Here is a 56,841-nt window from a genome sequence, read left to right as displayed (position 1 = left end):
GTGCGCCCGAGATCGTCAGGGACCGCGAGGAGATCGCGGTGCTCGGCGCCCTCCCCGACCCCCCGGACGACGTGCCGGAGGCCGAGCGGGCCGCTCTGGTCGAGGGGCTGGCCAGGAGGTTCAGGGAGGAGACGCGCGAGCGGCGGATCGAGATCGCCCGGGAGGCCGAGCGCAAATTCCGGCAGAAGGTGTCCTGGGGTGTGGTCTGCGGCGGCGAGACTGTGATGTTCACCACACTCTCCGTGCCCGTGATGACCCGGCTGCGCCAGACGGAGCGGCAGGTTCTGGACACGCTCGTGGCCGCGGGAGTGGCCAGGAGTCGCAGCGACGCGCTCGCCTGGTGCGTACGTCTGGTCGGCAAGCACACCGACACATGGCTCGCCGACCTGCGGGACGCGCTCCAGCACGTCGACCGCGTTCGCTCCGAGGGACCCGACATCAATTCCTGAGACCACGCAGCGGAAACGGGCGCGGAAATGGACTAAACCACTGGGGAAATTGGTTTAGACCATCGGAATTGGACTGGACCACTGCATGTTAATTCTCTTTTAAATCTGCTCGGGCTGGGTAGGCTCCACCAATCGTCAGGGCCGCTGCCTGCGGCGACGGTCAGGCCAACAGGTCTATGCCAATTGGCTTTCATGCCGCTTCGTCGTTAATGATGACTGGGCCCTGAGACAGTGGAGGAGTCGCAGTCGTGTCCGTTTCCGTGGAAGTGCCCGCACCGACCAGCAATGGCGAATTGGCCGCGTGGGTGAACGAGATCGCCGCCCTGACCCAGCCAGACCGGATCGAGTGGTGCGACGGGTCCGAAGAGGAGTGGACGCGCCTGACCAACCTGCTCGTTGATCAGGGGACGTTCACGCGACTCGCCGCCCGGCCCAACAGCTTCTACGCCAAGTCCGACCCCAGCGACGTGGCCAGGGTCGAGGACCGTACCTTCATCTGCTCCGAGCGCGAGGAGGACGCGGGCCCGACCAACAACTGGATCGCGCCCGACGAGATGCGCCGGACGTTCCGGCAGCTCTTCAAGGGCTGCATGCGCGGCCGCACGATGTACGTCGTGCCGTTCTGCATGGGCCCGCTCGGCGGCGAGATCTCGCAGCTCGGCGTCGAGATCACCGACTCTCCGTACGTCGCCGTCTCCATGCGGATCATGACCAGGATGGGGGACAGGGCGCTCCGCCTGATCGAGCAGAGGGGCGAGTTCGTCAAGGCGGTCCACTCCGTCGGGGCGCCGCTGGAGCACGGTCAGCAGGACGTGCCCTGGCCCTGCAGCTCGACGAAGTACATCAGCCACTTCCCCGAGACCCGCGAGATCTGGTCGTACGGCTCCGGCTACGGCGGCAACGCCCTGCTCGGCAAGAAGTGCTACGCCCTGCGCATCGCCAGCGCCATGGCCCGCGACGAGGGCTGGATGGCCGAGCACATGCTGATCCTCAAGCTCACGCCGCCGTCCGGCGAGACCCGCTACGTCGCGGCCGCCTTCCCGAGCGCCTGCGGCAAGACCAACCTCGCCATGCTCCAGCCCACGATCCCGGGCTGGAAGGTCGAGACGATCGGCGACGACATCGCCTGGATGCGCTTCGGCGACGACGGCCGCCTCTACGCGATCAACCCGGAGGCCGGCTTCTTCGGCGTCGCGCCCGGCACCGGCCAGGTGACCAACGCCAACGCGGTCAAGACGCTCTGGGGCAACAGCATCTTCACCAACGTCGCGCTCACCGACGACGGCGACGTGTGGTGGGAGGGGCTGACCGAGGAGCCTCCGGCGCACCTGACCGACTGGAAGGGCCGTTCCTGGACGCCCGGCGGCGACGAGCCGGCCGCCCACCCGAACGCCCGCTTCACCACTCCCGCCGCCCAGTGTCCGACCATCGCACCCGAATGGCAGGACCCCAAGGGTGTGCCCATCTCAGCGATCTTGTTCGGCGGTCGCCGCGCCACCGCCGTGCCTCTGGTCACAGAGTCGCTGAGCTGGGAGCACGGCGTCTTCCTCGGAGCCAACGTCGCCTCCGAGAAGACCGCCGCGGCCGAGGGCAAGGTCGGCGAGCTGCGCCACGACCCGTTCGCCATGCTGCCGTTCTGCGGCTACAACATGGGCGACTACTTCGACCACTGGCTGGAGATCGGCCGCCGCAAGGGCGCCAAGCTGCCGCGGATCTACTACGTCAACTGGTTCCGCAAGAACGCCGAGGGCAGATTCATCTGGCCGGGCTTCGGCGAGAACAGCCGCGTGCTCAAGTGGATCGTCGACCGGCTCAACGGCGAGGCCAAGGCCGTGCCGACGGCGATCGGCCTGCTGCCGGCCGACCTCGACACCAAGGGCCTGGACCTGACCGAGGAGGACCTGCGCACCCTCCTGTCGGTCGACAAGGAAGTGTGGCGCGAGGAGGCGTCGCTGATCCCGGCCCACTTCGACAAGTTCGGCTCGCATCTGCCGAAGGAACTGTGGGACGAGTACAACGCCCTGCTGGACCGCCTCGGCTGACAGTGCGGTACGGCGGCTCCGTCCCACTCGAGGCGGAGCCGCCGACGAAATTCGAATAATCTAAATGAGCAGAACGAAACCTTTACCTCTGCCTTACGCGTCCTTCCGATAACCAGCCTTATTCGGCTGTACGGAGGGAGGCCTAAATGGACCTGTTCCTGCTGATCCTTTCGGTGGCTCTGGCCGCGACAGCCTTAACCACCGCCTCCGCATTCAAACGCGAGCGCGCCGTCCCGACGACGTCCCGTACTCGCGCCATGGGCCGGAAACTGAGCCACTACGAGATCGCCTATCTGGCGGGCGGCCCGCAGCAGGTGGCCGGCACGGCCATCGCTCTCCTGACCGGCTCGGGAGATCTGCGCGTGGCACGCGGGGGGCACGTGCACAGCGTCCACGCGCGGTCGGTGTCGCGGGACCCCGTCGAGCAGGTGGTGCTGGCCACCGTCGCCGACCGTTCCGGACTCACGGCGTCCGCGCTCAAGACCGAGGTGCGCAGGAGCCTGGCGATGGACGAGCTCAAGCGCCACCTCACGGACGACGGCCTGGTCCTGCCCGGCGACCGCGCCCGGCGGCTCGACCGGCTGGCCGCCGGCCTTCAGGTGGTGTCGGCGCTGGCCTTCGCGGGGGTCGTGGCGGCCGTGGTCACCGTGGTCACCGAGGGCACGAAGCCGCTCCTCGCGTTCTCGCTGATCGCCCTGGCGATCACCGGCACGGGCGCGGCCGCCGCCATCGCCAACCGCCGGAAGTCCCGTCGGCACAAGCTCACCGCCCATGGGGTGGAGCGGCTCGGCAACGCCAGGAAGACGCACCCGCTGGGCTCGGGCGGCGGGCGGGTGCACACCGCGCTGTACGGTCCGGGCGCGCAGGTGAAGGCCGACCTGCGCGCGGCCAGGGCGGCGCGCCGGCCCGGGCGGCGGGCGACGTACGGTGGCGGCTACAGCGGATCCAGTGGATGCAGCAGCAGCGGAGGAAGCTGCGGCAGCTCGTCGAGCTGCGGCGGCGGGAGCGGCTGCGGCGGCGGCGGTTGCGGGGGAGGAGGGAGCTGACATGGCCGAGCCGGGAGCACGGCAGCGTACCGGGGTCGAGCTGGGGGTGGGGATCGGCTGGCGGGCCGAGCTGGACCTGTCCATCGAGCGGATGCCCGGCGTCGACTTCCTCGAGGTCGTCGCCGAGAACGTCAGGCCGGCCGACCTCCCCGAGTCGTTACGCGTGCTGCGCACCAGGGGGCTGCCGGTGGTCCCGCACGGGGTGTCGCTCGGCGTCGGCGGCGCCGAGCCGCCCTCCCCGGCCCGGCTGGCCCACCTGGCCGCCTGCGCGGAGGCGCTGGACGCGCCGCTGGTCAGCGAGCACCTGGCGTTCGTACGGGGCGGCGGCATCGAGGCCGGGCACCTGCTGCCCGTGCCGCGCACCCGCGAATCCCTGCGGGTCATCACCGAGAACGTGCGCAGGGCCCAGGACGCGCTGCCAGTGCCGCTCGCCCTGGAGAACGTCGCCGCCATCTTCGGCTGGCCGGACGACGAGCTGACCGAGGCCCAGTTCCTCGCCGAGCTGGTCGAGCGCACCGGGGTCGGGCTGCTGATCGACGTGGCCAACCTCTACACCAACCAGTTCAACCTGGGGCTGTCGGCCACGGACGCGCTCGACGCGCTGCCGCTGGAGCACCTCGCGTACGTCCACGTGGCCGGCGGGTACGAGCACCACGGCATCTGGCACGACACCCACACCACCTCCGCGCCGGAGCCGGTGCTCGACCTGCTCACGGAGCTGTGCGCCCGCGCCACCCCGCCGGGGGTGCTGCTGGAGTGGGACGACGAGTACCCGAGCGACGCCGCCCTGGGGAACGAGCTGGCCAGGATCCGCGCGGCGATGTCCGCGGCCGGGGAGCCCGGATGACGGACCCGCACCCCTCCCCGGCCCCCGAAGCCCCGGCCGCGGTGACGGCTGACGTCCCCTCGGCGGTGTCGGGCGCCGAGGGGCTGGGGGAGGCGCGGCGGCGGCTGGCCGAGGCGCAGGGGCAGGTCGTGGCGGCGCTCGTCGCCGGCGCGGAGCTGCCCCAGGGGTTCGACCCGGAGCGGATGCGGGTGCAGGCGTCGAGCCTGGTCGCCAAGCGGCGCGGCATCGTGGCCAGGATCCGGCCCGACGCCGCCGCCGCGGCCGGCCCCGACCTGCCCGCGGAGTTCGCCGCCTACGCGCGGTCCCGCAGCGAGCCGCCGCCCAACTACCGCACCGACGCGGACGACTTCGCCGCCTGGCTGCGCGAGCGCGGCCGCATGCCCGATCCGCCGCCCAAACCCCGCTGGTGGTCGCGATTCCTGCCCTGAGCGTGGCCGCAACCGGCCAGGGGTGGATCAGGGATAGCCGGTTTAGCAGGCATTCGTCCGGAAACCGTCAGAGAATGGGGGGATTGCGTTGTGTCGACGGCTCTTATCTGACCGTCACGCCAGTGGCATGCAAGGACAGCATCGGCACGCCGTACGAGGTCACCCTCGAGCTGCGTCGCGACGGCACGCCGTACGGGAGCGTCGGAGAGCGGTGCGGCTGGCTGCTCGCGCGCCTGGCGCGCGGCGTGGACGAGGCCCGGCAGGGACGTGGAGCGGCCAGGCGGTGGACCGACCCCGACGACAGGTTCCCTGACGAGGACCCGGACAGCGAGCTCTTCTCCTTCCGCTACCGCACCAGAGCGGGCCTGGTGGGCGGCGGGGAGCTGCGCTGCCAGCTCAGGACCATCCCCGTGTGGCAGGCCGCCGACGGCGAGTGGCGGCTGACCAGAAGGGCCTACGTGGAGGCGTGGGGCTCGACGGGCGTGGGCATGCGGGCGGTGCTGACGTCGTCGGAGCTGTCGGTGTTCGTCCGGAGCCTTGTGGATGAGGCGGAAGGATGTCTGGAAGGTAGAGATCTGGCGAGGAATCCGCTAGACGGAGCAGGCACGGGCGATTCGCGGTGATAATTGCCTGTTGGGTCATGCGACCGAAGGCAACCGCTGGGGAGGCACTCCGTGGGCCTGCGCGATCTGGTCTACCGGCTGTATGAGCACAGGCTGGAGTCCAAGCTGTCGAAGGACATCATCCCCCGGCACGTCGGGGTGATCATCGACGGCAACCGCCGCTGGGCACGCGCGATGGGCATGCGTGACGTCGCCAGCGGCCACCGCAAGGGCGCGGACAAGATCTCGGAGCTGCTCAACTGGTGCCGTGAGACGGGCGTCGAGGTCGTCACGGTCTGGATGCTGTCCAACGACAACCTCAACCGGCCGAAGGAGGAGCTGGAGCCGCTGCTGCGCATCATCGAGGACGTGACGCAGGAGCTGGTGGACGAGGGCTGGCGGATCAGCCCGGTCGGCGCGCTGGATCTGCTGCCGGACCGCACGGCGAATGTCCTGAAAAACGCAAAGGAAGCATCATCACACCGTCCAGGCCTGATTGTGAACGTTGCAGTTGGGTATGGAGGAAGGCGTGAGATTGCCGATGCGGTGCGCTCACTGCTCCAGGAGCAAGCGAGCAAAGGGGCGAGCATCGAGGACCTCGTCGAGGTGCTCGATGTGGAGCACATCGCGGAGCATCTCTACACTCGCGGCCAACCCGACCCGGACCTTCTCATCCGGACCTCGGGCGAGCAGCGCCTGTCCGGCTTCATGCTCTGGCAGAGCGCTCACTCTGAGTTCTACTTCCACGAGGCCTACTGGCCTGACTTCCGCAGGGTGGATTTCCTGCGGGCGCTGCGCGACTACGCTGCGAGACACCGACGTTACGGTTCATGACGCGACAACGGGGCATTCAGAACGTAACGTAGTAAATGTCCGACCGCAGGCCGGACATTTCGGAGAGGGCCCGCCTTTGCACCAAGATCTGCCGAGGGGGCCGGTACCCGGCGCCGACGGCAGCTCGCGGTCGGGGATGTGGGTCCGGTCCGATTCCCGCCTCGTCTGCAGGGCGCTCGCGCTTATGGGCGCCCGGGGGAGAACGTGTGGCAGTGTCCTCGAGCAACCCTACTCACCTGTCGGCCAAGCGCACGTATGTGCTGGACACGTCGGTCCTCCTGGCCGACCCGGCGGCAATGACACGCTTCGCCGAGCACGACGTGGTTCTTCCGATCGTGGTCATCACCGAGCTGGAGGGGAAGCGCCATCATCCCGAGCTCGGCTACTTCGCCAGGAAGGCCCTGCGCTACCTCGACGACCTGCGCATCCAGTACGGCAGGCTCGATGAGGCGATGCCCACGGGGGACGGCACGATCAGGGTTGAGCTCAATCACAGCGATCCGTCGATTCTGCCCGTCGGGTTCCGCCTGGGCGACAACGACACCCGCATCCTGACCGTGGCCCGCTCGCTGGCCGCCGAGGGCTGCGACGTGGTCCTGGTGTCCAAGGACCTGCCACTGCGGGTCAAGGCGGCCTCGATCGGCCTGGCGGCCGAGGAATACCGCGCCGAGCTCGTACACGAGTCGGGCTGGACGGGAATGGCCGAGGTCCAGGTGACCGCGGAGGACGTCGAGGTGCTCTTCGACCAGGGCAGCGCCGACCTCGAGGAGGCCAGGGACCTGCCGGCGCACACCGGCCTGCGGCTGCTGTCGGCCAAGGGCTCGGCGCTCGGCAGGGTGCAGCCGGACAAGTCGGTGAAGCTCGTACGCGGCGACCGCGAGGTGTTCGGCCTGCACGGCCGCTCCGCCGAGCAGCGCATCGCGCTCGACCTGCTGATGGACCCGGAGATCGGCATCGTCTCGCTGGGCGGCCGGGCCGGCACCGGCAAGTCGGCGCTCGCGCTCTGCGCGGGCCTGGAGGCGGTCCTGGAGCGCCGCCAGCACCGCAAGGTGGTCGTCTTCCGCCCCCTGTACGCCGTGGGCGGCCAGGAGCTCGGCTACCTGCCGGGCACCGAGGGCGAGAAGATGGGCCCGTGGGCGCAGGCGGTCTACGACACGCTCGGCGCGATCACCTCGCCCGAGGTGATCGAGGAGGTGCTCGACAGGGGCATGCTGGAGGTGCTCCCGCTGACGCACATCCGAGGCCGGTCGCTGCACGACGCGTTCGTGATCGTGGACGAGGCCCAGTCGCTGGAGCGCGGGGTGCTGCTGACCGTGCTGAGCCGGATCGGCGCCAACTCGCGGGTCGTGCTCACCCACGACGTGGCCCAGCGCGACAACCTCCGCGTCGGCCGGCACGACGGCGTGGTCGCGGTGGTGGAGAAGCTGAAGGGCCACCCGCTCTTCGCGCACGTCACGCTGACCAGGTCGGAGCGCTCTCCGATCGCGGCGCTGGTGACGGAGATGCTCGAGGACATCACGATGTGATCACTTGAGCTCGCCGCAGGTGTGCTGCCCCTCCGACTTGGAGGGGCGGTTCACGTTCTCCCGGACGATCTTCACCATCTCGTACGCCGCGTCCTGCTGGGCCGTGCAGACGATCTGCGCCATGCCGAGCCTGGTGAGCGTGCCGTCGCCCCTGACGTAGACGGTCAGCGTCGAGGTGCGGGGCAGCTGGACCTCGTCGCGCTGCACGGGGTTCAGCGAGTCCTTGATCCCCAGGTACGTGAACCCGCGCAGCGCGGTGTCCCGGCCGCCGTCCAGAGGTTGCGAGGAGGCCGCGAAGAGCGCGCCGAGCAGGCTGGCGACGGTGTCGTTCTCGACGTCGGCCGCCTCCAGGGCGAGCTTGCCGTTCCTGATCAGGAAGATCGTCTTGGACGGCGGCGGGATCTTGATGGTGGGCGCGTTCCCCCGGTCCTGGACGTCCGTGGGCGAGATGCCGCAGGCCGTCAGGGCGAGCAGGAGAGCGAGGGCGAGAGCGCGGGTCATGAGTGTGGGAGCCAGACCGTGAAGAGCGTGCCGGGATTCTGCAGGCGTACGGAGATCGTGCCGCCGTGGAGGTGGACGTTCGCCCTGGCGATCGCGAGGCCGAGGCCGCTGCCCTGGCTGCGGGCCCGGCCCGCGCCGGCCTTGAAGAAGCGGTCGAAGACGTGCGCCAGCGCCTCGCGCGGGATGCCCTTGCCGTGGTCGCGCACCTTCACCTCCAGGCCGTTCTCCGTGCCTCTGGCGCTCACCATGACGGGTCGCTGCCCGTGCTTGAGCGCGTTGCCGACCAGGTTGGCCACGATGACGTCGAACCTCCTCGGGTCGAGGTTCACCGTCAAGCCCTGGGACGCCTTCACCTCCACCTGATCGGTCCAGCCGCGCACCTCCAGGCAGTCCGCGATGGCGTCGGCCACGTTCACCGGCTCGACGTTGAGCGTGGCCGTGCCCGCGTCGAAGCGGCTGATCTCGATGAGGTGCTCGACCAGCTCGCGCAGGCGCTCGATCTCCCTGAGGACCAGCCGGACGGCCTCGGCCGGCGCGGCCGGCAGCCGGCCCGCCTCCTCGGAGAGCATGTCGGCCACGGCGGTCATGGCGGTCAGAGGCGTGCGCAGCTCGTGCGAGACGTCCGCCACGAACCTGCGTGACATGGCCTCCAGCGAGCGCAGCTCGGACACGCTCAGCTCCAGCGCCGCGGCCGCGTCGTTGAACCTGGAGGTCAGCTCGGCCAGCTCGTCCTGCCCGTGGACGGGCAGGCGCGTGTCCAGCCGGCCCTGGCCGAGCGCCTGCGCGGCCGCGCTCAGCCGCCTGACCGGCAGCAGCACCTGCCTGGCCGACAGCAGCGCCACGACCAGCGCGATCAGCACGATGGCGGCGCCGGCCTGGGCGAGCGTGGCCCTGAGCGTGTTGAGCTGGTTCTCGTCGCCCCGCATCGGGAAGAACGCGAACGCGCGCAGCCCGGTGGCCTGGGGAGCGCCGTCGACGTCGCGGTAGACCTCGGCGCCGACGATCAGCCAGAGCTGGTTGCGGATGACCTTGCGCTGGGTGACCACGCTCTGCTTGGCCCGGCCGTAGAGCTCGTTGGGCACGTCGCTCAGGGTCATGGGCCCCTCGGTGGAGACCAACGTGCCGTACTCGACGATCACGCTGCGGCCCGGCCCGCTCAGCGCGGCGGCGACCCGGTCCAGCTCCTTGATGGTCGGCGCGGCCTCGCCGGGCGCGAGCTTTCCGATGGGGAACGTGATGCTGCCCAGCTCTCTGATCACGAGGTCGAGAGAGGTGTTCTCCTCGCGGGTCACCAGGGCCGTCTTGGCCAGCTCGAAGCCGATGGTGGCGACCAGCAGCGAGGCGGTGACGGCGACGAGCGTGAACGTGATGACGAGTCGGGCGCGCAGTCCCGTGGGCAGGGGGATCACGGAGGGCTGAAGCGGTAGCCGAACCCGCGCACCGTGTGGATGAACACGGGCTCGGCCGGCCTCGGCTCGATCTTGGCCCGGATCCGCTGCACGCAGGCGTCCACCAGCCGCGAGTCGGCGATGTGCGTGTGGTCCCAGACCTCGCGCAGCAGGTAGCGGCGGTTGAGCACCTGGCCCGGGTGCCGTACGAGCTCCAGCAGCAGCCGCAGCTCGGTCGGCGTCAGATGGATCTCCTTGTTGGCCAGCATGACCTTGAGCGCGCCCCGGTCGATCACGAGGTCGCCGAAGGTGATGCGATCGGAGGCGGCGGACTCGGCCCTGCGCAGGATGGCGCGGATGCGCGCGTCCAGGACCCGGGGCTCGACCGGCTTGACCACGTAGTCGTCCGCGCCGGCCTCCAGCCCGACCACCACGTCCAGGTCGTCGCCGCGGGCCGTGAGCAGGATGACGGGGAGCTGGTCGAGCTTGCGTACCCGGCGGCAGACCTCGATCCCGTCGATCCCGGGGAGCATCACGTCGAGGATCGCGATCTCCGGGCGGCGGGCCCTGATGTGGTCGAGTGCCTCCTCACCGGTCGCGTACGAGGTGACCGAATGCCCCTGACGGGTCAGCGCCAGCTCGAGAGCCGTACGCACCGAGGGGTCGTCTTCAACCAGGAGGATGCCTGCCACGCACAAATTATTATTCCATGTCCCGAATGCCCGAACTAAGTCACCAAACTGTGACGTGTCACAGATGGGACACGGAAGTGACCGAGGCAGCCTGGGAGCGGCCCCCTTCGGTTTGCGGGCCTCCGAGGGCGAGCTGTCCTTTGTGTGAGCAATATCACACTATTTCGGAAACGCCACGGTTACCAGCAAGTTAGCCAACGGGGTCCCAAGCGATTCCCGCGTTTCGGTTGCGAACCACCCCCCAGTACAGGGCAAGCTCATGGTTCGTGAGCCCTGGTCCGCAGTTGAGTGAGCGCCCGCCGAAGGAAGACCTTCCCCCGGCGCGCCGGCCCAAGAAGCGCCTGAGCGTGAAAGCGGTGCTGATCACCACCGTCTCGCTGGTGGTCGTGGTCGGTGGTGGCGGTTTCGTCGCCTACCGCGCCATGGAGAACGCCAAGAGGCCGGCCGTCACGCCCTTCACGCCCGAGCAGCTGGGCGCCATCGCGAGCGGCAGCTTCTACGCGCCCGACCCCCAGAACGACGCGCTCAAGAACGCCGCCGAGCAGGCGTACAAGGCGGACAAGCTCAAGGACGGCCGGGCCTCCGCGGGCAAGAACCCCGACATCGACTGGGTGGTGCCGAAGAAGGCGCCGGGCGGTGACGGGTTCCCCTCCATGAACTTCCCGCCGGGCAGCATCCCCTCGCCGGGCAGCAGCAAGGCCACCGCCAAGACCATGCTCGCCTCCATGGGCTGGGGCGACGACCAGTGGGGTTGCCTGGAGCGGCTCTGGCAGAAGGAGAGCGGCTGGAACTCGCGGGCGATGAACCGCTACTCAGGCGCGTACGGCATCCCGCAGTCCCTTCCCGGCAGCAAGATGGCCAGCGCGGGCGCCGACTGGCAGACCAACCCCGCGACCCAGATCAAGTGGGGCCTCGGCTACATCAAGGGCCGCTACGGCACGCCCTGTGGCGCCTGGGGACACTCACAGTCGGTGGGTTGGTATTAGAGGGTCAACTTTCCCTCTCTAATCGGCAAGCCGCCGCGCCCGAACGTGCATGCGGGCCCACTCTGGCCGCATGGGTGTCAAGGTCAGCGTGATCGTCAATGTCCACAACCCGGGGGCCACCGCCGACGCGTGCATCCGCTCCGCCCTGGAGCAGACGATGCCCCCGGACGCGTACGAAGTGATCTTCGTGGACGACGGCTCCACGGACGGGATCGGCGAGCGCCTCGACACCATCGCCACGACCCGTGACAACGTGAGCGTGCTGCACCTGCCGCACACCGGGACGCCCATGCGCGGCCGCAACGTGGGCCTCGCGGCCGCCGCCGGCGACTACGTCTACTTCCTCGACCAGGGCGACCGCCTGGAGAAGGACGCGGTCGCCCGCATGCACGAGCGCGCCGTGGAGACCGACGCCGACGTGCTGGTCGGCCGCCTGATCCGCGACTTCGGGCCGCCGATGGCCGCCTTCGAGCGCGGCACGGCCCGCGCCGACATCCTGCGCGACCGGCTCCTCCAGCTGCTCGTGCCGCAGCAGCTCTACCGCCGCGCCTTCCTGGAGGAGCACGAGCTGGGGTTCACCGTGCCCGGCGGCAGGATGGCCGAGCAGGCGTTCGTGATGCGGGCCTACCTGCACGCCAAGGTCATCGCCGTGCTGGCCGAGCACGTCTGCTGCCACCTCGGCGACCGGCTCGGGGCCGAGGACGAGCCGCGGGCCATGGTCAAGGAGCTGGACGCGCTGCTCACCGACATCGAGACCTGCGTGGGCGAGGGCCGCCAGCGCGACCGCATGCAGGCCCACTGGTTCCGGTACGCCGTCCTGCGCCCGCTGCTGACCGCCAGGTTCGCCGACTCGTCGGTGGACCGGGGCCTGCACTTCCGGGTGGTGCAGGAGCTGGTCGAGGAGCGGTTCCCGGAGCGGCTCGACCGCTATCTGCCCGTCCAGCTGCGCGTGGTGGCCGCGTACGTGCGCATGGGGCGTCTGGACCAGATCGTGCTCCTGTCGAACTCCTCCAAGCGCGCCGGGCTCCGCGCCGACCTGACCGAGATGCGCTGGGACGCCCACGTACTGGTGCTCGCGCTGACCGTGGAGGTCCTGGCGGGCGACGGCACGCCCGACAGGTACCGGGAGGACGGCGAGCGCCTGCACTGGATCCCGCCGCGCTCGCTGGAGACCAAGGCCCTGGACGAGAACGTCACCGACGTCACCGATGCGGTCGAACGGGCCCGCGTCGAGCTGTACGTGCGCCACGCCGAGACGGGAGTGATCCACTTCCTGCCCCTGACCCAGCACGTGGAGCGCATCCAGGACGGCCGCCGCCGGATGCGCGTGCAGATCAGGGGCGAGGCCCAGCTGGACGTGACCGCCGCCGCGGTCGGCGAGCCGCTCAGGCCGGGCCAGTGGGAGGTGCACGTCCGCATGTTCGGCGGCGCCAACCAGGCCAGGAGCCGGGTCGGCAGCTCGGCGGGCCCGCTCAACTGCCTGGGCGTGCTGGCCCAGCGGCCCAGGACGCGCCTGGTGGTGCCGTGCTGGACCGACCACGGCGACCTGGGCCTGGCGGTCGAGCCGCGCTCGTTCTCCGAGTCGATCGCCCTGGTGTCGCGCGGGGCGGAGGTCAAGCGGCTCGACGGGCACGCGTACGTCGTGCTGCCGGTGCCGTACGTGCCGCCGAGCGGGGGACCCCCGCTGGAGCTGGTGCTGCGCAGCACCGGGCGGCGCGGCCGTGAGGTGTGTGCGCCCGCCCTGGTCGAGGCCGGGGTGCCGGGCCGGCTCGCGGGACAGCTCGTGGCCAAGGTGCCGGTCAAGCGGATGATGCCGCCACCCGACCAGCTCGGCCCCGGCGCCTGGCTGACGTCGCTGCGCACGGCGGAGGAGGAGATCGGGCTCAGGTTCGCGCTGGAGGTGCGCGGGGGCAAGATCCTGGTACGGCCCGCCGCCGCGGTCGATCCGGGGCGGCGCTCGCCCATGGGCAGGGACACCGTCCTGCACCGCATCGGCAGGCGGCTGCCCGGCGCGCGTCACATGGTGCGCCTGGCGCGCGCGGGCAGGCATCGCTACCTCAAGGACTGACCCAGCCCTCCAGCTCCTCGAAGGCGCTCCTGAAGACCGGGAGCATGGGCTTCAGCTTGTCGGGATAGACGTCCACCAGGCTGTCCAGGTGGTTGCCACCCTCGACGCGGTAGTAGCGGAACGGCCGGTGCGGGCCGACCATCTTCGCGTAGACGTCGGAGTCGCGGGAGATCGGCAGCAACGTGTCGAGCGTCCCGTGGATCGTGATCAGCGGCTTGGTGATCCGGCCGGTCAGCGCGATCTTCGCCACGGCCGCGTACGGCTTGCGCCGGTCGTAGTCGTAGTCCGCCGCCGCGCCCTGGTAGGACGGGTCCAGCTCCTTCTGGTAGAGCTGCTGGGTGAGCTCCCAGTAGTACTGCCGGTGGAACGGCCACAGGAACTCCGAGCCCGCCGCGAACCCGGCCGCCCGCACCCCGGCCTCGTCCGGGTACGCCTTCAGCGCGGGCGGCAGGAAGTTCAGCAGGTTGTCGCCCTTGACCCGCCAGAGCGTGCCCTCCCAGTCCACGCCGCCGTCGTAGAGCCAGCCGCGGTTCTCCAGCTGCCATCTGACCAGGTAGCCGCCGTTGGAGATGCCCGCCACGAACGTGCGCTGGGCCTTCCTGCCGTACCGCTGCCTGACGACGGCCTTGGCGGCCACCGTGAGCTGGGTGACCCGGTGGTTCCACTCGGCGATGGCGTCGCCGGGATCGCGGCCGTCCTCGTGGAAGTTCACGCCGACGTTGCCCTTGTCGGTGGCGGCGAACGCGTAGCCCTTGGCCAGCACCCAGTCGGAGATCGTGTAGTCGTTGGCGTACTGCTCCCTGTTGCCGGGGGTGCCGCTGACGACCAGGCCGCCGTTCCAGTGCTCGGGGAGCCTGATCACGAACTGGGAGTCGTGGTTCCAGCCGTGGGTGGCGTTGGTGGTGGAGGTGTCGGGGAAGTAGCCGTCGATCTGGATGCCGGGCACGCCCGTCGGGTTGACCGTGGCGGCCGAGTGCAGCCCGGCCCAGTCGGCCGGGTCGGTGTGGCCGGTCTTCGCGGTGCCCGCCGTGGTCAGGTCGTCCAGCGTGGCCACCACGGCCTGCTCCGCGCCCGGCACCGTGAGCTGCGGGGCCGGGGTGAGCAGGCTCGCGACTAAGGTGAGCGCGACGAACATCACGCCTCCCCGAGGTGGGCGGCCAGCAGGCGCCGGAACTCGTCGGGGTGCTCCAGGTGCGGGCTGTGGCCGCAGTCGTCGATGACGGCCTCCCGGTACGGGCCGTAGCGCTCCAGCACGGCCCTGGTCTGGGCCACCATGGGCTGGGCCGGGGTGCCGGGGGAGCCGGGCACGACGCCGAGCGCGCCCAGGTGGGCCAGGTCGAAGAACGACGTGTCGGAGACGATCACGTCGTCGGCGCCCCTGATCCACAGGACGGGCGGCTTGGGGTCGATCTCGTGGAGGTCGTCCAGGCGGAAGTGGGTGGGGGCGATGGCGTTGAGGATGCCGAGCTTGCCGGGGGCCACGCCGGGCCACTGCTCCGAGGCGGCGGCGTCGCCCGGGTAGTTGGCCTCGCCCACGCGGGTGGTGAGCATCGAGCGTACGTAGAAGTCCTCGTCGGCGACCTCGGGGTGCTTGACGTACGAGGAGCGGAAGACGCTGCGCGGCGACGTGGGGGACTCGTCCGACATGTCGCCCGCCTTGAGCCGGGCCACGAAGTCGGGGTTGGCGGCGCCGGCGCCCGCTCCCGTGCCGTCGGGGTGCGTGAGGCGGCCGTCCGGGCCCTCCGTGCCGCCGAAGCCGTACGGGGAGATCGGGTTGACCAGGGTGACGCTCCTGACGACGGCCGGCCGGTCGCGCAGGACCTGCAGCACGATGCCGCCGCCCAGGCTCCAGCCGACCAGGTGCACCCCGTCCAGGCCCAGCGCCTCGACCAGCTCGATCAGGTCGTCGGACCAGTCGCGCAGGCCCCTCGTGGCGTCCACGGGCGCGGGGTCGCTCTCGCCGAACCCGCGCAGGTCGACCGCGAGCGGCCGGTAGCCGCCGGGCAGCGCCGCCATGCTGTCGCGCCAGAAGGCGGCCGAGGAGACGTTCCCGTGCACGAACAGCACCGGCTCGCCGGTGTCCCTGCCCTCGACGGTCAGGACGTTCTGGGTGAGTCTGGGCGTGGTGACCTTCATCGCGCGTGGATCCTTTCGGCCAGGTCGCTGCCCTGGGTCTCGCGGGCGGCGTAGACCGCGCCCAGCGTGAGCAGCGCCGCCAGACCAAGGTAGACCGAGATGGGCAGGCTGCTCGAGTACGTCTTCAGCAGCGCGACCGCGATGATCGGGGCCAGCGCGCCGGCCACGATCGCCGACAGCTGCGCGCCGATGGAGACGCCGGTGTAGCGCATCCTCGTGCCGAAGAGCTCGGAGAAGAAGGCCGCCTGCGGGCCGTACATCATGCCGTGGAAGAGCAGGCCGACGGTGATGGCGAGGGTGATCACCAGGAAGTTGCCGGTGTCCACGAGCGGGAAGAACGCGAAGATCCACACTCCGATGCCGGCGGCGCCCGCCAGGTAGATCGGGCGGCGGCCGATCCGGTCCGACAGCGCGCCCCACATCGGGATCGTGACGAAGTGGATGGCCGAGGCGATCAGCACCGCGCTCAGCACGGTGGAGTTCTCGATCTTGACTGACTTGGCGTACGTGATGACGAAGACGGTGAGCAGGTAGAAGGAGATGTTCTCCGCGAGGCGCGCGCCGATCGCGGTGAGCACGTCCTTCCAGTGGTGCCGCAGCACGCCCACGATGGGCGGCGCCTTCTCCGGCGGCGCCTCCTGGAACACCGGCGACTCGGTGATCGTCAGGCGGATCCAGAGGCCGATCAGCACCAGCACGCCCGACAGCAGGAACGGCACCCGCCAGCCCCACGCCAGGAACGCCTCGTCCGACTGCCAGGCGGCCAGGGCCGCCAGCACGCCGGTGGCCAGCAGGTTGCCGCCGGGGGCGCCGGCCTGCGGCCAGGAGGCCCAGAAGCCGCGGCGGGCCGTGTCGCCGTGCTCGGAGACGATCAGCACCGCGCCGCCCCACTCGCCGCCGAGCGCGAAGCCCTGCACGAGCCGGAGCGAGGTCAGCAGCAGCGCCGCGGACGGGCCCAGGGTCTCGTACGTCGGCAGGCAGCCGATCAGGAACGTGGCCGCGCCCATCGTCAGCAGGCTGACGACCAGCAGCGTCTTGCGGCCGATCCGGTCGCCGAAGTGGCCGAAGACCAGGCCGCCGAGCGGCCGGGCGACGAATCCGACGGCGTAGGTGAGGAACGCCAGCAGCGTGCCGGTGAGCGGGTCGGACTCGGGGAAGAAGAGCTTGTTGAAGACGAGGGCGGCTGCCGAGCCGTACAGGAAGAAGTCGTACCACTCGATGGTGGTGCCGATCAGGCTCGCGGCGACGATCTTCTTGATGGAAGTGGCCATGCCGGTCACGGTAAGGAGTGACCGGCGTCACTCATATGGGGCCGGGGCCCACAGTCTATGGGGTGGATGTGTGGCCGAGCCGGTGCAGGCGGAGCGCGAGCTGGATCTCGAGCGCGCGTTCCGGCTCCAGCCAGCCGTCGCCGAGCAGCTTGCCGATCCGGTCGAGCCGCTGCGTGACGGTGTTGACGTGAATGTGCATGGCCTCGGCCGTACGGGAGGGCGAGCCGCCCGAGCCGAAGTAGGCGGCCAGCGTGTCGGCCAGCGCGGTGCCCCTGCGGGCGTCGTAGTCGATCACGGCGCCGAGCACGCGCCCGACGAAGCCGCGCACGTCGCGGCCGTCGCCCACGAGCAGCCCGACGAACCCCAGCTCGGCCGCGCTCGCGCCGTCGCCCGCCCGTCCGAGCGCGATCAGCGCCTCGGCGCACCTGCGCGCCTCCTGGTACGCCGCGGACACGTCGCCCGCCACGTCACCCGCCCCGGGCTCGCCGCCGCCCGGCGGCCGGACCGGCGCACCGGGGAGGCAGACTTTCGACGCGCCCGCCGTGGCGGGCACCTGCAGCGACGCGCTCAGCTCGGCGGCGACGCGCTGCGCGACGCCGCCCGCGTTGGCCCCCGGCAGCAGCAGCACCACCTCGCCCGCCCGCCCGGCCGCGAGCCCGTGCCGCAGCGTGGCCTGCGACGAGGCCCAGAACGCGGCCCGTTCCCGCTGGCCCTCATGCCGCACCACGACCACGACGTGCGGCGCCGAGAGATCGACGCCCAGCCGCCGGGCCCGGTCGGCCAGGCCGGGGGAGCCGGGCCGGGAGATCAGGTCGTCGAGCAGCTCGCCCCTGACCCGGCCCTCGGCCTCCGCCACGCTCCGGCGGAACAGCAGCAGCAGCGCGCACACCAGCGCCGCCCGCTCCAGGATGCGCCCGTCGGCGTCGTCGCTGCGCAGGATCAGCGTGCACAGCGGCTCCCCGCCGACGTCCACCGACGCGATCAGCAGGTCCCCCCGCCGCACGGTACGCCCCAGCGCCCTGGACGCCTGCGCCGACTCGAACACCCCGGCGTCCAGCTCGCCCACGTCACCCATGAGCGGCCGCCCCAGATCGTCCAGCACGGCCAGCGAGCCGCCGAGCACGTCGGTCACCACGGCCGCCACGTCCTCGATCCCGCCGCCGCGCAGCACCAGCGAGGTCATCCGGTCGTGGGCCAGCGCGGCCCGCTCCACGGCCTCCCCGTGCGCCCTGGCGGTCCTGTGGGCCTGGGAGAGCTCCTCCAGCGCGTTCCTGGTCTCCTGCAGCAGCCTGGCGTTGTCGATCGCGACGGCGGCGTGCGCGGCCAGGCTGGCCAGCAGCGACACCTCCTCCTGGTGGAACGGCCGCGCGCTGCGGTTGGCCGCCATCAGCACGCCGATCACCCGCTGCCCCAGCCGCAGCGGCACGCCCAGGATCGCGACCAGGCCCTCCTCCGTGACGGCCTCGTCGATGTGGTGCTTGTGCCGGAACCTGGCGTCGGCGAAGTAGTCGGCCGTCGAGTACGGGGTGGCCGTCTGCGCGACCAGGCCGCCCAGCCCCGCCCCCATGGCCAGCCGCAACGCCCTGAACTTGGCCGAGATCGACCCGTCGGTGACCCGCATGTACGTGTCGCCCTGCTCGGGGTCGTGCAGCGTCATGTACGCGACGTCGGTGGCCAGCAGCTGCCTGGCCCGGTGCACGATGGCCTCCAGCACGGCGTCGAGGTCGCGCAGCGCGGCCAGGTCGCCGGCCGTGTCGTAGAGGGCCGACAGCTCGGCCTCGCGCCTGGCGCGCCGCTTGAGCAGGTCACGCACCTTGAGCGCCTCGACCTTGGCCTGCTCCAGCTCCTCGATCGTGGCCGGGTCCGCGCCGCGCGCCCTGGCCTCGATGATCGGCCCCTCGAACTCGACCGCCGACGCCTCCCGCGCGAGCAACTCCAGGAACCGCGTGCTCATGGCCTCACTCCGTTCGGCGCCCGGTCGCAGGGATCCGTAGCACTAGTGCGCCGTCCAGCCGCCGTCCATGGGAAGGGAGACGCCGGTGATGAACGACCCGGCGGGGCCGCAGAGGTAGGCGACCAGCTCGGCCACCTCCTCGGGCTCGATCAGCCGCTTGATCGCGGCGGGCTGCAGCATGATGTTCTCGACGACCTCGTCCGGCTCGATGCCGTGCACCTTAGCCTGGTCGGCGATCTGCGCCTCGACCAGCCCCGTCCGTACGTAGGCGGGGCAGACGCAGGTGGAGGTGACCCCGTGCGGGGCCCCTTCGAGCGCGACGACCTTGGAGAAGCCCTCCAGCCCGTGCTTGGCCGTCGTGTACGCCGACTTGAACGGCGAGGCACGCAGCCCGTGCACGGACGAGATGTTCACGAACCGCCCCCATCCCCTGGCGTACATGCCGGGCAGCACCTGCCGCGCGATCAGGAACGGGGCCTCGACCATCACCCGCAGGATCGCCGAGAACACCTCGGGCGGGAAGTCCTCGATCGGCGCGACGTGCTGGAAGCCGGCGTTGTTCACCACGATGTCGATCGGCTCGTCGGGCAGCGCCGCCACGAACCCGGGATCGCTCAGATCGGCCACCACTGCCACGCCGCCGATCTCGGCGGCGACCTTCTCGGCGGGCTCGGCCCGCAGGTCGACGACCAGTACTTTCGCCCCCTCGGCGGCCAGGCGCCGGGCGCAGGCCGCCCCGATGCCGCCCCCCGCCCCCGTCACAAGCGCGGTCCGCCCCGTCAGCTCCTTCGCCATACCCCGAACCCTAGGCGGTGCCCGCGCCCCGACGCATAGGTGCCGGCGACATAGATCGGCGCCGCCCTATGTGGATCACGACGTCTGCTATCTTGAACGCATGACCGCGTATTCGTCCCAGTGGTGGCCCGCCTCCTAGGCGGACCTCCCAGCGCATACGCACCGGCCGCCTCGACGAGGCGGCCGATCGCATGTCGTACGCGCCCCCGTCGAGCACTGACGAAAGGGGCGCTCACCATGACCACCACCTGGCCAGCACTGCTCACCACGCTGCTCGACGGCAGGTCACTCACCTCCCTCCAGGCCAAGTGGGCCATGGAGCAGATCATCGGCGAGACGGCCACGGACGCCCAGATCGCCGCGTTCGCGATCGCGCTCCGGGCCAAGGGCGAGAGCGTGGCCGAGGTGTCCGGGCTGGCCGACGGCATGCTCCTGAAATCGGCCGCGATCAGGGTCTCCGGCGACCCCGTGGACCTGGTCGGCACCGGCGGCGACCGCGCCCACACCGTGAACATCTCCACCATGGCCGCCATCGTCGCCGCCGCCGCGGGCGTCAAGGTCGTCAAGCACGGCGGCCGGGCCGCCTCCTCGCTGGCGGGCGCGGCGGACGTGCTGGAGGAGCTGGGCGTGGTCATCGACCTGCCGCCGGCCGCGGTGGTCAGGGTCGCGGACGAGGTCGGCATCACGTTCTGCTTCGCGCCCGCGTTCAACTCCGGGCTGAGACGCACCGCCGGGCCGCGCCGCGAGCTGGGCGTGCCCACGGTCTTCAACTTCCTGGGCCCGCTCACCAACCCGGCCCTGCCGGCCGCCCAGGCGGTCGGCGTCTTCCACCAGGGGATGGCGCCGGTCATCGCGGGCGTGCTGGCCCAGCGCGGCTGCTCCTCGCTGGTCTTCAGGGGCGACGACGGGCTCGACGAGCTCACCACCACGGGCCCCTCCACGATCTGGGTCGTACGCCGGGGCACGGTCACGCCGACCGCCTTCGACCCGGCCGACCTGTCGATCCCGCGGTCGCGCCAGGACGACCTGCGCGGCGGCGACGCCCGGCACAACGCGGCCGTGGCGCGGGCCGTGCTCGCGGGCGAGCGGGGCCCGGTGCGGGACGTCGTCCTGCTCAACGCGGCCGCCGCCGTGGTGGCCGCCGAGGGCACGCCGCCCGCACCCGACCTCACGCCCGCCCTGGGCATGGCCTACAAGCGGGCCGCGGAGGCGGTCGACTCCGGCGCCGCCCTGTCCCTGCTCACCCTGTGGGCGCACGCCACGCAGGCCCAGGCCTCAGCGGGTCACTGAGGCCGGGTCATCGACAACACATCGAGCGCGGCGTCGAGCTGCTCCTCAGTGAGGGTGCCGTCGGCCACGTGGCCGCGCTCGATGACCACCTCGCGGATGGTCTTGCGCTCGGCCAGGGCCTGCTTGGCGATCTTCGCGGCCTCCTCGTAGCCGACGTACCTGTTCAGCGGGGTGACGATCGACGGCGACGACTCGGCGTACTCGCGCAGGCGCTCGACGTTCGCCGTGATGCCGGCGACGCAGCGGTCGGCGAGCAGCCGCGACACGTTCGCCAGCAGCCTGATCGACTCCAGGATGTTGCGCGCGATGATCGGCAGCTGCACGTTCAGCTCGAAGTTGCCGGACGCGCCGGCGAACGTGATCGCCGTGTCGTTGCCGATGACCTGGGCCGCGACCATGGCCGTGGCCTCGGGGAGCACCGGGTTGACCTTGCCGGGCATGATGGACGAGCCGGGCTGCAGGTCGGGCAGGTTGATCTCGGCCAGCCCGGCGCGCGGGCCCGAGCCCATCCAGCGGAGGTCGTTGGCGATCTTGGTGAGCGAGACGGCCACCACCTTGAGCTGGCCCGACAGCTCGACGATCGAGTCCTGCGCGCCCTGGGCCTCGAAATGGTCACCGGCCTCGACGAACGGGATGCCGGTGGCCTCGGCCAGCTTGGCGATGGTCGCCTGAGCGAAGCCCGGCGGGGTGTTGATGCCGGTGCCCACGGCCGTGCCGCCCAGCGGCAGTTCGAGCACGCGCTCAAGGGCCGTCGCGACCCGCAGGACGCCGTTCTCGATCTGGGTGGCGTACCCGCCGAACTCCTGGCCGAGCCGCACCGGGGTCGCGTCCATCAGATGGGTGCGCCCCGACTTCACCACCCCGTCGAACTCGATCGCCTTCTCCCGCAGCACCGCCGCCAGATGCCTGAGCGAGGGCAGCAGGTGGAAGGTCACCTCCGTCGCCGCCGCCACATGGATCGAGGTGGGGAAGACGTCGTTGGACGACTGGGAGGCGTTCACGTGGTCGTTCGGGTGCACGGGACGGCCGAGGCGCTCCTCGGCCAGCGTCGCGATCACCTCGTTGGCGTTCATGTTGGACGAGGTGCCGGAGCCGGTCTGGAAGACGTCGATCGGGAAGTGGGCGTCGTGCTCGTTCTCGGCGACGTCGGCCGCCGCCTGGGCGACGGCCTCGGCCAGGTCCTTGTCGATCACGCCCAGCTCGCCGTTCACCTCGGCGGCCACCGCCTTGATCAGGCCGAGCGCGGCTATGTGGGACGGCTCGAGAGGGCGTCCGGAAACCGGGAAATTCTCCACTGCCCGCTGGGTCTGCGCGCGCCACCTGGCGCCTGAGGGCACGCGCACCTCGCCCATCGAGTCATGCTCGATTCTGAACTCGCTCATGACTTCCAGTCTGGCCCACGACCGCCCTACGGCCGCGGCGCGGGTCAGCTGGAGAAGAGCGCGACGATGAGTACGGCGATCACCACGGCGGCCGCGGCGGCCACCGCCATGAGCACCAGCATGCCGTTGCGGTTGCCCGAGGGCTGTTCCGGCTGCCCGGCGATGGCGAACAGGTCGGTCCCCAGACCCTTGCCCTGCTGCGGGACCTGCTGGCCTCCAGGCGGGGGCGGCTGCTGCTGGGGCCCTGGCTGCCGGGGGGCGGGCTGCCGGCCCGCGGGCGGCGTGGTGGGCGGATAGACCTGCTGGCCGGGCGCGGGCGGGAGCTGGATGCGCGTGGTGACGACCGCGCCCTCGTCGCCGGGCCCCTGCGGCGGCCTGCTCTGCTCCGGAGCCGGCGGGAACGGGCCCTTGGGGCGCTGGACGCTGACCGTCCGCTCGGGGTCGAAGCCCGCTTCAGGAGAGGCTGCGGCTCCTTGAGGGCCGGATTGCGGCTGGCGCTGAGGCGCGGCGTTGCGCGGGACGGTGGGCGTGCCGGGGCTCGTCATCGGCCCGTGCGGGCCCGACGCCGGCCCTCGGCCCGGACCACCGGGCACCTGGCCGCCTGGCGCGCCGACAGGCCCTCTGGGCGCCTGCGCGCCCGGACCCTGACCTGGACCTGGACCTGGACCCTGACCTGGACCTTGACCTGGACCCTGGCCTCGGCCGGCGGGACCCGGGCCCCAGGGCGGCTGGCCGCCGGGAGCGCCCGCGCCTCCGGGCCCGTACGGCGCAGGGCCGGCCTGGGGGACCGGGGGCTTCTGCACGGGGTTCGTCTGGGCCTGGGCCGGACTCTGCTGGGCGGGATTCTTTTGGGCTGGGTTCTTGCCGGCGAACGGGTCGGGCAAAGCGGCCTCCTGCGCCATGAGAGCCTCAGCCGTGATCGCCGGCATGTCGCTCGTGGGGGTGTCGGCGACCATGCGCAGCAGGGTCTCCGCCTTGGCAGCGTTGAGGCGCTGCCGGTAGTCCTTGTTCAGCAGCCCGTTCAGCACGGGCCGCAGCTGACCAGCCTGGGTGGGCGGGTCGGCGCTCTCGGTGAGCAGCGCCGCCAGCGTCTCCGCGATCGTGGCCCGCTCGTACGCCGGGCGCCCCTCGACGGCGAAGTAGAGCGTCGCCCCGAGCGACCAGATGTCCGACTCGGGGCCGGTGTACTCGCCCCTGGCACGTTCCGGGGCCGTGTAGCCGGGTGAACCGATCACCATGCCCGTTTTCGTCAGCCGCGAGTCGCCCTCGGCCTTGGCGATGCCGAAGTCGGTGAGCACCACGCGCCCGCTCTCCGTGATGAGCACGTTGCCCGGCTTGACGTCGCGGTGGGTGATCCCCTGGGCGTGCGCGGCGCGCAGCGCCCCGAGCAGGTCCACGCCGATCTCCGCCACGAGCCGTGGCGGCAGCGGCCCCTCCTCGTCGATCACCTGCTCCAGCGATCGGGCCTCGATGAGCTCCATGATGATCCACGGGCTGTCGTCCTGGATCAGGACGTCGTGGATGGACGCCACCGAGGGATGGTTGATCCGCGCGGCGATGCGGCCCTCGCGGACCATGCGTTCGCGCAGCTCGGCCCGCTGGTCGTCAGTGAGTCCCGGGTCCTGGCGGATTTCCTTGACCGCCACCTCGCGCCCGAGCGCGCGGTCGCGGGCGCGCCACACGGTGCCCATCGTGCCCCGGCCGAGCGGGGCTATGAGCTCGTAGCGCTCCGCGAGCAGGCGTGTCTGCTGTTCCGGCATGAGAAGAAGATATCGATTCTCGCTTGGGAAGTGCTTTACCCTCGCTTGCGAAGTTCTCTTGGCCAGAACCGCCGAGGAAGGCACAACTTTATCACCGTCGCTTTGAAACGGGCATAAGCGGACGGCGTCGGCCGCGCTTCGACGCGCTTCCTGTGCACGCCCTCACCGGGCTTGCGCTCCTGCCTGGGCACCGGGACAGACAGCGCTGTCGTGGAGACGTCCGCCCTGTGCAGCCCACGATGCGTGGGCCTGCGTGTGAAAGACGGCGGGTTGATGGTCGGCCCGGAACGTACGGGCTTGCGCGGGGCCAGCGGCTCCTCGGCCGAGCCTCCGGCGGCCACCCTGGCCAGCATGAGCGAGGCCCGTACAGAATCGAGCCTGGTCGCGGGGTCGATCCTGAGCAGCGCGTCAAGCACGGGGGCCAGCGGCCCGGCCTTGGTCATCGGGATCGGCTCACCACTGGTCAGCGCCGCGAGCGCGGCGGCGGCCGTACGGCGCCCGTGCAGGCCCCTGCCCTCGACGGCGGTGTAGAGGGTCGCGCCGAGCGACCACAGATCGCCCGCCGGGCTGGCCTTCGAGCCCAGCACCCGCTCTGGAGCGATGTATCCCGCGGACCCCAGGACGATGCCCGCCTGGGTGATGGAAACGTCACCTTCCAGTGCGGCCAGACCGAAGTCGGTGAGCACCGCGCGGTCCTCGGTCACCAGCACGTTGCTCGGCTTGACGTCGCGGTGGAGGATCCCCTTGGCGTGCACGGCGCGCAGCGCCCCGAGAATCTGCCGGCCGATCTCGGCGGCCCTGCGCGGGTGGAGCGGTCCCTGCTCCTGGATGAGCTGCTCCAGGGACTTGGCCCGCAGCAGCTCCATCACGATCCACGGCCGATCGTCCTCGGTGACCACGTCGAAGACGGTGATGACCGAGGGGTGCGCGACCATCGCGGTCGCCCGGCCCTCGCGCTCGGTGCGCGCGCACAGCTCGGCGCGCAGCTCCTCGTCGAGCACGTTGGGCAGGCGCACTTCCTTGACCGCCACGTCGCGGTCGAGCAACTCGTCATGTGCCCGCCAAACGGTGCCCATGCCGCCGCGTCCGACCGGCTCCACAAGCCGGTAGCGCGCGGCGAGTAGGTAACCGGAGGGCGCACGCATGCCTGGCAGCTTACCTATTTGTGTAAACCGACCAGTAGAGGCGCGGCCGATAAATTGTTGCGAACTTAAGTCAACCCGCCTGACTCGTGACGTCAGCAAACCTCCTGGCCAGATCGGCCCAGTTGATGAGGCCCCGCGGATTCTCGGCGCAGTCCGGGCGCACGTTCCGATACAGAGGGTAGCCGGGGAGGCTCCCGGGCCGGCACCGGTGAGGTGTGGCCGCGGGGCCCTGCCGTCTCTTGGCAATGTCGAGGGAGTCAGATTGGTCCCGCCTCGCGGACGGCCTTACCCACGGCCCGCACGGGCCTGCCGTACCGGCTTTCCTGAACGCGTTTGCGCAGCTCGGCGGTGATGTGTGTCGTGCGGCACACTCGCGGGCCCGTTAAATGTGCATGATGCAAGGCAGGGGACTTTCAGGTGTACGGCAGGCTGACGGACAGGAACTGAGGGGCTCCGTCAGCGAGTTGTAAGGGTCCCGTAAGGGGGCGGGGGCATGGTACAGCCATGAGAGAGGGAGTTCTCCCACAGGCCCGCAAAGTGTCGGTGCCCGGCGTCAGAATGAGGGCGAACACCAAGGTCCCACCACTAACGACAGGTCGTTGAAGGACGTGATGAAGATGCGCCAGACCCAGGTTCGCACCCGGCCGAAGAAACCGAGCGGGATCGCTCTGGACCTTCGCACGCCGTCGGGGCGCAAGCTGCCCTTTTGAAAGCCATGAATCAGGAGCGCAATCTGAGAGGTGCGCGATGTGCTGTCACTACCCCGCTTGCCCGAGTGCCGACTCACCCGACCGTGAGGCCTCGCACGTGATCGCGGCCCACCCCGACCAGGGCTGGAGCCTGCTCTGCAACGGCGTCGTGCTGTTCGACGACACCGGTCTGCTGCTGCCCGACGGCACCGTCGTGGCGCCGCACCGGGCCCCGGTGGCCGCCTGAGCCGCGCCTCGCCCGCGCGAGGGGCGTATCCGGCTCACTCGCCGCCACCCTCAGCCCACCGCCTCCGCGGCGACCCGGCCTTCCGGGGTGACACCGCCCCTCGGGGCCGGCGACTCCCGCGCCTGGCTCGCCCGCCCGCCCCCATGCCCCGCCCCACCGGCGGTCGGCCGCGCCGGTGGGTGGAGCCTCAAGGGATCAGGTGGTCAGCGGCGGCCGATCGTCAGCACGGGGCCGGTGCGGTCGGTGAAGAAGTCGTCGCCCTTGTCGTCCACCACGATGAACGCCGGGAAGTCCACGACCTCGATCTTCCACACCGCCTCCATCCCCAGCTCGGGATACTCCAGCACCTCGACCTTCTTGATGCAGTCCTGCGCCAGCCGGGCCGCGGGTCCGCCGATGGAGCCGAGGTAGAACCCGCCGTGCTGCTGGCAGGCCTCCGTGACCTGCTTCGACCGGTTGCCCTTGGCCAGCATGACCATGGAGCCGCCGGCCGCCTGGAAGCGCCCCACGTACGAGTCCATCCGCCCGGCGGTCGTCGGCCCGAACGAGCCCGACGCATACCCCGAAGGGGTCTTGGCCGGCCCGGCGTAGTAGACGGCGTGGTCCTTCAGGTATTGAGGCATCTCGCCGCCGTTGTCGAGCAGCTCGGCGATCTTGGCGTGGGCGATGTCGCGGGCGACCACGAGGGGGCCGGTGAGGGAGAGGCGGGTCTTGACGGGATATTTCGTGAGCTCGGCGAGGATCTCGGGCATGGGGCGGTTGAGGTTGATCTGGACGACGTCGTCCGAGAGGTGCTCGTCCGTCGTCTCCGGAAGGAACCGCGCCGGGTCCGTCTCCAGCTTCTCGAGGAAGACGCCCTCAGGAGTGATCTTGGCCAGCGCCTGGCGGTCGGCCGAGCAGGAGACCGCGATGGCCACCGGGCAGGAGGCCCCGTGCCGGGGCAGGCGGATGACGCGTACGTCGTGGCAGAAGTACTTGCCGCCGAACTGCGCCCCGATCCCCAGCTTCTGCGTCAGCTCGAAGACCTTGGCCTCCATCTCCAAATCGCGGAACCCGTGCCCGGACGCCGACCCCTCCGTGGGGATCGAGTCGAGGTAGCGGGCGCTGGCGTACTTGGCGGTCTTCAGCGCGTACTCGGCGGAGGTGCCGCCCACGACGACGGCCAGGTGGTACGGCGGGCAGGCCGCGGTGCCGAGCGAGCGGATCTTCTCCTCCAGGAAGGCCATCATGCGCTTCTCGTTGAGCACGGCCTTGGTCTCCTGGTACAGGAACGACTTGTTGGCCGAGCCGCCGCCCTTGGCCATGAACAGCAGCTTGTACTCGTCGGGGTGGCCGTGCGGGTCCTCGGCGTACAGCTCGATCTGGGCGGGGAGGTTGTTGCCGGTGTTCTTCTCGTCCCACATGTTCAGGGGCGCCATCTGCGAGTAACGCAGGTTGAGCTTGGTGTACGCGTCGTACACGCCCCGGGAGATGTGCTCGGAGTCGAGCCCGTCGGTCAGCACGTGACGCCCGCGCTTGCCCATGACGATCGCGGTGCCGGTGTCCTGGCACATGGGCAGGACGCCACCGGCGGAGATGGAGGCGTTCTTGAGCAGGTCGAGCGCCACGAAGCGGTCGTTGCCGCTCGACTCGGGGTCGTCGACGATCTTCCGGAGCTGGGCGAGGTGCGAGGCCCGCAGGAAGTGGGAGATGTCGTGGATGGCCGTCTCGGTCAGCAGTCGCAGCGCCTCCGGCTCGACCTCGAGGAACGTACGCCCGGCCGCCTCGACCTTCCGCACCCCCTCCGACGTGATCAGCCGATACTCGGTCTCATCGGCTCCCAGCGGCAGCAGGTCGGTGTAGTCGAACTCGCCCATGTCCATCCTTTCGGTCCCCCAAGAGATTACGCGCCTCCGGGAGATCCCACTTCGCTGACCGCCTGCGACCGTCCGGCGGTCAGGCCGACCAGGATGCCGGCGATCACCAGGCCCGCGCCCAGCAGGTCGTACGCGGTCGGCATCGCCACGCCGAGCACCGCCCCCGTCACGATCGCGCCCACCGGGATGATCCCCGCGAAGAGCCCGGCCCGGCCGGGGCCCAGCTTGGGCAGCGAGCTGTACCAGAGGAAGAACGCCACCACGGTGACCACGGTCGCCAGGTACGCGAACCCGAGCGCCTCCACCCATGTCGGCGGCCGGAACATCCCGGAGCCCTCGTGCGCCAGCCCGATCACGGCCAGCAGCGGTACGGCCAGCGCCGTCGAGTAGGCCGACACCCTGATCGCCCCCAGCCGCGGCAGCAGCGGAATGGCCAGCATGGAGAAGCACACCTCGCCCACGAGTGCCCCCAGCGCCCACAGCAGGCCGGTCAGGTTGCCGCTGCCGAGCCCCGTGGCCAGCGTCGCCCCGGCCACCACCACGCAGGCCCCGGCCAGCAGCCGCGGCGCGGGCCGCCCGCCGGCCAGCGCGAGGGCCAGCGGCACGGTGCCGAGCACGGTCCCGACCAGGGCCGGCCCGGCGGCGCTGGTCGACTCGATCACGCAGACGTTGAAGATGACCAGGCCGAACAGGGTGAGCCCGGCGAGGCAGAGCAGCTCGCGCGGCGTGAGGCGGACGAACCGCAGGCCGAGCGCTCGCGTTATGACAAGCAGGATGACCGACGCCACGAGATACCGAACGGCCTGTCCGCCGTATATGGGATAGCCGTCCACCAGTCCCGACACCCCGGCCAGTGTCCCGACGAGGAACATGGCCGAGGCCGCACCCACGATGCCGTTTCTCATGCGAAGGATGCTAGGGAGACAATGGTTCGCGTAAACAGTCCAATGTCCCGCCAGAAGACAGGACCAATATGGCTGACCTCCATATCCAGATAAATCGCGATAAGGGGGGAATCGCCGGGCAGATCGCCTCCGAGCTGCGCGACTCCATCAGGGGCGGCCGGCTGACGCCGGGCACCCGCCTGCCCGCGACCCGCGACCTCGCCACCGACCTCCAGGTCTCCAGGGGCGTGGTGGTGGAGGCGTACGAGCAGCTCGTCGCCGAGGGCTTCCTGATCTCCCGGGTGGGCGTCGGCACCCAGGTCACCCCCAAGACCGCACCCCGGGCCGCCCCGCGGCAGAAGACGCCTCCCCGGCCCAAGCCGGTGCGCCGCGCGTCGAGCGCCCCCGTGTGCGCGCCGTACTACGGTCATCGCCCCACCTCTCCCGACCTCAGCCACTTCCCCCGCGAGCGCTGGCTCGCCGCCGTCAGGCACGTCCTGACCACCGTACCCTCGGAAGCCTTCGATTACGGGGACCCTGGCGGGGTGCCTGAGCTGCGAGAAGAGCTGGCCGGCTATCTCCGGCGGGTCAGGGCGGCCGACGTGCGCCCCCAGAATCTCGTCATCGTCGGCGGCGTGGCGCAGGGCCTGAGCCTGGTGCTGCACGTGCTGAGCCGGCAGCGGCCGATCCGGCTCGCCGTCGAGGACCCGACGAGCCACCGCCAGGCCCCGCTGCTGCGGCGCGCGGGCGCGCACCTGGTGCCGGTGCCCGTGGACGAGGAGGGCCTGGACGTGCGGAAACTGAGCGGCGACGCCGTCCTGGTCACCCCGGCGCACCAATATCCGACCGGCGTGGTGCTCTCGCCGCCGCGCCGGGCCGCCCTCATGGAGTGGGCGTACGCGGGCAACCGGGTGATCCTGGAGGACGACTACGACGCCGAGTTCCGCTTCGACCGCGACCCCGTCGGCTGCCTCCAGGGCCTGGCCCCCGACCGGGTGGTCCTCTCGGGCAGCGTCAGCAAGGCCCTGGCGCCGGGGCTGCGGCTCGGCTGGGTGGCCGCGCCTCCCGACCTGGCGGAGGCCGTCCGCCGGGCGCGGGGCGAGCTGGACCTGGGCTCGCCGGTCGTCGAGCAGTACGCGCTGGCGCACTTCCTGCGTACCGGCGGCTACGACAAGCACCTGCGCAGGATGCGCCGCGAATACCGCCGCCGCAGGGACGCCCTGGTCAGGGCGCTGGCCGAGGAGCTGCCGGAGGTGCGGGTCAAGGGCATCGACGCGGGCCTGCACGTCTACCTGGAGCTGCCGGCCGGCTGGGACGAGCTGAGGGCCGCGCGCGTCGGGCAGGAGCTCGGCCTGTCCGCCGAGCCCGTGGGGCCGATGCGGGAGTCGGCGGGGCCCGCGGCCGTGGTGGTGGGGTTCGCGCGGCTGCCGGCGCACAAGGCGCTGGACGCCGTACGAAGCTTGAAGGTCAGAATGTCAGGACAAAACGTTGACTGAGGCAGAAGGGCTCGCTTAGAAAGAAAGCCTGGTCCTGATTGGAGGCGTCATGCGTGTGGGACTGCTGGGTCTGGGCAGAATCGGAGCTTTTCACGCCGCGACCCTGGCCGCGCATCCGCTGGTGGACGAGCTGATCGTGGCCGATCCCGTGCGTACGTCGCCGTACGGCAGGCCGGGGGACCCGTTCGAGTCGGACGCCGTGGTCATCGCGACCCCGACCGGCACCCACGCCGAGCTCATCATCAAGGCGTGCGAGAAGGGCATCCCGGTCTTCTGCGAGAAGCCGGTCGCGGGCACCGTGGACGAGACCGTCAAGGTGCTGGAGGCGAGCGCGGGCAACCGGGTGCAGATCGGGTTCCAGCGCAGGTTCGACCCCGGTTACGCGGCGGCGGCGGTCGCGCTGCGCGCCGGTGAACTGGGGGAGCTGCACCGCGTTCACCTGATCACCGCCGATCCCGCGCCGCCGCCCGCCGCGTACATCGCGACCTCCGGCGGCGTCTTCCGCGACTGCCACATCCACGACTTCGACATCCTGCGCTGGGTGACCGGCCGCGAGGTGACCTCCGTGTACGCGACCGGGGCCAACCGCGGCGCCGCGTTCTTCGCGGAGGCGGGCGACGTGGACAACAGCGCCGCGCTGCTCACCCTGGACGACGGCACGCTGGCCACCCTGCAGGGCTCCCGCTACAACGGCGGCGGGTACGACGTGCGCATGGAGCTGGCCGGCACCAGGCGCACCCAGGCCGTCGGCCTGAGCCCGCGCGCCCCGCTGCACTCGGCCGAGGGCACGCCGGGCCCGCGGGATCCCTGGCCCGATTTCGTCACCCGCTTCGAGACGGCCTACCGCAACGAGATCGACGGCTTCCTGACCAGCGAGCAGAGCCTCTGCACGATCGAGGACGCCCTGGAGGCGCTGTACGTGGCCGAGGCGGCCGACCTGTCGCTCCGCGAGCGCCGTACCGTCGAGGTCGCCGAAGTGCGGCGCTGAGGCCCTCAGGCGGCGGAGGGGTTGGGGGTCTGGCGCCTGGGCTCGAAGCCCGGGGCGAGGGCGATGATGACGGCGGCCAGCACGAGTGGCGCGGCGAACGCCCACCGCATGCCCGCCGCGTCCGCGATGCCGCCCACCAGGGCCGCGCCCACGATGAAGCCGATGTAGTTGAAGAGGTTCACCCGGGCGATGGCCACCCCGGTCCCGGCCGGGTCGAGCTTGCCCGCCGCCGAGAACGACTGCGGCGCCACCACCGACAGCCCCACCCCGGTCAGGCCGAACGCGACGATGGCCAGCGGCTGGGTCGGGGCCAGGACGACGCCGAGGAACCCCAGGGTGGCGATCACGCCGCCGATCCTGACGATGGCGGCGGGCCCGTACCGCCGGACCGCGAGGTCGCCGCCGAGCCGGACGGCCAGCGTGGTCGCCTGGTAGGCGACGTAGGCCAGCGGGATCACCTGCGGGCTCGCCAGGAGCTCGTTCTTCATGAACACGGTGTTGAAGTTCGACACGGCGGCGTCGCCGATGTACAGGAAACCCATGGCCAGGCAGAGCGGGATGATCGGCCGCCACGGGAAGCCGCCCTCGGCGGCGCTCGCGGGGGCGTCCTCGACCTTCTCCTCCTCCGGCGCGCACAGGTCGCGTGCGAACACGAGCGAGCCCATCAGCGCGAACACCATCGGGACCGACATGATCACCGGCAGTGGCAGGGCCGCGGCCCCCGACGCCCACACCGCCCCGATCATGCTGAACGCGCTCCACACGCAGTGGAAACCGTTGAGGATCTGCACGCCGTACCTGCGCTCGACCGCTACGCCCTGCATGTTCATGCCGGCGTCCACGGCGCCCACCGCCACGCCGAACAGCAGCAGGACCGGCACCAGCAGCGGCACGCTGGGCGCGAGCCCGACGAGCACCACGGCGAGCGCGACCACGGGCTGGGCGACGCGCAGGAGCAGCCTGCTGCCGAACCGGGCGGCGAACGTGCCCGCCGCCACGCTGCCGACCCCCGCGAACACGGGCACGATCAGCAGCAGGAGCGTCAGCGTGCCCTCGTCGAGGCCGTGCTTGGCCTGCAGGTTCGCGACCTGGATGAGCAGCGAGGCGAAGGACAGGCCCTGTACGGCATAGACGACGTACGTGGCGATGCGGGCCTGACGATCACGCGAGGACGGCACGACGGCCTCCTGATGGGGGGAATCAAACGTGAGGCTGGGTCAGGTTAGCGGCCCGCCACTCCGTTCCGCCAGCCCACAGACCCTGGCATCGACCTGCTTTTCGGGCAGGCGTCCGGTTTGCTCCGTCGTGTCCAGCCGCTTGGCGGCGGCCCAGACGCCGAGCGCGAGCAGGGCGGCCACTTCCGTGACGGCCATCCCCCGCTCCACCAGGCCGAGCGGCATGACGCGCCACCACGCCAGCCCGTTGCGCGCCCCGATGAACATGGCCGCCGCGATGCCCGCCACCCACAGCACCGAGCAGATCCCGAGCCCGAAGGCCACCAGAGTGGCCCGCGACCGCTCGCGGTGCCGCCAGGGCCTGGCGATGATCACCGCGGCCAGCGGCAGGCTGAGGAAGGCGATGAAGCTGCCCACCCGGTGGATGCTCCCGCTCAGACTCGGGCCGACCGACCAGTCGTGCTTCTCGAACCACGCCGTCATGAACAGCCCCACGCTCCACCCCATGAGCGCGATGGTGCCGAAGACCCCCGCCAGCCGCCGGCGTGCCAGCGACACCCCGATGGCCGCCGATCCGACCGCGAGCAGCCCCACCGCCAGCCCGAAGATCCAGCCGTCGGGGCCGAGGCCGTGCTCGCTGATGGTCCGCCTGATCGGGTTCATCTCGTCGAGGCTGGTCAGCTCCAGGCCCAGGATGACCACTATGCCCGCGCCCGCCACACCGAGACCCCATCGCGCCGGTTGATGCACGCACACACCTCCCTTTTGCCGGGATCAACGGCGTGGAAGGGCTTGGGATTCCTCAGGCCTTGAGCCGCGCCCCTCCGTCGACGGTCAGGACGATGCCGGTCGTGTACGCGTTGCGCACCACGTACTCGATCGTGGCCGCCACGTCCTCGGGCCGGCCCACGCGCCTGACCGGCAGGCTCTCGGCGGCGCCTTCCATGAACGCGGCCCGCGCCTCGTCGCCGATCTCCGACCACCAGTCGGTGTCGATCACGCCGGGGGAGACCGCGTTCACCCTGATGGGGGCAAGCTCGACGGCCAGGCCGGGCACCGCGGCCTCGATCGCCCCGTTCACCGCCGCCAGCGTGGCGATGCCGGGCAGGGCCGCGCCGGCCGAGGCCGCGGTCACGAAGGTGATCGAGCCTTCCGGGTGCAGCACGCCCAGCGCGGCCTGCGCGGTCAGCAGGTGGGGGACCAGCTTGTTCCGCACCGCGTCGGTCAGCCCCTCGCCGGTCAGCGAGCTCAGCGGGCCCGCGCCGCCGCGGCCCGTCACGGTGACGATCACATGGTCGACGGTGCCCAGCCCCTCGAACAGCGCCCGCATCGCGCCGGTGTCGCGCGCGTCCACGACCTGCCCATTCACTGGGCCCCGCGCCTGGTCTCCGAGCTGCTTCAACGCCGAGCGCAGGCGCTCCTCCGAGCGGCCCGTGACGACCACCTCGGCGCCGCCCGCGGCCAGCCGGGCCGCCGCCGCAAGGCCGATGCCGGACGTGCCGCCGACGATCACTACTCGCATCTTCGTCGCCCTCTCATTACGAGACATCTTGCCTCGAATATAAAACGAGGCACCGTGTCTTGTAAAGTGGGCGCCATGGTTGGCAGACCACGCAGCGAAGCGGCCAGGAAGGCGATCCTCCGGGCGGCGCTCGACCTGTGCGCCCGCGACGGATACCAGAACGTGACCATGAAGGGCATCGCCCAGATCGCGGGCAGTGGCAGGCAGACCGTCTACCGCTGGTGGCAGACCAGGGCGCAGGTCCTGCTGGAGGCACTGACCGACGTCCTGGCCGAGGAGGTGCAGGGGCTGCCGGACACGGGGGACGCGCGGGCCGACCTGGTGACGTTCCTGGAGCAGACGTTCGCGCTGGCGAGGGGGGTCGCGGGGCAGGTCGTCGTGGGGCTGATGGCCGACGCCCAGTCCGACGCGGAGCTGGCCGCCGAGCTGCGGGAGAAGCTCATCGATCCCCGCCGCGCCGCCCTGCGCGCGGTCCTGGCGCGCGGCGCCGTGCCGGATGACGTGGACCTGGAACTGGCCGTCGATCTCGTCTTCGGCGCGATGTGGTACCGGCTGCTCAACCGCCACGCCGAAGTGAATCAGGAACTGGCCGAGGAAATCGCCGGACTTCTGGCGCGCATCAGCTGATTCCCGCGACTTACGGAGCGCATCTGCTGATTTGGCACGAGCGATCATCGCGGGCGCCGGTTATCGTCGGATGTGTGAACGAACGCGCGCAATCGTGGCTGCCGAAGCTGCAGGAAGTCGGAGAGCGGCTGGCCGAGGAGTGGGTGTCGGCCCGGCGGCCGCACGCGGCGAGCGACGCGCCGCAGCCCCACGAGCTCCGCGCGTCCGACGCCGATCGCGAACGCATCGCCCAGGTGCTGCAGGACGCGCACGCCGACGGCCGGATCACCCTCGACGAGCTCGAGGAACGGCTCGGCGTGCTCTACTCCGCGCGCACGCTGGGCGAGCTGGCCGCGCTCACCGAGGACCTGCTGCCCGCCGACCAGCAGCCGCTCAACCTGGACGGCCGCCCCGTGTCGGCCATCTTCAAGCAGGAACAGCGCGGCGGGCGCTGGGTCGTGCCCGCCGAGCTGGACGTGACGGCCATGTTCGGCACCACCAAGCTGGACTTCCGCGACGCGATCCTGCAGAACCGGCAGATCATCATCAACGCCACCCTCGTCTTCGGCGGGCTGGAGATCCACGTGCCGGAGGGGCTCGAGGTGATCAGGGTCGCCAAGGGCAAGTCCGTACGGCTGACCAAGCAGCCGACCGAGCCCGGGGCGCCCGTCGTCGAGGTGCGCACCACGAACTTCGCGGGAGACGTGAAGGTCAAGGAGCCACCCCGCCGCAAGCGCCGCCGCTGAGTCCTCAGCCGGCCGTGTAGAAGTTGATCGCGCTGTACGCGCGCAGCTTCCAGAGCTGGTGCTCGCTCTCGATCTTGCGGATGGTGCCCGACCGGCCGCGCATCACCAGTGACTCCGTCACCGCCGCGCCGGCGCGGAACCGTACGCCCTGCATGAGCTCGCCGTGCGTGATGCCGGTCGCCGCGAAGAACACGTCGTCGGACTTGACCAGGTCGTTCGTCGTCAACACCTGGTTGAGGTCGTGCCCGGCGTTCACGGCCTTGGAGCGCTCGGCGTCGTCGCGCGGCCAGAGCTTGCCCTGGATCACGCCGCCCAGGCACTTGAGCGCGCACGCGGCCACGATGCCCTCGGGCGTGCCGCCGATGCCCAGCAGCAGGTCGATGCCGGTGCCCCCGCGGGCCGCCATGATCGCGCCGGCCACGTCGCCGTCCGTGATGAACTTGATCCGCGCGCCCGCCTCGCGGATCTCCTTGACCAGCCCCTCGTGCCTGGGCCGGTCCAGCACGACCACGGTCACGTCGGAGGGCGAGCAGTGCTTGGCCCTGGCGACCGCGTTGATGTTCGCGGACACGGGGGCCTCGATGTCGACCACGTCGGCCGCCTCCGGGCCCGTGACCAGCTTCTCCATGTAGAACACGGCCGACGGGTCGTACATCGAGCCGCGCTCGCTCACCGCGATCACCGACACCGCGTCCGGCATGCCCAACGCCGTCAGCCGGGTGCCGTCGATGGGGTCCACGGCCACGTCGCAGTCGGGGCCGCTGCCGTCGCCCACCTGCTCGCCGTTGAACAGCATCGGGGCATGGTCCTTCTCACCCTCACCGATGACCACCACGCCGTTCATCGAAACCGTGTTGATCAGCTGGCGCATGGCGTTCACCGCCGCGCCGTCGGCGCCGTTCTTGTCGCCCCGGCCGACCCACCGGGCCGCCGCCATCGCGGCCGCCTCCGTGACGCGCACCAGTTCCAACGCCAGGTTGCGGTCGGGGGCGTGCTCGCCCGTGGCGAGCGCGGGCGGTACGGATGTCTGATCGGACATGATGGGCAGCCTCCTAAGGGGAATCTACGTCGATCGTAGTTGTCCCCCTCTTCCCGCCCAGAGGCGGATAATCTGCCCATCTCCTGCCCGAGATGACCGCTTCCTCGCAGCAGGGGCGGGTCGGGGGTGACATCGGTAAGCTTCGACAGGGTTGCCCTGCCCTGCCATCACGGAGAACGGATTTTGCGCCATACGCTGTGCGCGCCAAAGATCTTGCCTCCACCATGGAGCCTGGAGGAGATCGCATGAGCGAAGTGGAAAACGTGGTCGCCCAGCCGCGGACGTCCGAGCGCGGCGCCGCCACCCGCAGCTCGCTGCTCGCCGCCGCGAGGGAGGTCTTCGTCTCCAACGGGTTCGCCGAGGCGGGCGTGACCGACGTGGTGGCCAGGGCCGACGCCAGTGTGGGCAGCCTCTACCACCACTTCTCCGGCAAGGCCGACCTCTACCTGACGCTGTTCGAGGAGTTCCAGGCCAGGCAGACGCAGCGGACGAAGCAGGCCGCCCGCTCGGCCCGCGCCGCCGGTGAGAGCGACCCGATGCGCGTGTTCATCAGCGCCGCCCGCGCCTACCTCGACGGGTGCCTGGAGGAGCGGGAGCTGGCCGACCTGTTCCTGCGCGGCGACGGGCCGCCCGGCTTCGACGTGGTCATGCGCGACCGGCTGCGCAAGTGGGCGCAGCTCAACGCGGCGCTGTTCGAGGACGAGAGCGCGCTGGTCGTCGTCGTCACGGGCGCGCTGGCCGCGGCCGTGTCCGAGGTCGTCCGCACGGGTGATCGCGGCCTGGCCGAGGAGGTGCTGGCGATCATCGGCCAGATCCACCCGGCCACGTCGGCGACCGCCTCCTCCAACGGGTAACCTCGCCAAGTGTGCGGTTCACCCAGGGTTTCTACGGTTACGCGGTAGCGCTGTTCGTCTGCCTCGCGGCGGTCGGGCTGTTCCTGCTGGTCGCCCCGCAGAGCCGGGAGCAGCACATACCGCGGCTCGAATACTCGATCACCGTCGCCAACTTCGGCCACTCGGTGCCGTACGGCGTGTGGGCGCCGCAGAAGGACCCGGCGGGCTGGATCCCCAACAGCAACAAGATCGCCAAGGGTGAGAACGGCGCCCAGGTCCTCTTCCTCGGCTACGCCACCGCCAAGCGCGAGCACGCGATGTTCACGCAGAGCAACGAGCAGCCGGCGGCCGGGTTCGCCAGCCGCATGGCCAACTCCGACAAGGCCGTCGGCACGCAGCAGGTGGACGGGGTGCAGTGGGAGCAGCGCTTCCGCGAGGACAAGAAGCAGCGCTCGCTCGTCCGCGTGCTGCCGGAGGTGACGCTCGTGATCTCCGGCACCGCCGACTGGCCGGAGCTCGCCGAACTCGCCTCCGTCCTGCAGCAGCGCCCCAAGGGCTGACGGAGCCGCCTGGTCTGCGGATGTCGGTCGCCCCGTCTAGGGTGGTGGTCGTGGCAGGAGACGAGAAGGCACCCTCATACGAGCAGGCCCGCGAGGAGCTGACCGAGGTGGTGCGCCGACTGGAGACCGGCGGGCTCACCCTGGAGCAGTCCATCGAGCTGTGGGAGCGCGGCGAGAAGCTGGCGGCGGTCTGCGAGGAGTGGCTCCAGGGGGCCAGGGTCAAGCTCGCCGCCGCCATGGCGCGCCGCTCCGAGCCCTCGGGGGGCAACTCCGACGACGCCCCTTTCTGACGCCCCTGGAGGGGTCAGGCGGTCTCGCGGGGGGCCAGCCAGCGGTAGCCGTGGTCGGTCGTCCTCGCCAGCCAGGCGTTGGTGGTGCTCAGCCCGCGATCGTTGAGCTGCGCGTCGTGGATCCCGTACGCCCGCCGTGGCCGCACCGTCCGTACGAAGTCGATCGCCTCGACGGTCTTCAGCCACGACCCCTGCAGCGGCACCAGCAGCGTCTCCACCGGCTCGTCCGGCACGTGCACCGAGTCGCCCGGGTGGTAGAGCGCGCCGTCGACCAGATAGCCGAGGTTCGGGCAGTCCGGCTGGCCCCCGTAGATCAGCGCGTGCCGCCCGCCGTGCGCCCGCACCCGGAAGCCCGCCGCCGAGAACTCCTCGCCCGCGCCCACCGGCGTGTACGGCAGCCCGTCCAGCTCCGCCCCCGCCGGCGCGAACACCGGGACCCCGGCCCCGAGCAGCCGCAGCACGTCCACGTGATCGCTGTGTTCGTGGGTGACGAGCACCGCGTCGGCCCCGTCCAGCGCGGACGGCTCGCTCCAGATCCCCGGGTCGATGACCAGCACACGGCCGTCGATTTCTACCCTTACGCAGGCATGCGTGAACTTTGTTAGCTTCACACCTCCCACGCTAGGTCATCAGGCAGAGCAGGTTTCCCTCGGAGTCCCTGAACGCGGCCATCCGGATCTCCCGGCCCCGTGCGCCGAACGTGCCGTCGTCGGTGAAGATCAGATGCGGCTCCTCGACCATCGCGACACCGTGCGAACGCAGCCGGGCCACGTCCGCCTCCAGGCCTTCGGAGGCCAGGTAGAGCACCGTGGAGGGCGCGCCCCGCTCGATCAGCAGGCGGGGATCGCTCACGTGTCCGCGGTTTCGTCCGGCTCCTCCGCGCGTACGGTCAGGCGGTCGTCGCTCAGGCGGATCGTCAGCAGCGAGCCGGGGGAGACGTCCTTGGCCAGGCGTACGACCTCGCCCGACGGGTGCTGGACGATGGCGTACCCGCGCTCCAGCGTGGCCGCGGGGGACAGCGTGATCAGGCGGGCCCGCAGGTGGGTCAGGTCGTCGGAGGCCCGGTCGAGCGAGCCGGACAGCGAGCGCCTGGTCCGGTCGCGCAGCGACTCGACCTGCTCGGCCCGGCGCTCCAGCTCGCGCACCGGGTCGGCCAGCGAGGGGCGCGAGCGCACCGACGTCAGCCAGGACATCTCGCGGTCGAGCCAGCCGCTCACCACCCTGCGGCCCCGGTCGCGGAGCTGGCGCACCATCGAGAGCTGCTCGCCGACATCGGGCACGACCTTCTTGGCCGCGTCGGTCGGGGTGGACGCGCGCACGTCGGCCACCAGGTCGAGCAGCGGGCTGTCCTGCTCGTGGCCGATCGCGCTCACCACGGGGGTGCGGCAGGCGGCCACCGAGCGTACAAGCGTCTCGTCGGAGAACGGCAGGAGGTCCTCCAGAGAGCCGCCGCCGCGGGCGATGACGATCACGTCGACCGAGGAGTCGGCGTCGAGCTTGCGCAGCGCCTCGGTCACCTCGCCCACCGCGTAGGGCCCCTGGACGGCCACCTCCTCGACCTTGAACCGCACGGCCGGCCAGCGCCTGCGGGAGTTTTCCAGCACGTCGCGCTCGGCCGCGGAGTCACGGCCGCAGATGAGCCCGATCGTGCCGGGCAGGAACGGCAGCCGCCGCTTCCTGTCGGCGTTGAACAGCCCCTCGGTGGCCAGCAACTGCCTGAGCCGCTCCAGCCGGGCCAGCAGCTCGCCCACGCCGACCGGCCGGATCTCCAGCGCGGTGAAGGCGAACGAGCCCCTGTTGACCCAGAAGTCGGGCTTGACCTGCATCACGACCCTGGCGCCGTCGGCCGGCCTCGGCACGGCGGCCTCGTAGACCCCGCGCGGGGTGGTGACCTTGGCCGACACGTTGGCGACCGGGTCGCGCAGGGTCATGAACACCGTGCCGCCACGAGCGCTCAGGTCGGTGATCTGGCCCTCGACCCAGACCGTGCCGAGTCTGCCGATCCAACCGCCCACCATCTGCAGGACCGTGCGGATCGGCAGGGGAGACTCGGGTGAGGTCTTCTCGCTCATGCCGGAAGACTACGGGGTCGGTACGACCTACTCTCCGGCCTGCAGCTTCGCCAGGCGGTTCTCGAACATCTTGATCACCTCGGGCCGGGACTTCGTGGCCTTCTCGAAGGTGAGGAAGTCGCTGATCTGCTCGGCGGTCTTGCCGCGCATCCTGGCACGCAGGGACGCGACGGTGAGCTCGGAGTAGCCGGGCAGCGGCTCGGCCAGATCCACGGGGGCGGCGGCGACCGGCTCGGGCGCGGCGGCGGGCTCGGGGGCGCGGGCGGGCTCCGGCGCGGCCGTGGGCTCCGGGGCCACGGTCGCCTCGGGGGCCGCGGCGGGCTTCTTGGTGGTCCTGCGGGTGCGCTTCGGCTTGGCCTCGACGGCCTCCTCCGCGACAGCCTCCACCTTGGCGGCCTCGTCCTTGACGACCTCTTCCTTGACGGCTTCCGCCGCGACGGCGGCCTTGGGCTCGGCCTCCACGACGGCGGCCTTGGGCTCGATCTCCTCCGCGACGGCCGCCTTCGGCTCGGCCTCCACGGCGGCGGCCTTCGGCTGGGCGACCTCGGCGGGCTCGTCCGTGACGGTGGCCTTGGGCTCGGGCTCGGCGGGCTTCTCCGCGACCGCGGGCTCGGCGACGGCGGGCTCGGCGACGGCGGGCTCGGCGGCCTTCGGGGTCGCGGCGGGCTCCTCCGTGACCACGGGCTTGGGCTCCTCCGCCGCGGCGGGCTTGGGCTCGGCGGCCGGGGCGGCGGTCTCGGGGTTGGCGGTGGCCGCCGACTCCGACTTGCCCGCCGGAGCGAAGATGACGGGGTCGGGCTTGGTCTTGGCGACACCGTTGGGCTCGGCGGCGCTGGGCCGCGGCGCGAAGATCACCGGCTCCTTGCGGGCCGGCTTCTCCTCCTCCGCGGCCGGAGCCGCGGCCACCTGCTCGGCGGCGGAGGGGCGCGAGTCGTTCGACTCCTCTTCCTCCTTGTTGCCAAGGCCCTTGATGGAGTTCTTCACCCGGTCGACGACCAGCAGGGCCTGCCCGGCCGCGCTGAGTGTCGTCTGGATGAACAGGAGCGGAAGGTCCTTGGCCTTCTCCTTCAGCTCGTCCTTGTTGGTGACGGTCTTGGCGATGTTGCGTATCACGTCGCTGAGGGACATGACGTCTCCCTGGGAGGTCAGTAATGGACGGCCAGTTTGGCAAACCGCGGGCAACCACGCACGCGCAGGCCTGATGGCCGCTCCACGTAGCATAGAAAGTATGGAGCCGCAGACCCCCACTTCCCGCCGAGTACTCGTAGCCAAGCCACGCGGCTACTGTGCCGGAGTCGATCGAGCCGTGGTAGCGGTCGAGAAGGCTCTGGAGCAGTACGGCGCGCCGATCTACGTACGCAAGCAGATCGTTCACAACACCCACGTCGTCAAGACTCTCGAGGCCAGGGGCGCCATCTTCGTCGACGAGACCGAGGAGGTGCCCGAGGGCGAGATCGTGGTGTTCTCGGCCCACGGGGTGTCCCCGGCGGTGCACGACGAGGCGCGCCGGCGCAGCCTGCGCACCATCGACGCCACCTGCCCGCTGGTCACCAAGGTGCACAACGAGGCCAGGCGGTTCGCGAGCCAGGACTACGACATCCTCCTGATCGGGCACGAGGGTCACGAGGAGGTCGAGGGCACCTCCGGTGAGGCCCCCGACCACATCCAGCTCGTGGACGGGCTCGACGCGGTCGACAAAGTGCAGGTCAAGGATCCGAGCAAGCTGGTCTGGCTGTCGCAGACCACGCTGTCGGTCGACGAGACCACCGAGACGGTCACCCGGCTCAAGGAGCGCTTCCCGACGCTGATCGACCCGCCGAGCGACGACATCTGCTACGCCACGCAAAACCGGCAGGTCGCGGTCAAGGAGATCGCTGCCGAGGCGCAGCTGGTCATCGTGGTCGGCTCGGAAAACTCCTCCAACTCCAAGCGCCTGGTCGAGGTGGCCAAGGACTACGGGGCCGAGGCCTCCTACCTCGTCGACAACGCCACCTTCATCCGCGACGAGTGGCTCGAGGGCGTCACCACGGTCGGCGTGACCAGCGGCGCGTCCGTTCCGGAGGAGCTGGTCGACGAGGTGCTGGCGCGGCTGGCCAAGCATGGGTTCGACGACGTGACCCAGGTCGAGTCGGTCCAGGAGAGCATGCGCTTCGCCCTGCCCCACGAGCTGCGCAAGGACCTGCGGGTCTCCTAGTCGTCCCCGCGCGGCGTCCCGTAGACCTTGGGCTCGAAGTAGCCCTCCGGCTCGGGCACGAACGGCTGGCGCGGGCGCGGCATCTCCGCGCCCGCCTTCAGCTCCTCCCGCAGCTCGCGTACGTTGTCGCGGAGCCCGCGCCGCCACGCGACGCCCAGCACGACGGCCGACCCCGCGAACAGCCACGGCGCGCCCTGCGTCAGCGACGTGTAGAGCCCCAGCGCCAGCGACTGCACGATGGACACCGAGCCGAACGCGCGCCCCAGCTCGACGAAGAGCGTGGCGCAGAAGAACACCAGCGGCGGCGTCACGACCAGCGACAGCAGCTCGCGCCGGTTGACCAGGAGCACGCCCAGCAGGCTCGACAGCACGAAGGCCGCGCCCACGACGTACTGGATGTCGAGCAGGGCCGCCAGCACGTAGCCCGCCAAGGTGGCGAGCAGGGCGAGCGCGATGGCGCCGCGAGCGGTCAGCCTGACCGCGGAACGCCTCTTCTCACCCAATGCCCCACCCCCGATTTATTGCGACCCGTTGGCCAACTTACCGTTCGAGTGGGAAAGCAGAGGCGAGGTTTCCAGCAGTTCGGGGGATGCCAGGGGTCTGGGCAGGCCTTCGAGCATCTCAGGAGAGTCGAGATCGCCGTCCACGACGCCCAGATCGTGCAGCTTGCGCGCGGTGACCAGGACGCGGCTTTCGAGCGATCCAACCGACTTGTTGTACGCCTCCACGGCCCGCGTCAGCGCCCTGCCGAGCGAGTCGACGTTCCTGCCGAGGGACGAGAGCCGTTCGTACAGCTCCTTGCCCAGCTCGAACACCGCCCGCGCGTTCTCGCTCAGCGCGGCCTGCTGCCAGGCGTAGTGCGCGGTGCGCAGCATCGTGATCAGCGTCGTCGGCGTGGCGATGTGGACCCGCCGCGTCATCGCGTATTCCAGCAGCCCGGGATCGCGCTCCAGCGCCGGGGCCAGGAACGCCTCGCCCGGGATGAACAGCACCACGAACTCCGGCGACGGGTTGAACCCCTGCCAGTAGGACTTGGCCGCCAGCCGGTCGATGTGCTCGCGGACGTGCCGGGCGTGGGCGTCGAGCCGGACCGTGGCGAGGCTCTCGTCGGACGCCTCGGCGGCCTCCAGATAGGCCGCCAGCGAGACTTTGGAGTCGACCACGATGTTCTTGCCGCCGGCGAGCCTGACGACCATGTCGGGGCGCATGGGGCCCTCGGTGACCTGCTCGTCGAAGTCGCAGTGGTGCTGCATGCCGGCGATCTCGGCGACCCTGCGCAGCTGGAGCTCGCCCCACCTGCCCCGAGCCTCGGGCCGCTGCAGGGCCCTGACCAGGGCCGTGGTCTGGGAGCGCAGCTGCTCGTTGCTCTGCCGTACGAACTCCATCTGCTTGGCCAGCTCGGCGCGGGCCGCGCGCTGGCCGGACTCGGTGTCGCGCAGCTGCGACTCGACCCGGGCGAGCGCGTCCTTCAGCGGCTCCACCAGGTGCTCGACGGCCTGCTTGCGCTGGTCCAGATCGCCCGTGGCCTCGGCGCGGCTGGCGGCCAGCCTGGTCTCGGCCAGCTCGAGGAAGCGGATGTTGTTGACGTCGAGGGCGCGCGTGGACAGGGCCTGGAAGCGCTCGGCGAGCTGCTCCTCGACGTAGACCAGCTTGTCGGCGGCCGACTTGGCCCGCGCGTCCGCCTCGGCCACCCGCACCGCGGCCCGCGTCCTGGCCACCAGGAAACCGATGACGAGCCCGGCGGCCAGACCTACGAGAAGCGAGACGACATCCACTTGATCGATGATGCAGGACTCCGGCGCGCCGATCCGGCCCGACACGCTCGTTACGCTCAGCACGTAAACTTGGCGTCCGTGAGTCTCTCAATCGGTATCGTCGGTCTGCCCAACGTCGGCAAGTCCACGCTCTTCAACGCGCTGACGAAGTCCGGCAACGCGCTCGCCGCGAACTACCCGTTCGCCACCATCGAGCCCAACGTGGGCATCGTGGGCGTGCCCGACGACCGGCTGCCCAAGCTGGCCGAGATCTTCAGCTCGGCCCGCATCCTGCCCGCCAAGGTCGAGTTCGTCGACGTCGCGGGCCTGGTCAAGGGGGCCTCGGAGGGGCAGGGCAGGGGCAACCAGTTCCTCGCCAACATCCGCGACACCGACGCGATCTGCCAGGTGGTCCGCGTCTTCAGCGACCCCGACGTCACGCACGTGGACGGCGACATCTCGCCCAAGCGTGACATCGAGACCATCAACACCGAGTTGATCATGGCCGACCTGCAGACGGTCGAGAAGGCCATCCCGCGCCTGCAGAAGGAGGCGCGCAACAACAAGGACAAGAAGTCCGCGCTGGAGGCCGCCGAGGCCGCGCTGAGCGTGCTGGAGACCGGCAAGACCATCTTCGAGAGCGGCCTCGACCGCGAGGAGCTGCGCGAGCTCCACCTGCTGACGGCCAAGCCGTTCCTGTACGTGTTCAACCTCGACGCCGACGAGCTGGGCGACTCCGCGCTCCGGGAGCAGCTGGCGACGCTGGTCGCGCCCGCCGAGGCGGTCTTCATGGACGCCAAGATCGAGTCGGAGCTGGTCGAGCTCGACGAGGAGGAGGCGCTGGAGCTCCTCCAGTCGGTCGGCCAGGAGGAGTCGGGGCTGCGGCAGCTCGCCAGGGTCGGCTTCGACACGCTCGGCCTGCAGACGTACCTCACGGCCGGGCCGAAGGAGACCAGGGCCTGGACGATCCCCAAGGGTGCCACCGCGCCCGAGGCTGCCGGCGTGATCCACACCGACTTCCAGCGCGGCTTCATCAAGGCCGAGGTCGTCTCCTTCGACGACCTGGTCGAGGTCGGCTCCATCGCCAACGCCCGCGCGGCGGGCAAGGCCCGCGTCGAGGGCAAGGAATACATCATGCGCGACGGCGACGTGGTGGAGTTCCGCTTCAACGTCTGAGCACGGCCCTGGCCGGGGTGTCCTGTGGGAAATCACGGAAAGCCGCCGTTCGTTACGGTACGTTACCGATGGTGACGGCGGCGATGCCCCCTCAGACGTCTCATCCCGGGAATCGGTAGGACGTCTGATGCCGGGACAACTGATGCGTCAACCACTTTGGGCCCCCGCGCGTCGAATCGTCACGGCGTTCACGCTGACTCGGGAGGCCCTCAATGATCCGCCGCATCATCCGGAAACGACGTCCCGCGCCCACTCTGGCCGGCATCAGCCTCGAGGAGGAGCTCGCCCTGATCAGGGTCGAGCTCATGTACGGCCTGCGCGTCAACCGCGAGGCGTACCTCCGCAGGAAGGTCGACGAGCGCAACGAGATGGCGACGCGGATGCGAGAGCGGGACGCCGCCGAGATGCTGGCGGACCTGCGCGGCTCTCTGGAGCGGGCGGTGCAGCCGACGGTCGTGTCCCTGGACCGGTCGGCCCAGCAGACGGTCGTGGACCTGCACAGCAGGCGTCAGCCGCGCCCGACCCAGGATCCGGAGCCCGCCTGACGGCCCTGACTCCGCTCCGCGATCCATACCGAATCCGCCTGGCGAGAGTCCATGCCCGGTAGGACAGGAATCCGTGGCTGTCGCGCTATGCCAATTTAGGTATCTGGGCTGGTCAAAAGCTGTTTCCACCGGGAAGTCTCAGGAATCGGCAATGAGGCCTGCCCGCCGACCCGGTTTGCCGTCAGGACGGTCATGCCGCAGCATGGGCGTGGCTTTCCTGGAACAATGGCGGAGACCGGATAGGGTGACTACTTCACCGCGGATGATGGGGATCGGCAACGGACGACACCGCGCCAGCCGGGGGGATCGGCGCGAGCGGAGGCGTGATGGCTCGTAGGTCTACCGTCCAGCACGATCCTCGGATCGCTGGCGACCCCGAGCTTTCCGCGCGCCTTGACACGGCTGACTTCGACGCGCCGCCGCCTCGCAGGCCGCGGCGCGGCGGCTGGTCGGGCGGAGGCGGGCGGTGGCTCGTATGGACCGGCCGTGTCATTCTCTGGGCAGTTATCGTGGTTGTCGTCGTGAATGGGGTTCGTGCCCCATTTGAGCGATTTACCCAACAAACGAGCGCGACGCCCAATAGCGTCGCGCCTGCTCACCATGGTTTTCCGGCCGACCGGGGCATGGCTTTCGCCGCCCAGTTCGCCGGGGTCTATCTCAATTTCAGCCCGGACGACGCCGCGAGCAGGTCGCGCAAGCTGGGCGCTTTCCTGGCCGAGGGCATGGATCCGCAAATGGGCTGGGACGGCTACGGCAAGTTCGCGGCCGTCGCCATCCAGCCGTACGACATCGAGGCGAGCGACGCCCACAACGCCCTGGTCAGTGTGGCCTTCCAGTCAGGCCCGCGCAGGTTGATGCTGTCGGTCCCGCTCTACTACTCGGGCGACGAGGGGGGCGGCAGGTTCGCCGTGGTCGGCCGTCCCGCGGTGCTGCCCGCCCCGGGCCCGGCCGACGTGCCGCAGGTCGCCGCGCCGGAGACCGACGAGGCCACCGCGGGCGAGCTCAAAGAGCAGCTGAAGGGTTTCTTCACCGACTACGCCTCCGGCGACGCGGCCGGGCTGCAGCGTTACGTCGCCGCGGGCCGGACCCTGCCGAGCTTCGGCGGCACGTTCACGTTCAGGGAGCTGAAGAAGGTCGTGGTGCCTGTGGGGGGTGCCACCCGAGAGATCCAGGCGGTCGTGGTGTGGGTCGTGCCGAACAGCGAGACACCCGCCACCCCCGACGCCACCGATCCCGCGGCTGTGGGCGGCACGCTGGAGATGGCCTACCGGCTGACCGTCGAGAAGCAGGGCGACAAGTGGTTCGTCGCCGACATTCGCGGCGCCGGCCGGGTCGTTGGATAGAGGCACGGCCACGCCGCTCATCGGTACCCCCCGGGAGGACAAGAAGTGACCCTGAAGACCGTTCTGCTCCACCTGATCGAACTGACGCCGACGCCCCCGGCGACCGGCCCGGACACCGGAGGCCTCGCCAACTTCCTGCGCGGCTTCTTCGCCCCGCTGTTCCTCGTCGTCGTCTCGGTGGTCGCGCTCTTCTTCCTCTTCACCCGCGAGATCACACGTTTCGTGCAGTTCCTGATACTGGCTGTGGCCATCGGCGTGATCTTCTACGTTCCCAACATCATCGAGGTGACGGCGAAGGCGATCGCGGGCGCTCTGGGCATCAAGTAGAGGGTTGAGACCGCTCCGCGGCGGTCATGTACGAGCGGGTGGAGAGGAGGACCGGCGTGGACCTGCCCACATATACGAACATCTGGCGGATCGAGAAGCGGCTCTACAAGCTGTACGACCTACGGCTGCCGATGCCGCTGCCGATCGTCTGGATCGGCGTTTTCGTCGGGGTGTTCGTTCCGTGGTCGCTCCTGCTGGTCCTGGTGGGCGTGCCGGTGGAGATGCCGTGGCACGTGCTGTACCTCGTGCCGCCCGGGATCGTGACGTGGCTGTCCACCCGACCCGTCATCGAGGGCAAGCGGCTCACCGAGCTTCTCGAGTCCCAGCTCCGCTACCTGGGCCAGCCGAAGGCGTGGTACCGCCTCGCGCCCATGTCGGAGCCCGAGACGATCACGTTCTCCGGCCGCGTCTGGCGCACCACCCCCGCGCGGGCCAAGTCGAAGGCGCCCCGCAAGGCCCGCCAGCCGCAGCGGCGGCGCGAGGGCCAGCGGATCGCCGGTCCGCGCCAGGTCCGCCCGGCCGTCGCGGCCGCTGCCGCCGCCGCTGCCCAGGCTCCCGTGGCGGAGCCGACCACCGGCCGCTGGGGCACCCGCCGCGGCACCGCGCCCGCCCTCAGGGCCCGGGTACGCGAGACGGCCCCGCCTTCGGCACCGAGGTCCGGGGTCGGTGCGTTGCGGCGCGAGGAGGCCCTTCCAGGCGGCCCTGGACGCCGCCAGGACGGTCTGCCGCCCGGCGGCCACGAGAGCCCTGAGCCTCCCACTCGGGAGTTCGTGGACGCGCGGGACGCCGCGACTCGGGATCGCGGGGACGCCCGGGACGCTGCGACTCGGGATCGTGGGGACGCGAGGGATGCCGCCGCCCGTGAACGCACGGGGCGGGGGGAGGCCACCGCCGCTCTGGCCGACGTCGGGGTCCAGGAGCCCGCTGTCGAGACGCGGGGCCGCGAAGCCGCGGCCGGGGTCCGGGGCCAGGAGGCCGCGGGCCGGGACGGGGACGTACAGGGGCTCGCCTCCGGATCGCCCGACGAGTCGCGGACCGACCGTGAGGCGGCCGGGACGGTCAGCGAGACGGAGACCCACAAGCCTGCTGCGGGGAAGCCCATCGACACCGAGGCGCTGCGGCGGTTGCGCCGGCTCGCGGCGAGCGCCGACGCCCCCGCCGAACCTTCGGGTCCCGCGGAGGGCGAGCGGCGGGACCGGGAGCGGGACGAGGAACGACACGGGGAAGGTCACGAGGAAGGACGCGGGGAGGGCCGCGGGGAAGGACGCGAGGAAAAGCGCGGAGAACGGCGCGAGGACGAGGTCGCGCGGGACCAGCACCGGAAGGGGCAGCCGCCGCGGCTGGGCCCGTCGCTGGTGCTGTCCGGCCCGCAGAGCGTCTGGCCGCCGCTCAACCCCGACGCCAAGCCGTTGCCCCGGCCCCCCGCCAGCAGGCCCGGCACAGAGTCCCCCGACACCACATCCACCGCCCCGCCCCAGCAGGACACGGCACCCGTCACAAGGGCCGACACACCGGGTGCACCGAGCGATGAGCCCAGCACGACGGCCGACGCGCCGGGTGTGCTGAGTACGACGGCCGACTCGCCGAGCACGACGGCCGGAGCTTCGGGTCCGAGCACGACAGCCGACGCGCCGGGTGCGCCGAGCACGACGGCTGACGTGCCCGACGCATCGGGCGACATGCCGGGCGCGGTCGGTGATGCGTCGGACGCGGGTGTGCCGCAGCCGGTGGCCGAGGTCACGGATGCGCGCGGTGGCGTGGACTCGCCGGGTATGGCGGACGACGGGCCGAAGGGCGACGCACCGAAGAAGGCCGACGCACGGGAGAAGGCCGGCGACGTCACGGCTGGCGACGCTGCCGAGATGCGCGACGACGTAAGTGCGCCAAGTGCGCGGGTTGCGGCGCCGAAGAGCGACGCGCCGCACTCGGTCGCTGAGGCCGCCGAAGTGCCCGGCGGTGCCGATACGCAGGAGCCGGGTGCGGCCGATGACCGGCCCGAGCGGCCCACGGCTGAGCGGCCCACCGCTGAGCGGCCCGAGCGGTCGACGGTGCGGCGGCTCGCGGCGAAGGGCGATGTGCCCGGCGCGGGCGTGCCCGGCACGCGTGGCGACCGAGGTGCGGCGATCCCTGGCACACGTGGCGACCGGAGCGGGTCCTTCCCCGGCACGCGCGGCGACCGGGGTGTGGGCGTGCCCGACGCACGCGGTCCGGCGGCCGGTGATCGGCGGGTGGCGGCGAGCGCCGAGGACGGTCGGGTTGCGGCGGCGAATGCCGGTGACTCCCGGAGCGCGGCGGCGAAGGCCGGAGATGGCCGGGGTGCGGCGAGTGCCGGTGACGGTCGGGGTGTGGAGGCGTCGCAGGAACGTGGGGGCGAGTTCGTCGCTCCCGTGCCCGTCCCCCGCCCAGGTGAAGGCCGGGTGCGGCGGGTCGAGTCCGTGGTGGGACGGGACTCCGGCGGGTGGCGGAGGATCGCGCAGGTGGTCGTCGGCGGAGGCGGGGTCAGGACCGACGGGTCCGAGATCGACGAGGCCAGGGCCAGGGGCGTGTTCGGCGGCAGCCGCAGGATCGTGGTCCTGGGCTGCACCGGCGGCGCCGGTCAGAGTACGACGGCGCTCATGCTGGGCCACACCTTCGCCAGATACCGCGACGACAGGGTCGTGGCCGTCGACGCCAACACCGGCGGCGGCACCCTGACGAGCAAGATCCAGCCGGAGACGCCCGAAACTCTCACCTCGCTGCTGTCCGGGCTCGACCGCGTCAGCGGGTATCTCACCATGCGTGGGTACACCACGAGGACCGCCTCGGGGCTCGAGGTGATCAGCGCGGACAGCGACGCGGGCGCCGAGCAGCGGCTGGCGGACCGGTCGTTCTTCTCCGACCATCGGTTGGGCGAGTCCATGCGCCTGCTGGACCGCCACTACAAGCTCGCCGTCATCGACCCGGCCGCCGCGCTGGCGGCCAGGCTCCTGCCGTACGCGGACCAGCTCGTCCTGGTGGTCCCCGCGAGCGAGGAGGCGTCGGAGGCGGTGGCGATGACGTACGAGTGGCTCGACGGGCACGGCTGCGCGGAGCTGCGCAGGCGTGCGGTCATGGTGGTCAACGGCGTGAGCAGGCGTTCGATGGCCGACGTCGAGCAGGCGGAGTCGGTGGCCAGGGGCAGATGCCGGGCCATCGTCAGGGTCCCCTGGGAGGACGGTCTGGCGCCCGAGGGCGCGGAGGTCGTCGACCCGGGGCAGTTGCGCACGGCCGGCAAACGGGCCTATCTCGCCCTCGCCGGCGTCGTGATCGCGGGCTTCGCGGCACAGGCACAGACCGTCCGACCGAGCGAAGAGGAGTTGGCGAGTGACCCCCCGGGCACGAGAATCGGTGAGCGATAAGTGAACAAGCGAGCAGGTCTGGCCCGTTCATGCGCCGAGGGGGCGGCATGAGCAGGGCGGCACGAGCGCACCAGCGCCTGGCGGTCCGGTATTTCGACGACCGCATCCTGCTCACGGACACCTCCGCATGGGCGTACTTCCGCCTTCCGACGGTCAGCTACGAGTTCGTCACACCCGACGAACGCGAGGCCCTGGCCACCAACATCACGATCGCGCTGGCCGCGATCAGGATGCCCGACGCCGAGGTCCACCTGAGGGTCGCGCACCGCACGTACCCCGCCGCCGAGTGGGCCATGGCGCTCAACGCCACCTCCGACGAGGGGCCCGGCTGGCGCGACTACCTGGAGGAGATGTACCGGCACGTCTGGGCGAAGGACTTCTGGTCCAAGGAGGTCTTCCTCGGCGTGCGGCTCGGCCCGCGCGGCAGGCAGCTCGGCGCCGGCGTGCTGTCCCAGCTCTTCGGCTTCTACCAGAAGACCGAGAAGGCGCTCGGTATGGAGGACGACCACGTCCCCGACAGCGAGATCGGGCGCTGGACCGAGCAGGCCGAACGCCTCGGCAGGGCGCTCACGTCGAGCGCCCTGTACGCCAGGCACGCCACCTCCGTCGAGGTGGCGTGGCTGTTCCAGCACGCGGCCTCCGGCGCGCTCGGCGACCCGCCGCCGTCGGCCAGCCCGAAGCGGCGCTGGGGCAAGGGCGAGATCGAGTCGCTGGTCGAGGGGGAGATCCACAACGGCAGGTCGCTGCTGCGCATCGTGCAGCCGCAGGGCGACTCGTACGTGGCCTACCTGTCGTTCGCGAGGTTCCCCGACCTCATGCCGTTCCCGGACGGCGAGCCGTGGATGCACTTCGCGGACCAGCTCGCCTTCCCCGTGGAGATCTCGTCGCGGATGCGGCTGATCCCGCCGGTCAAGGCGTCCAAGGACGTCGCGCGCAAGCTCGCGCACGCCCGCGACATGGACCACCACATCCGCGAGGCCGGCGCGGAGGCGCCGCTGGCGCTGGCCGAGCAGATCGACGCGGCCCGCATGCTGGAGCACGGCATCACGAAGGAACGGCTGCCCTTCGTGTACGGCTGGCACCGCCTGATCGTGTCGGCCCCCACCGAGGACATCTGCGTGCAGCGCGTCGAGGCGGTCGTCGAGCACTACCGCGACATGGGCATCGACGTGGTCAACTCGACGGGCGACCAGTTCTCGCTGTTCTGCGAGACGCTGCCGGGCGAGAAGGTACGCGTCAACGCCTACGCGCAGCGGCAGCCCCTGCGCACCATCGCGGGCGGCATGGCCACCGCCACCGTCGACCTCGGCGACCGGCTGGGCGACGGCACCGAGGTCTGGCTCGGCCCGTACATCGGCGAGACCGTCGGCAGGGCCCGCAGCATCGTGCACTTCGACCCGCTGCTGGCGGCCACCCGAAACCGGCCGACCGCCATCGCGATCACCGGCGAGCCCGGCGGCGGCAAGACCACGCTCGCGCTGCTGATGATCTACCAGATGGCGCTCAGGGGCGTGACGGTCGCGGTGATCGACCCGAAGGGCGACGCCGAGTCGCTGGTGCGGCTGCTGGAGAAGCGGGGCCGCAAGGCCCGCATCATCCCGCTGGGGTCGGCGGCGCCGGGGCTGCTCGATCCGTTCTCGTTCGGCGACGACATCGCGGCGAAGAAGACCATGGCCACCGAGACGCTGAGGCTGCTGCTGCCCCGCATGTCGGAGGAGCGCGAGTCGGCCATGATCCAGGCGGTGGCCGCGGTCTCCAACGCGCCCGACCCGTCGCTGGGCAAGGTCGTCGACTTCCTGGAGCAGGCCGACGACCCCGCCTCGAAGAACCTGGGCGCGGTGCTGCGCTCCATGTCGGAGATGCACCTGGCCAGGCTCTGCTTCGACCCCTCGGGCGGTGACCAGATCGACAGCGAGGGCTGGACGACCGTGTTCACGCTGGGCGGGCTGACCCTGCCCGACGTGGCCACGACCAGGGACGACTACTCCTACGAGCAGCGGCTGTCGGTGGCGCTGCTCTACCTGGTCTCCCAGTTCGCGCGCAGGTTGATGAACGGCCTCGACCGGCGCGCCCCCAAGGCGATCTTCCTGGACGAGGCGTGGGCGATCACCTCCACGCCCGAGGGCGCCAAGCTGGTGCCCGAGGTCAGCCGGATGGGCCGCTCCCGCAACACCGCCCTCGTCCTGGTCTCGCAGAACGCGGGCGACCTGCTCAACGAGCAGGTGACCAACTGCCTGTCGTCCGTCTTCGCGTTCAGGTCCACCGAACGGGTGGAGGTGGACCACGTCATGTCCCTGCTCGGGGTGGAGCCGTCGGAGGAGCACAAGGCCGTGCTGCGCTCGCTCGGCAACGGCGAATGCGTATTCCGCGATCTGGATGGCAGGGCGGGGCGGATCGGAGTAGACCTGATCTCCGAGGATCTTCTCCGTTGGCTCGACACGAACCCGACGCACGACAAACCCGACGGCAACGGGCATGATGATCTTCAGGGGGGCGTGGGCAGGGCGCAGGAGGTACGGTCATGAAGATCCGGCTGTCTCGACGGCTCGCACTGGCACTGGCGCTCGTCACGAGCATTCTCGTGATGCCGATCGTGGTGGGCGGGCTGTCGGCCCCGGCCGCCGCGGCGCCCTGTGACCTGTCGGGCCCGCTCAACCCGGAGATGGTCGGCGGCGGCACCGACGGCCTGATCCAGGCGCCGGCCGTCGAAGGCGCGCCGCAGACGCCGACCACCAACTACTCCCAGTTCGGCATGAGCGGCCAGTTCTGGCACACCCACGACCTGGGCTGCTCCGACTACGTGGCCGTGCTCGGCAACATGTGGGCCAACGGCATCTTCACCGCGGCCAAGGCCATCGACCGGCTGACGATCACCACGTACCAGGCGGCGGCGACGGAGGGACCGCTCCAGGCGATCAAGGACGTGGTCGACGACATCATCACGAACCTCTCCAAGGCCATGTACTGGCCCTTCCTCCAGCCGATCGTCATCCTCGGCGCCATCTGGCTGGCCTGGTACGGGCTGATCCGCAAGCGCGCCACCACGACCGCCGAGGGCGTGATCTGGATGGTGCTCGCGGTCACCGTGGCGGTCTGGTTCCTCAGCCGTCCCGGCGACTTCACGGGCCTGGGCAAGGTCGTGACCGACAAGACCGGCGAGGTCGTCAACTCGGCCTTCGCCGGCCTGCCGGGCGCGGGCGGCGCCTCCTGCCTGCCGCCGCCCGGCGGCGCCGACGCGAAGGTCCAGGCCGGCGGCTACGCCCAGACCGGCACGCCGGGCGTCGACCAGAACGCCGACGCGCTGTGGTCCACGCTGGTCTGCAAGCCGTGGCTGGTGGGCCTGTTCGGCACCGCCGACCCGCAGCAGCCGATCGTGCGCGACTGGGGCCGCAAGGTGCTGGAGATGCAGTCGGTCCCGCGGGCCGTGGCCGGCCAGCCGGCACCCGACGTGGGCGCCCGCCAGTCGGAGTACGCCTCGCTGGCCGACAAGCTCAAGAACGACCCCGTCTACACCGTCTTCTCCGGCCGTGACTGGTCCAACCGGCTCGGCGTGGCGGTCGGCGCGTTCATCGCGGCGATCGTGGCCGGCCTGCTCATCTTCCTGGTGGCGGTCTCGCTGCTGGTGCTGAAGGTGGGCTTCCTGCTGCTGCTGATCCTCGGGCCCGTGTTCCTGCTGATCGGCGTCCATCCGGGCAGCGGCCGGATCGTCGCCATGCGCTGGGTGGAGATGCTCGTCGGCACGCTGCTCAGGCAGGCCGTGCTCACGCTGGTGCTCAGCGTCCTCGTCTACGGGTACGCGCTGATCATCTCCACGGCCATGCCATGGGGCCTGCAGGTGCTGTTCATGGCCCTGCTGACGATCGCGGTGTTCTTCTACCGCAGGCCGTTCCAGCACCTGTTCGCCTCGATGAACGGCCACACGGTCACCACCCGCATGCTGGGCGAGGCGGCGAGCTCGTCGGTCCTCGAGCGGTCCGCGGGCGCGCTGCCGCCGGTCGCCTCGGCCAGGATCGGCCGCTGGGGGCTGCGCAAGGCCGAGCCGATCATCAGGGCGGCCGGCGTCGCCAACGCGGCGGGCGCCGCGGCCACGGCGGCGGCCGGCGCGGGGCAGGCCCGGGTTCGCGCCGAGGAGGGCGACGGTGTTCCCTCGGGCACCCGCGTACCGGCCACGGCCGCGCCGCTGGACACCGACCAGCAGGGCGGCAAGGCGGGCGCCAGGGCTCCGATGGAGCCGCGCAGGGGTACGGCGCCGCCGCTCAACCTGGGCACGACACCCACGCGCACGCGCGGTCCCGCGGCGGGCGGCCCCCGGGTGACCGGCGCGGCCGGTGGCACGGCCTCCGGCGGTTCCAATGGCTCAGGTGGCTCCGGCGGCGGCTCGGGCGGCGGCTGGTTCGGCGGCCGGTCCGGCGGCGGCTGGGCGTCCCGCGGCGGTTCGGCGTCGGGCTCGCGTAGTTCGTCCGGCGGGTCGCGCGGCTCCCGGTTCGGCGGCTCGGGCGGCACGCGTTCGCGCGGAAGCGGCGGCGGGCTGTTCGGCGGCGGCTCAGGTGGCTCAGGCGGCTCTGGTGGTTCCGGCGGCGGATCGCGTGGCGGTTCGGGCGGCGGTTCCCGTGGCGGTTCGGGTGGCGGCCTGTTCGGCGGCGGCGGTTCGAGGTCCAACGGCTCCACCCGGTCGGGCGGCGGCTCCAGGCCGTCCGGCGGCTCGTCCGGCTCCCGGATCTTCGGCTCGGACGAGCCCTCGTCCCGCACCTCCGAGGCCCCGCCCCTCTGGCTGCGTGGCAGCCGCAACGGCGGCTCCGGAGGCGACAGCCCGGATGTGCCGTTCTGGCTCAAGCCGAACAACCCGGACAAGGACTGAACGAACATGGTGCAGGGAGGTGACAGGCGGGGGGTGGCCTTCGCCGTCGTCGTCGTGGTCATCGCCGCGGTCGGCATCTACCTGACCATGTGGCCCGACTCGGAGGAGCAGGCCGGGCCCGGTCAGGAGCCGGCCAGGGTCGTCAGCGCGCCGGCTCCGTCGAGCACGCCGCTGGCGACCGCGAGCGCCGCCCCGTTCGACATCTACTCGTTCCTGCCGATGAAGAAGGAGCAGCTGGCCGCGACGGCGGACCTGGCCGAGCGGTTCACCGCCGAGTACGGCACCTTCAGGTACGACGAGGATCCGGCGGCGTACGCGACCCGCGTGAAGGCGTACACGACGGCCGAGCTCGGCAACGAGCTGACCAGGACCATGACCTCGGCGGGCACCGTCGAGCAGAACCGCAACGACCAGATCGTCTCCAAGGCCACGGCCAGGCTGAAGGAGATCAGGCAGATCGAGAAGAACTCCATCATCTTCGTGGTCGCCTCGGCCAGGCAGGTCACCGCCAAGAGCGGTAACCAGACGGCTCAGGAGGAGTACGCGGTCACGGTGACCCAGTCGGGAGCCGACTGGCGGATCTTCGACATCCGGCCTGCCACGGAGGGCCAGGAGGGGGACACCTCGGGGTGAAGCTCTCACGTACCCGGCTGGCGCTGATCATCGGCGCCGCCGGCGTGCTACTCCTGGTGGCGGTCGTCGTGTCGCCGATGCTGCTGATCTCGATGCCGTCGTTCCTCAGCGACGGCGGCACCTCGCCCGACTGCAACGACAACACGCAGGTGGAGGAGGTGTCCGACTCGGCGACGTCGGACATCCCCGGCGAATATCTGGAGTTCTACAAGCAGTACGGCAAGAAGATCGGCGTCCAGTGGAACATCCTGGCCGCCGTGGGCAAGCGTGAGACCGACCACGGCCGCTCCAACCTGCCGGGCGTCAAGAGCGGCACCAACTACGCGGGCGCGGCCGGGCCGATGCAGTTCCTGATCTCCACGTGGGGCGGCAAGGCCAGGGTCGCGATGTCGTCGAAGTTCACCGGGTACGCCTCCGACGGCGACGGCGACGGGGTGGGCGACATCTACAACCCGGCCGACGCGATCCTCGGCGCCGCGCGGATGCTCA

General features: G+C 71.0%; 52 protein-coding genes (2 of these 52 only partly in view). 29 read left to right on the top strand and 23 right to left on the bottom strand.

Features of this window, described 5'->3' with window-relative positions:
• The 8 genes from AB0L65_RS09125 to AB0L65_RS09090 all read left to right on the top strand — a co-directional run.
• A protein-coding gene (locus AB0L65_RS09125) for a hypothetical protein (RefSeq protein ID WP_364242282.1) crosses the window boundary here: on the top strand, positions 1-449 show its 3' portion. Its footprint begins 73 nt before the window's first position; 449 of the gene's 522 nt are visible here — the last part of the coding sequence; its start codon lies off the left edge, out of view; the stop codon is at positions 447-449.
• 248 nt (positions 450-697) lie between these two features.
• Positions 698-2,491: a phosphoenolpyruvate carboxykinase (GTP) gene (locus tag AB0L65_RS09120; protein ID WP_364242279.1), complete on the top strand. Its 1,794-nt coding sequence runs from the start codon at positions 698-700 to the stop codon at positions 2,489-2,491.
• Positions 2,492-2,637: 146 nt separating this feature from the next.
• Positions 2,638-3,537 (top strand): TIGR04222 domain-containing membrane protein, encoded by a 900-nt coding sequence (locus tag AB0L65_RS09115; RefSeq protein WP_364242276.1) that lies wholly within the window; start codon positions 2,638-2,640, stop codon positions 3,535-3,537.
• Between the two features lies 1 nt (position 3,538).
• Positions 3,539-4,384 (top strand): DUF692 domain-containing protein, encoded by an 846-nt coding sequence (locus tag AB0L65_RS09110; RefSeq protein ID WP_364242273.1) that lies wholly within the window; start codon positions 3,539-3,541, stop codon positions 4,382-4,384.
• Positions 4,381-4,812, top strand: a complete 432-nt coding sequence (locus AB0L65_RS09105) for a hypothetical protein (protein WP_364242270.1) — start codon at positions 4,381-4,383, stop codon at positions 4,810-4,812. Before AB0L65_RS09110 ends, AB0L65_RS09105 begins: the two co-directional genes overlap by 4 nt.
• Before the next feature lie 122 nt (positions 4,813-4,934).
• Positions 4,935-5,435, top strand: coding sequence for a hypothetical protein (locus AB0L65_RS09100; protein ID WP_364242267.1), 501 nt, complete (start codon positions 4,935-4,937; stop codon positions 5,433-5,435).
• A gap of 51 nt (positions 5,436-5,486) precedes the next feature.
• Entirely contained in the window at positions 5,487-6,248 is a 762-nt protein-coding gene (locus AB0L65_RS09095) for an isoprenyl transferase (RefSeq protein ID WP_350725689.1), read from the top strand.
• Between the two features lie 206 nt (positions 6,249-6,454).
• Positions 6,455-7,774 carry a PhoH family protein gene (locus AB0L65_RS09090; protein WP_355197337.1) on the top strand — a complete coding sequence of 440 codons (1,320 nt, stop codon included), beginning with the start codon at positions 6,455-6,457 and terminating at the stop codon, positions 7,772-7,774.
• Here the strand turns inward: AB0L65_RS09090 and AB0L65_RS09085 are convergent, their stop codons facing one another.
• From AB0L65_RS09085 to AB0L65_RS09075, 3 genes are read right to left on the bottom strand one after another with little or no spacing between them, the layout of a single operon-like run.
• On the bottom strand, positions 7,775-8,275 hold the full coding sequence (locus AB0L65_RS09085) for a hypothetical protein (protein WP_364242263.1): 501 nt from the start codon (positions 8,273-8,275) through the stop codon (positions 7,775-7,777).
• A complete protein-coding gene (locus AB0L65_RS09080; RefSeq protein WP_364242260.1) occupies positions 8,272-9,684 on the bottom strand; it encodes a HAMP domain-containing sensor histidine kinase in 1,413 nt (470 codons plus the stop codon). The genes AB0L65_RS09085 and AB0L65_RS09080 overlap by 4 nt, the downstream gene beginning before the upstream one ends.
• Positions 9,681-10,355: a response regulator transcription factor gene (locus tag AB0L65_RS09075; protein ID WP_355197335.1), complete on the bottom strand. Its 675-nt coding sequence runs from the start codon at positions 10,353-10,355 to the stop codon at positions 9,681-9,683. The genes AB0L65_RS09080 and AB0L65_RS09075 overlap by 4 nt, the downstream gene beginning before the upstream one ends.
• A 347-nt stretch (positions 10,356-10,702) precedes the next feature.
• Here AB0L65_RS09075 and AB0L65_RS09070 point away from each other — a divergent pair, with 347 nt between their 5' ends.
• Positions 10,703-11,341 carry a lytic transglycosylase domain-containing protein gene (locus tag AB0L65_RS09070; RefSeq protein ID WP_364242257.1) on the top strand — a complete coding sequence of 213 codons (639 nt, stop codon included), beginning with the start codon at positions 10,703-10,705 and terminating at the stop codon, positions 11,339-11,341.
• Between the two features lie 70 nt (positions 11,342-11,411).
• Positions 11,412-13,409: a glycosyltransferase family 2 protein gene (locus tag AB0L65_RS09065; RefSeq protein ID WP_364242255.1), complete on the top strand. Its 1,998-nt coding sequence runs from the start codon at positions 11,412-11,414 to the stop codon at positions 13,407-13,409.
• Here the strand turns inward: AB0L65_RS09065 and AB0L65_RS09060 are convergent.
• Genes AB0L65_RS09060 through AB0L65_RS09040 form a run of 5 tightly spaced genes read right to left on the bottom strand, consistent with a single transcriptional unit; the run spans position 13,399 to position 19,565 of the window.
• Positions 13,399-14,544 carry a tannase/feruloyl esterase family alpha/beta hydrolase gene (locus AB0L65_RS09060; RefSeq protein WP_364242252.1) on the bottom strand — a complete coding sequence of 382 codons (1,146 nt, stop codon included), beginning with the start codon at positions 14,542-14,544 and terminating at the stop codon, positions 13,399-13,401. The two genes, AB0L65_RS09065 and AB0L65_RS09060, sit on opposite strands and share 11 nt — an antisense overlap.
• Complete coding sequence (locus AB0L65_RS09055) at positions 14,544-15,545, bottom strand: alpha/beta hydrolase (protein ID WP_364242250.1); 1,002 nt, start codon at positions 15,543-15,545, stop codon at positions 14,544-14,546. The genes AB0L65_RS09060 and AB0L65_RS09055 overlap by 1 nt, the downstream gene beginning before the upstream one ends.
• Positions 15,542-16,816, bottom strand: a complete 1,275-nt coding sequence (locus AB0L65_RS09050) for an MFS transporter (RefSeq protein ID WP_364242247.1) — start codon at positions 16,814-16,816, stop codon at positions 15,542-15,544. The genes AB0L65_RS09055 and AB0L65_RS09050 overlap by 4 nt, the downstream gene beginning before the upstream one ends.
• Before the next feature lie 55 nt (positions 16,817-16,871).
• Positions 16,872-18,770, bottom strand: a complete 1,899-nt coding sequence (locus AB0L65_RS09045; protein ID WP_364242244.1) for a GAF domain-containing protein — start codon at positions 18,768-18,770, stop codon at positions 16,872-16,874.
• Between the two features lie 42 nt (positions 18,771-18,812).
• Positions 18,813-19,565, bottom strand: a complete 753-nt coding sequence (locus AB0L65_RS09040) for a 3-hydroxybutyrate dehydrogenase (RefSeq protein WP_364242241.1) — start codon at positions 19,563-19,565, stop codon at positions 18,813-18,815.
• A gap of 237 nt (positions 19,566-19,802) precedes the next feature.
• On the opposite strand from AB0L65_RS09040, the gene trpD reads away from it, so the two are divergent.
• Complete coding sequence (gene trpD, locus AB0L65_RS09035; RefSeq protein WP_363970795.1) at positions 19,803-20,855, top strand: anthranilate phosphoribosyltransferase; 1,053 nt, start codon at positions 19,803-19,805, stop codon at positions 20,853-20,855.
• Here the strand turns inward: trpD and AB0L65_RS09030 are convergent.
• Genes AB0L65_RS09030 through AB0L65_RS09020 form a run of 3 tightly spaced genes read right to left on the bottom strand, consistent with a single transcriptional unit; the run spans position 20,849 to position 25,142 of the window.
• A complete protein-coding gene (locus tag AB0L65_RS09030) occupies positions 20,849-22,237 on the bottom strand; it encodes a class II fumarate hydratase (protein ID WP_364242238.1) in 1,389 nt (462 codons plus the stop codon). The two genes, trpD and AB0L65_RS09030, sit on opposite strands and share 7 nt — an antisense overlap.
• A 44-nt stretch (positions 22,238-22,281) precedes the next feature.
• On the bottom strand, positions 22,282-23,997 hold the full coding sequence (locus AB0L65_RS09025) for a serine/threonine-protein kinase (RefSeq protein WP_364242235.1): 1,716 nt from the start codon (positions 23,995-23,997) through the stop codon (positions 22,282-22,284).
• Between the two features lie 35 nt (positions 23,998-24,032).
• Positions 24,033-25,142, bottom strand: a complete 1,110-nt coding sequence (locus tag AB0L65_RS09020; RefSeq protein ID WP_364242232.1) for a serine/threonine-protein kinase — start codon at positions 25,140-25,142, stop codon at positions 24,033-24,035.
• 747 nt (positions 25,143-25,889) lie between these two features.
• Here AB0L65_RS09020 and AB0L65_RS09015 point away from each other — a divergent pair.
• Positions 25,890-26,078: a DUF5999 family protein gene (locus AB0L65_RS09015; protein ID WP_350725658.1), complete on the top strand. Its 189-nt coding sequence runs from the start codon at positions 25,890-25,892 to the stop codon at positions 26,076-26,078.
• Positions 26,079-26,281: 203 nt separating this feature from the next.
• Here AB0L65_RS09015 and AB0L65_RS09010 read toward each other — a convergent pair whose 3' ends face one another.
• Positions 26,282-27,934 carry a fumarate hydratase gene (locus AB0L65_RS09010; protein WP_350725656.1) on the bottom strand — a complete coding sequence of 551 codons (1,653 nt, stop codon included), beginning with the start codon at positions 27,932-27,934 and terminating at the stop codon, positions 26,282-26,284.
• Positions 27,935-27,960: 26 nt separating this feature from the next.
• A complete protein-coding gene (locus AB0L65_RS09005) occupies positions 27,961-28,839 on the bottom strand; it encodes a DMT family transporter (RefSeq protein ID WP_364242229.1) in 879 nt (292 codons plus the stop codon).
• A 68-nt stretch (positions 28,840-28,907) separates the two neighbouring features.
• Here AB0L65_RS09005 and AB0L65_RS09000 point away from each other — a divergent pair, with 68 nt between their 5' ends.
• Positions 28,908-30,314, top strand: coding sequence for a PLP-dependent aminotransferase family protein (locus AB0L65_RS09000; protein WP_364242227.1), 1,407 nt, complete (start codon positions 28,908-28,910; stop codon positions 30,312-30,314).
• A gap of 49 nt (positions 30,315-30,363) precedes the next feature.
• Entirely contained in the window at positions 30,364-31,302 is a 939-nt protein-coding gene (locus tag AB0L65_RS08995) for a Gfo/Idh/MocA family oxidoreductase (protein ID WP_364242224.1), read from the top strand.
• 5 nt (positions 31,303-31,307) lie between these two features.
• On the opposite strand, the gene AB0L65_RS08990 is transcribed toward AB0L65_RS08995, so the two are convergent.
• Genes AB0L65_RS08990 through AB0L65_RS08980 form a run of 3 tightly spaced genes read right to left on the bottom strand, consistent with a single transcriptional unit; the run spans position 31,308 to position 33,999 of the window.
• Positions 31,308-32,480 (bottom strand): MFS transporter, encoded by a 1,173-nt coding sequence (locus AB0L65_RS08990; RefSeq protein ID WP_364242221.1) that lies wholly within the window; start codon positions 32,478-32,480, stop codon positions 31,308-31,310.
• A gap of 39 nt (positions 32,481-32,519) precedes the next feature.
• Positions 32,520-33,227 (bottom strand): DUF998 domain-containing protein, encoded by a 708-nt coding sequence (locus tag AB0L65_RS08985; RefSeq protein ID WP_364242218.1) that lies wholly within the window; start codon positions 33,225-33,227, stop codon positions 32,520-32,522.
• A gap of 52 nt (positions 33,228-33,279) precedes the next feature.
• Positions 33,280-33,999, bottom strand: a complete 720-nt coding sequence (locus AB0L65_RS08980; protein ID WP_364242216.1) for an SDR family oxidoreductase — start codon at positions 33,997-33,999, stop codon at positions 33,280-33,282.
• Positions 34,000-34,074: 75 nt separating this feature from the next.
• Between AB0L65_RS08980 and AB0L65_RS08975 the strand changes: the two genes are divergently transcribed.
• The gene (locus AB0L65_RS08975) at positions 34,075-34,626 is read left to right on the top strand and encodes a TetR/AcrR family transcriptional regulator (RefSeq protein WP_364242213.1); all 552 of its coding nucleotides are present in this window, start codon (positions 34,075-34,077) and stop codon (positions 34,624-34,626) included.
• Between the two features lie 74 nt (positions 34,627-34,700).
• Positions 34,701-35,351, top strand: a complete 651-nt coding sequence (locus tag AB0L65_RS08970; protein WP_350725641.1) for a DUF1707 domain-containing protein — start codon at positions 34,701-34,703, stop codon at positions 35,349-35,351.
• Positions 35,352-35,355: 4 nt separating this feature from the next.
• Here AB0L65_RS08970 and glpX read toward each other — a convergent pair whose 3' ends face one another.
• A complete protein-coding gene (gene glpX, locus AB0L65_RS08965; protein WP_364242210.1) occupies positions 35,356-36,390 on the bottom strand; it encodes a class II fructose-bisphosphatase in 1,035 nt (344 codons plus the stop codon).
• A 245-nt stretch (positions 36,391-36,635) separates the two neighbouring features.
• Between glpX and AB0L65_RS08960 the strand changes: the two genes are divergently transcribed.
• The 3 genes from AB0L65_RS08960 to AB0L65_RS08950 are packed head-to-tail and all read left to right on the top strand — an operon-like array spanning position 36,636 to position 38,073.
• The gene (locus AB0L65_RS08960) at positions 36,636-37,244 is read left to right on the top strand and encodes a TetR/AcrR family transcriptional regulator (protein ID WP_364242207.1); all 609 of its coding nucleotides are present in this window, start codon (positions 36,636-36,638) and stop codon (positions 37,242-37,244) included.
• Positions 37,245-37,255: 11 nt separating this feature from the next.
• On the top strand, positions 37,256-37,783 hold the full coding sequence (locus tag AB0L65_RS08955; protein ID WP_350725635.1) for a DUF4245 domain-containing protein: 528 nt from the start codon (positions 37,256-37,258) through the stop codon (positions 37,781-37,783).
• Positions 37,784-37,803: 20 nt separating this feature from the next.
• On the top strand, positions 37,804-38,073 hold the full coding sequence (locus AB0L65_RS08950) for an exodeoxyribonuclease VII small subunit (protein ID WP_350725634.1): 270 nt from the start codon (positions 37,804-37,806) through the stop codon (positions 38,071-38,073).
• A gap of 14 nt (positions 38,074-38,087) precedes the next feature.
• Here the strand turns inward: AB0L65_RS08950 and AB0L65_RS08945 are convergent, their stop codons facing one another.
• From AB0L65_RS08945 to AB0L65_RS08930, 4 genes are read right to left on the bottom strand one after another with little or no spacing between them, the layout of a single operon-like run.
• Positions 38,088-38,684 (bottom strand): MBL fold metallo-hydrolase, encoded by a 597-nt coding sequence (locus AB0L65_RS08945; protein WP_364242204.1) that lies wholly within the window; start codon positions 38,682-38,684, stop codon positions 38,088-38,090.
• Between the two features lie 10 nt (positions 38,685-38,694).
• On the bottom strand, positions 38,695-38,925 hold the full coding sequence (locus tag AB0L65_RS08940) for a hypothetical protein (RefSeq protein WP_364242201.1): 231 nt from the start codon (positions 38,923-38,925) through the stop codon (positions 38,695-38,697).
• Complete coding sequence (xseA, locus tag AB0L65_RS08935; protein ID WP_364242198.1) at positions 38,922-40,145, bottom strand: exodeoxyribonuclease VII large subunit; 1,224 nt, start codon at positions 40,143-40,145, stop codon at positions 38,922-38,924. The genes AB0L65_RS08940 and xseA overlap by 4 nt, the downstream gene beginning before the upstream one ends.
• 27 nt (positions 40,146-40,172) lie before the next feature.
• Positions 40,173-41,273, bottom strand: a complete 1,101-nt coding sequence (locus AB0L65_RS08930) for a hypothetical protein (protein ID WP_364242195.1) — start codon at positions 41,271-41,273, stop codon at positions 40,173-40,175.
• 100 nt (positions 41,274-41,373) lie between these two features.
• Between AB0L65_RS08930 and AB0L65_RS08925 the strand changes: the two genes are divergently transcribed.
• The gene (locus AB0L65_RS08925) at positions 41,374-42,339 is read left to right on the top strand and encodes a 4-hydroxy-3-methylbut-2-enyl diphosphate reductase (protein WP_350725625.1); all 966 of its coding nucleotides are present in this window, start codon (positions 41,374-41,376) and stop codon (positions 42,337-42,339) included.
• Here AB0L65_RS08925 and AB0L65_RS08920 read toward each other — a convergent pair.
• The gene (locus AB0L65_RS08920) at positions 42,336-42,842 is read right to left on the bottom strand and encodes a DUF6542 domain-containing protein (RefSeq protein ID WP_364242193.1); all 507 of its coding nucleotides are present in this window, start codon (positions 42,840-42,842) and stop codon (positions 42,336-42,338) included. The two genes, AB0L65_RS08925 and AB0L65_RS08920, sit on opposite strands and share 4 nt — an antisense overlap.
• A gap of 15 nt (positions 42,843-42,857) precedes the next feature.
• On the bottom strand, positions 42,858-44,123 hold the full coding sequence (gene rmuC / locus AB0L65_RS08915) for a DNA recombination protein RmuC (RefSeq protein ID WP_363971091.1): 1,266 nt from the start codon (positions 44,121-44,123) through the stop codon (positions 42,858-42,860).
• A 69-nt stretch (positions 44,124-44,192) separates the two neighbouring features.
• Here rmuC and ychF point away from each other — a divergent pair, with 69 nt between their 5' ends.
• The 9 genes from ychF to AB0L65_RS08870 all read left to right on the top strand — a co-directional run.
• Complete coding sequence (ychF, locus tag AB0L65_RS08910) at positions 44,193-45,269, top strand: redox-regulated ATPase YchF (protein ID WP_350725621.1); 1,077 nt, start codon at positions 44,193-44,195, stop codon at positions 45,267-45,269.
• A gap of 212 nt (positions 45,270-45,481) precedes the next feature.
• Entirely contained in the window at positions 45,482-45,814 is a 333-nt protein-coding gene (locus AB0L65_RS08905) for a hypothetical protein (protein WP_357733206.1), read from the top strand.
• A 623-nt stretch (positions 45,815-46,437) separates the two neighbouring features.
• Entirely contained in the window at positions 46,438-47,157 is a 720-nt protein-coding gene (locus AB0L65_RS08900) for a conjugal transfer protein (RefSeq protein ID WP_364242190.1), read from the top strand.
• Positions 47,158-47,208: 51 nt separating this feature from the next.
• Positions 47,209-47,484, top strand: a complete 276-nt coding sequence (locus AB0L65_RS08895; RefSeq protein ID WP_225963718.1) for a hypothetical protein — start codon at positions 47,209-47,211, stop codon at positions 47,482-47,484.
• 56 nt (positions 47,485-47,540) lie between these two features.
• Positions 47,541-50,861 carry a TcpE family conjugal transfer membrane protein gene (locus AB0L65_RS08890; RefSeq protein WP_364242187.1) on the top strand — a complete coding sequence of 1,107 codons (3,321 nt, stop codon included), beginning with the start codon at positions 47,541-47,543 and terminating at the stop codon, positions 50,859-50,861.
• A gap of 47 nt (positions 50,862-50,908) precedes the next feature.
• Complete coding sequence (locus tag AB0L65_RS08885; RefSeq protein WP_364242185.1) at positions 50,909-53,386, top strand: ATP-binding protein; 2,478 nt, start codon at positions 50,909-50,911, stop codon at positions 53,384-53,386.
• Entirely contained in the window at positions 53,383-55,719 is a 2,337-nt protein-coding gene (locus tag AB0L65_RS08880) for a type IV secretion system protein (protein ID WP_364242182.1), read from the top strand. The genes AB0L65_RS08885 and AB0L65_RS08880 overlap by 4 nt, the downstream gene beginning before the upstream one ends.
• Before the next feature lie 6 nt (positions 55,720-55,725).
• A complete protein-coding gene (locus tag AB0L65_RS08875) occupies positions 55,726-56,352 on the top strand; it encodes a hypothetical protein (protein ID WP_364242180.1) in 627 nt (208 codons plus the stop codon).
• Positions 56,349-56,841 carry the 5' end (the start) of an NlpC/P60 family protein gene (locus AB0L65_RS08870; RefSeq protein ID WP_364242177.1) on the top strand. The gene runs 602 nt beyond the window's last position, so 493 of the gene's 1,095 nt are visible here — the first part of the coding sequence; the start codon lies at positions 56,349-56,351; the stop codon falls past the right edge of the window. Before AB0L65_RS08875 ends, AB0L65_RS08870 begins: the two co-directional genes overlap by 4 nt.

This window comes from Nonomuraea sp. NPDC052116, from assembly GCF_040680035.1.
Taxonomy (GTDB): domain Bacteria; phylum Actinomycetota; class Actinomycetes; order Streptosporangiales; family Streptosporangiaceae; genus Nonomuraea; species Nonomuraea angiospora_A.
The sequence above is the reverse complement of the archived record's forward strand: the minus strand, read 5'-3'. Positions and strand labels throughout refer to the sequence as shown.

Excerpts from the sequence above, each read along its gene's own strand:
- AB0L65_RS09115 (WP_364242276.1), top strand. The coding sequence starts at position 2,638 with ATGGACCTGTTCCTGCTGATCCTTTCGGTGGCTCTGGCCGCGACAGCC.
- AB0L65_RS09110 (WP_364242273.1), top strand. The coding sequence starts at position 3,539 with ATGGCCGAGCCGGGAGCACGGCAGCGTACCGGGGTCGAGCTGGGGGTG.
- AB0L65_RS09105 (WP_364242270.1), top strand. The coding sequence starts at position 4,381 with ATGACGGACCCGCACCCCTCCCCGGCCCCCGAAGCCCCGGCCGCGGTG.
- AB0L65_RS09085 (WP_364242263.1), bottom strand. The coding sequence starts at position 8,275 with ATGACCCGCGCTCTCGCCCTCGCTCTCCTGCTCGCCCTGACGGCCTGC.
- AB0L65_RS09065 (WP_364242255.1), top strand. The coding sequence starts at position 11,412 with ATGGGTGTCAAGGTCAGCGTGATCGTCAATGTCCACAACCCGGGGGCC.
- AB0L65_RS09060 (WP_364242252.1), bottom strand. The coding sequence starts at position 14,544 with ATGTTCGTCGCGCTCACCTTAGTCGCGAGCCTGCTCACCCCGGCCCCG.
- AB0L65_RS09055 (WP_364242250.1), bottom strand. The coding sequence starts at position 15,545 with ATGAAGGTCACCACGCCCAGACTCACCCAGAACGTCCTGACCGTCGAG.
- AB0L65_RS09050 (WP_364242247.1), bottom strand. The coding sequence starts at position 16,816 with ATGGCCACTTCCATCAAGAAGATCGTCGCCGCGAGCCTGATCGGCACC.
- AB0L65_RS09045 (WP_364242244.1), bottom strand. The coding sequence starts at position 18,770 with ATGAGCACGCGGTTCCTGGAGTTGCTCGCGCGGGAGGCGTCGGCGGTC.
- AB0L65_RS09040 (WP_364242241.1), bottom strand. The coding sequence starts at position 19,565 with ATGGCGAAGGAGCTGACGGGGCGGACCGCGCTTGTGACGGGGGCGGGG.
- trpD (WP_363970795.1), top strand. The coding sequence starts at position 19,803 with ATGACCACCACCTGGCCAGCACTGCTCACCACGCTGCTCGACGGCAGG.
- AB0L65_RS09030 (WP_364242238.1), bottom strand. The coding sequence starts at position 22,237 with ATGAGCGAGTTCAGAATCGAGCATGACTCGATGGGCGAGGTGCGCGTG.
- AB0L65_RS09025 (WP_364242235.1), bottom strand. The coding sequence starts at position 23,997 with ATGCCGGAACAGCAGACACGCCTGCTCGCGGAGCGCTACGAGCTCATA.
- AB0L65_RS09020 (WP_364242232.1), bottom strand. The coding sequence starts at position 25,142 with ATGCGTGCGCCCTCCGGTTACCTACTCGCCGCGCGCTACCGGCTTGTG.
- AB0L65_RS09015 (WP_350725658.1), top strand. The coding sequence starts at position 25,890 with ATGTGCTGTCACTACCCCGCTTGCCCGAGTGCCGACTCACCCGACCGT.
- AB0L65_RS09010 (WP_350725656.1), bottom strand. The coding sequence starts at position 27,934 with ATGGGCGAGTTCGACTACACCGACCTGCTGCCGCTGGGAGCCGATGAG.
- AB0L65_RS09005 (WP_364242229.1), bottom strand. The coding sequence starts at position 28,839 with ATGAGAAACGGCATCGTGGGTGCGGCCTCGGCCATGTTCCTCGTCGGG.
- AB0L65_RS09000 (WP_364242227.1), top strand. The coding sequence starts at position 28,908 with ATGGCTGACCTCCATATCCAGATAAATCGCGATAAGGGGGGAATCGCC.
- AB0L65_RS08995 (WP_364242224.1), top strand. The coding sequence starts at position 30,364 with ATGCGTGTGGGACTGCTGGGTCTGGGCAGAATCGGAGCTTTTCACGCC.
- AB0L65_RS08980 (WP_364242216.1), bottom strand. The coding sequence starts at position 33,999 with ATGCGAGTAGTGATCGTCGGCGGCACGTCCGGCATCGGCCTTGCGGCG.
- AB0L65_RS08975 (WP_364242213.1), top strand. The coding sequence starts at position 34,075 with ATGGTTGGCAGACCACGCAGCGAAGCGGCCAGGAAGGCGATCCTCCGG.
- glpX (WP_364242210.1), bottom strand. The coding sequence starts at position 36,390 with ATGTCCGATCAGACATCCGTACCGCCCGCGCTCGCCACGGGCGAGCAC.
- AB0L65_RS08960 (WP_364242207.1), top strand. The coding sequence starts at position 36,636 with ATGAGCGAAGTGGAAAACGTGGTCGCCCAGCCGCGGACGTCCGAGCGC.
- AB0L65_RS08950 (WP_350725634.1), top strand. The coding sequence starts at position 37,804 with ATGTCGGTCGCCCCGTCTAGGGTGGTGGTCGTGGCAGGAGACGAGAAG.
- xseA (WP_364242198.1), bottom strand. The coding sequence starts at position 40,145 with ATGAGCGAGAAGACCTCACCCGAGTCTCCCCTGCCGATCCGCACGGTC.
- AB0L65_RS08930 (WP_364242195.1), bottom strand. The coding sequence starts at position 41,273 with ATGTCCCTCAGCGACGTGATACGCAACATCGCCAAGACCGTCACCAAC.
- AB0L65_RS08925 (WP_350725625.1), top strand. The coding sequence starts at position 41,374 with ATGGAGCCGCAGACCCCCACTTCCCGCCGAGTACTCGTAGCCAAGCCA.
- AB0L65_RS08905 (WP_357733206.1), top strand. The coding sequence starts at position 45,482 with ATGATCCGCCGCATCATCCGGAAACGACGTCCCGCGCCCACTCTGGCC.
- AB0L65_RS08900 (WP_364242190.1), top strand. The coding sequence starts at position 46,438 with ATGGCTTTCGCCGCCCAGTTCGCCGGGGTCTATCTCAATTTCAGCCCG.
- AB0L65_RS08885 (WP_364242185.1), top strand. The coding sequence starts at position 50,909 with ATGAGCAGGGCGGCACGAGCGCACCAGCGCCTGGCGGTCCGGTATTTC.
- AB0L65_RS08880 (WP_364242182.1), top strand. The coding sequence starts at position 53,383 with ATGAAGATCCGGCTGTCTCGACGGCTCGCACTGGCACTGGCGCTCGTC.
- AB0L65_RS08875 (WP_364242180.1), top strand. The coding sequence starts at position 55,726 with ATGGTGCAGGGAGGTGACAGGCGGGGGGTGGCCTTCGCCGTCGTCGTC.